Below are 57,671 nucleotides of genomic sequence, written 5' to 3' on the forward strand. Positions count from 1 at the left end.
TATTGAGAGTTAATATTCATGATGATTATTTTGAAAAAAGAATATAAAAATTAATATAAAATGAATTTAAAATAAAAATAAATATAAAAAATATTTATATAATTATAGATTTATAGCTGTTTTGCTGAATAAATTGATATTTGCATATTATGAAAATATTATGATAAAATGGACGAGAAAAAATTAAATAATGGTGAAAACTAAGAAAAGTTATTTTGACTTAAAAAAATCTGTGGTTATCTATTAGGCTATATGAGGTAATATCGATTGTTTTTGATATTTTATACATTTTGATAGGAAAGTGTAGTTGTAAAGTATCTTTTCATACTAAGACAGTTATTTTTATAAAATATCATTATACGGTTAATGGATTATTAGTAAATCATAGTTAAACATAGTTAATGTAGGGCATTAGTTCACCAGTAAATTTCAGATGTTTTATCAGGTAATCAGAGCCTGTGGGGGTGTGATATAACTATAAATTTACGTTAGGCAGTTCATTGTTTAATACAAATTTTAAGAATTGAGAAGGTTGTGTGCACAGGGAGGTAGAAGATTTGAATAAGATTTATAAGATCGTATGGAGTCGTACAAAACATTGCTATGTAGTGGCATCTGAATTTGCAAAAGGACATACGAAGAGTAGTAGTGAGAAAACTAGCGGGGCTTTTAAATTAGGAGCGACTTTGGCTGCAGTAGCCTTGTTAGGAGGGATAGGTGTACATAGTTCGGTACTAGCGGTTGCAGAAGCGGGGTTAAATGCTAAGGCTTCAGGTAAAACGGCTGTCGCTATTGGTGACAGTGCTATTGCATCAGGTCAACAAGCTATTGCTATTGGTGGATCTGATGCAGGAGCTAATGTTACGCAAGCAATAGGTAAACAAAGTATTGCCATTGGTGGTAATGTTCGTGTTGATGGCTATGGAACTATAGGCATTGGCGGCGATGATTTAAGAACTTTTAGGGGTTCGGATGAGTACAATAAATTAGGTAGCACTACTCAATGGGTGTCAAACCAGTATACTGAGTATAACGATAATCCAACATATGGTAATGGTGATGGTGCTATTTTTATAGGTATTCGTTCTATTGGGTCTGGTCATGGTGCCGTTACCTTAGGCTCTTTGAGTCAAGCTACGGCTAGTGTTGCTACCGCGCTTGGTATGGGGGCAAAGGCCAATAAAGTTGCTTCCGTGGCTTTAGGGGCGGCTTCGGATACCAATAAAGACGCAGCACAAGTTAGCAATGCAACGATTAAAGGCAGTACATATAATTTTGCTGGTACTATTAATAACACGCCAGGCGCAGTGGTATCGGTTGGTAATAGTACTGTACAACGGCAGATTATTAATGTAGCACCAGGTGCTGTTACGGCTACGAGCACTGATGCGATTAATGGTTCACAATTATTTGCGGTAGCTAATAATATAACCAAGACTACAGTGGCAGTAGGGAGCGAGAGTCTTACACTTAGTACAGCAGATACTACGGCTACCAATGGGCTTCTTGCTTATATAGTAGATTTGTCTTCAACGGCTAAATCGGCTATTGCTGATATTCCGACAATTAAAAGCAATTTAGCGTCTACTGCATCAACAGCAACTGCAGCGAGCTCAGCGGCAGTAAGTGCAGCGAGTAAAGCAGATGCAGCAAACACAGCGGCAGCAAGTGCGAATACAGCTGCTTCAACTGCACAGTCTACAGCTAATGCTGCACAAACAACAGCTAATGCTGCAAAAGCAGTCGCTGATACAGCTGTTCAAAACTTAACTGTGGGCACAGATTCTGCTCATAATGGGACTGGTGTTACGTTAACAAAAAATAATAATCGACTAGACATTGTAGGCTTAGGTAGTGTAACTACGGCTGTTTCTAGCACTAATACAATTAATGTGGGGCTAACATCTTCTGCTGAAAGTTCAATTGGAGCAGTGGCTGGGATTAGTACAGCGGTAACAAGAATTGATGGCACTGTCACTAATATCAGTTCAACTGTCACAAGGATTGATAGTACTGTAAGTACAATTCAAACTGATTTATCGACTGTGAAAAATGACTGGGATACAGTAAAGAACAGTGCTACTAAGTCTGTTCAAGAATTAAAGGTTGGCGCTGGTACGGGAACAACAATTACTCTAGATAATAAAACCAATACTTTAGATATTGTAGGTGCTAACAGTAATGCTAATATTATTACTCAGGTAAATGGTCGAAATATAGCTATCGATTTATCGGATTCTTTCAAAGCACAGATACATAATTTAGAAAACAAGTCTAATGGCTCATCTGTTACCTATGTAACGAATGATGGACAAAAAGTTGTAAAAATTGACAATGCATTCTATCCAGAAGGAACTACATTAGATAAAGATGGTAGACCAGTTGATGCGCAGGGAAATCAAGCTCAACCAACCGATGTAAAACCAGAGGAAATTAAAGTAACTGTCGGTGATGATACAGCCCGTCAAATTGGCAATGTAGCGAGTGGCTTAGATGGTTTAGCTGCTGATTCTAATACAACGGCAATTTCGGCTACTGAGGCAAAAACTGCGGTAGGGGGCGCTGATGGTAAAGGTGGATTACTAGGAAAAACGGGTAAGGACCTTAATAATGTAGCTACGATTAAAGATCTCCAAGCAGTGGCACAAGCAGGCTTGAATTTCACAGGCGATACAGTGGGAGCAGATAAGAATAAAGTTACTGTACATCGCCCACTTAGTGATACATTAGCCATTACAGGTGGAGTAGCTGAGGCTGGAAAGTTAACAGATGACAATATTGGCGTAGTAGCTGACGAAACAAATGGTTTAACTGTAAAATTAGCTAAGAATATCGATTTAGGTGCAGACGGTAGCTTGAACTTTGGTAAAGATGTAAGCCTAACGCCAGGTAAAGGTCTTTCCTTTACTAAAGACGGTGGTACAGCTGTATATGGTCCAACTGGCACAACCTTAACAGACAAAGAGGGCAATACAACAGTTACAAATGCAGCTGGCTCTACATTAAAGGACAAAGATGGTAATAAAACAACCGTTACTGGCAATGGCATTACGATTAATCCAAAAGAAGATGGTAAGGGCAACGTATCCTTAACTAAGGATGGCCTCGATAATGGTGGCAATAAACTTAAAAATGTAGCAGCTGGTACGGAAGACGGTGATGTAGTAAACTTTGAGCAATACAAAGAGCTATCTGATAAAGTCGCTGATATGGGCACTAATTCGCCATCTAAGTTAGTTGATAATAAGGGTAATGAAGTAGTAAAAATCGGGGATAATTACTATCCAGCAGGAACAACAAAAACTGAAGATGGCAAATTTGTAAATGCTAATGGGGAAGTAGTAGAGCCAATTGACACAACTACGACTCCAATTTCGGCGGCTACGAACACACCAAATAGCGGCTTAGGTATCCAATTAACAGATTCTACAGCACCGATTGCTAATGATGGTGAAAAAGGAGCGAATGCGTTAGTTGGTGGCACAGCTGGCGCCGATGGTGTTAAAACAGGTGGCTTGTTACAAGCAGCAGGTAATGATTTGGCTAAAATTGCCACTGTTGGTGACTTGCAGGCTGTAGCCCAAGCTGGCTTGAACTTCATAGGCGATACAGTGGGAGCAGATAATAATAAAGTTACTGTACATCGCCCACTTAGCGATACTTTAGCTATTACTGGTGGTGTAGCTAACAGTGAAGATTTAACTGACAAGAATATTGGCGTAGTAGCTTACGAAACAAAAGGCTTAACCGTAAAATTAGCTAAGAATATTGATTTAGGCACAGACGGTAGCTTGAATTTTGGCGACAATGTAAGTCTAACGCCAGGTGAAGGTCTTTCCTTTGCTAAAGATGGTGATACAGCTGTATATGGTCCAACTGGCACAAGCTTAAAAGATAAAGAAGGCAACACAACAGTTACGAACGCAGCTGGCTCTACGCTAACAGATAAAGAGGAGAATAAAACTGTTATCAGCGCTAAAGGCACAACAGTAACTGATAAAGAGGGCAATACCAACACATCTACATCTAAAGAAAATAAATTGGCTGATGATAAAGGTAATAGTAACACAGCGAATGCAAGTGGTGTAACGGTTGAAAAGACTGTTGATGGTAAAACAATTAGTAATTCTTTAACTGCTGATGCATTGACAACTAAAGGTGCTGACGGTAAAGAAACATCTGTAAAAGCAGATGGCATTACAACAAATGGTAACATTACAGCCACAGATACAGCTGGCAATAAAACAACCGTTGATGGCAATGGCATTACGATTGATCCAAAAGAAGATGGTAAGGGCAACGTATCCTTAACTAAGGATGGCCTTGATAATGGTGGCAACCGTCTCAAAAATATCGGTGCCGCTGAAAAATCTGGCGATGCTGTAACATTTGACCAATTCAAAGCATTGGAAAAGAAATTTAGTGCGGCTGGTGGTATGACTACTGTTGATGAAGATGGAGATAAAGTAGTAACCGTTGGAGATAGACAGTATAAAGTAGATGAGAATGGCAATCCGTTGTCCGCTGATAAAAAGACTAAATTAATCGAAGTGGATGGTAAATACTACAATCCATCTGATGTAAATGAAGATGGAACACTTAAGGACAATGCACAACCTGCTGATTCCACCGTAAAAGGTAATACAGCTTTATCTTCTGACGCTCCAACAAGCGGTTTAGGCTTGACAAAAGCTGTAAAAGGCGATGATGCGAATGGAATTCAAGCTACAGGACCTATTGATGCAACTACAGCTAAGAATGTAGTTGGTGGCGCAGATGGTAAATCTGGGTTGCTCGGCAAATCTGGGGCGGATCTTAACAAGATTGTAACCGTTCAAGATTTACAAGCTGTAGCCCAAGCTGGCTTGAATTTCACTGGTGATACGGTTGATGCTGCGGGTAACAAAGTTAATGTACATCGCCCATTAAGTAACACATTGTCTGTTACTGGCGGTGTGGTTGATGAAACATCCTTAACTGACAAAAATATTGGTGTTGTGGCAAATCAAGATAATGGCTTAACTGTAAAATTAGCTAAGAATATTGATTTAGGTGCAGACGGTAGTTTAAAATTTGGTAATAATGTAAGTCTAACGCCAGGTGAAGGTCTTTCCTTTACTAAAGACGGTGATACAGCTGTATATGGTCCAACCGGCACAACCTTAACAGACAAAGAGGGCAATACAACAGTTACAAACGCAGCTGGCTCTACCTTAAAAGATAAAGAAGGCAACACAACAGTTACGAACGCAGCTAGCTCTACATTAACAGATAAAGAGGAGAATAAAACTGTTATCAGCGCTAAAGGCACGGTCGTATCTGATAAAGCGGGCAATACCAACACATCTACCGCTAAAGAAAATAAATTGGCTGATGATAAAGGTAACAGCAACACAGCGAATGCAACGGGTGTAACGGTTGAAAAGACTGTTGATGGTAAAACAATTAGTAATTCGTTAACTGCTGATGCATTGACAACTAAAGGTGCTGATGGTAAAGAAACATCTGTAAAAGCAGATGGCATTACAACGAATGGTAATATCACAGCTACAGATACAGCTGGAAATAAAACAACCGTTGATGGCAATGGTATTACGATTGACCCAGCTGGTGAAGACAAAGGCAACGTATCCTTAACCAAGGATGGCCTTGATAATGGTGGCAACCGTCTCAAAAATATCGGTGCCGCTGAAAAATCTGGCGATGCTGTAACATTTGACCAATTTAAAGCATTGGAAAGAAAGTTCAGCGCTGCTGGTGGCATGGAAACGGTTGATGAAAATGGTGACAAAGTCGTTACTATTGATGACCAGGTATATAAAGTCGATCAAGATGGTAATCCAGTAGATAAAGATGGTAATAAGCTAAAAGAGGTAGATGGTAAATACTACAATCCAGACGATGTAACAGACGATGGTAAGTTGAAATCTGCTGATGCTGAACCAGCTAAATCTACAGCTACTGGTGATACATCACTATCTTCTAATGCTGGTGCTAGTGGATTAGGTCTTACTAAAGCGATAGATGCTGATAAAGATAATGGCATTGAAGGAACGGGGCCAATCTCTGGAGAAGATGCTAAAAAAGCATTGGTTGGTGAAGATGGCAAAGACGGACTACTTACTATTAGCGGTAAGGCTCTTAATAAGTTAGTCACCGTCCAAGATTTACAAGCTGTAGCGCAAGCTGGTTTAGATTTTGCTGGTGATGATGCGAATGATGTTCATCGTCCATTAAGTTCTAAATTAACTATTACAGGTGGTGTAACTGAAAAAGCTGATTTAACGGATAAAAACATCGGGGTCGTACGAAATGAAACTGGCGATGGTTTAGAAGTTAAATTAGCTAAGCATATTGACCTTGGTGAGGATGGCAGTATTAAACTTGGCGATAAAGTGGCTCTTGATGGCAAAGATGGTTTGACTGTTAAAGGTGACGATGGCAATAGCGCCGTATATGGTGGCAATGGCTTAACGTTGACTGATAAAGACGGTAATAGTAGTTTCAACGTCTACAAGTAATACCTTGGCTGATGATAAAGGGAATTCTAATACGTCTGATGCCACAAGTAATGCAATTTCTGACGGCAAAGGCAACAGTACGTCTAATTCTGCAGCTGGTACTACGGTTAAGGATGATAAAGGAAATGAAACCAGTGTCAAAGCTGATGGCGTAGTTACTAAGGACAAAGAGGGTAATTCTTCTTCTATGAAGCCAGAAGGTGTTGAAATTACTGATAAAGATGGCAATAAGACCACAGTAGATGCCAATGGTATTAGCTTAAAAGACAAAGATGGTAATGCGCTTGTAACTATCGATAAAGATGGTTTAAGTGGTAAAGACGGTGCGCCAGTTGATTTTAAAAATGGTATTAATGTACCAGGGGCGTTAACTGTTACGCCAGCAACCAAAGATGCTAATGGGAATGTGGTTGACCCAGTCATTGATGCTCATGGTAACCGCATTTAAAATGTAGGTAATGGCATTTTACCAACAGATGCAGCTAATATTGGTCAATTGGAAAGTGTTCGTAATGACATGAAGAACCATAGTAATAACGTTGGTTCCATGACGGCGGCTCTCGCAGCTCTTAACCCACTTCCATATATTGGCGGTGAAAAAGGTCAAATTATGGCCGGTGTAGGTGTTTATGAAAATAAACAAGCGGTAGCACTAGGTTATGCGTATACGCCAAATAGTGATCAACAATACACCTTAGGCGTATCCTATGGTGAAGGTGGTAAAACGATGGCGAATATGGGGGCTACGTTCCGGATTGGTTCTGGTGACGGGGCTACTACCTTGGCTGAACATGTAAAAGCACAAACAAGCAAAGAATACGAGGCTAAGTTAGCAGATGTTAAAGCACAAAGTGATGCTAAGATTTCTGATCTTCAAAGCCAAGTAGAAGAATTGCGTCAATTATTATTAGCTATGAAACAAGGGTAATCTTATTATTGACGTAACGATAAAGACCTCGAGTCCGTAGGGATTCGAGGTCTTTTCACTAGCTATATTCAAGAGAAGTATATGTTATAATAAATATATAAATTTTTACTACACTTTACTATAATATGATTAAGATTAAAGAATTATAGGATTATAGGATTATAAGTTTAAAAGCTTAAAAGACTATAAGACTACAAGATTACAAGATTACAGGGTTGTAAGCTTATAAGGAAATATAGTTATTAAAAAGGAGGGTACGTATGCATGAGGATTTAATCAGTATTAGTGATATGGCGAAGCTACATGGCTTAACACGGCCTACGCTACTTTATTATGACTCTATTGGCTTATTTTCTCCTGTATATGTAGCAGATAATGGTTATCGGTATTATAGTCGTATTCAAATTCCCTTACTCCGTGAAATTTGTTTTCTGAAATCACTAGGTGTTAGTTTAAAAGATATTCAAAAACATATTAGCCAGCGTGATCCTGAAGCAGAATTGCAGTTATTAGTAGAACAAGAAGGTAAGATTGAACGGGAATTGCAAGAATTAGGCCGTAAGCGTTTAGCCTTGCAACAGCGCCTCTATATGTATAAAGAAGCGGTTATTGCCGTTTCACAGCCACAAGGAACGCCTTTTTTACGACATTATAAGCCTCGTAGTATTATTTCTCATCCGTTTCAGGCTACGGCCAGCGGTGAAATTGACCGGCAAAATATCCACTTAACGGCGATGGAATTATGGCGTGATTTATATAGTCATGAATTTTTGCCAGCTTATAGCTTTGGCACGATTTTAAAAGCAGATGCATTGGGAACAGCGAATCCATTAAAAAATGGTGGTTGTTATATTCGAATTCCTGTGGAGTCTACGGGCTTTGAATCTACGTTAGTGACTTTGCCAGAAGGTACTTATGTATGCCGCTACAAACGGGGTCGTCCTAATGATGTGACGGTTCTTAACGAATTACTCCGTTGGATTGAGGGGGAAGGTTACGAAGTGTGTGGCGATGTGGTAGATGCGTGTTTCTTAGATACGACTTTTGATGAGGAACTGCACGATGAAGTATTCTCTATGTTGCAAGTACCTGTGAAACGGAGCCATGAAAGTGTATAGACAAATGTCTTTTTAGAAAGTTCATACAAATTTCATAGGAATTTTACAAAATAGCTATTGACTGTAAAGTTACTTTATAGTTTAGAATAACATCATAAATAAAAAATAATCTATAGAATCTATTATTTAGTAGATATTGAGAAAGGGAGTTTTTATTATGATGGCCATTCTAATCTTAATCAATCAATTGATCGAAGACTGGTACAAAGCACTATAATTTGAGATATCATTTCAGATGTTAGTGAGTGTAAGCAGCGAGGTAGCTTTTAAAATGCAGTTGAGTGAGAGCTATACAAACCAATTGAACAAGAAAACAAAAAGAGTATCGCAGTACGATGACTGACATCACATACTGCGATATTTTTTATTGTTTACGTATAGCAAAAAGTTAGTTGACGATGATTCTTTTTCATAGAAACCGCTTAACAACGCCTTTTTATTGACATTCTGCGCTATGAAAGGTATCATTAAATATAATACAATTAATGGAGGATACCTATGAAACAGTGTATGGATGCGGATAACTTACATCGCCGTTTGAAGAAGATTATTGGACAAGTACAGGCGATTGATCGTATGGTCGATGAAGACGTGCCATGTGAAGATATTTTATCGCAGATTAATGCTGCAAAATCTGCGCTTAACCGTGTAGGGCAGGTTATTTTAGAAGGCCACATTCGTCACTGTGTGCGCGATGGGCTTGAGCATGGCGATGTGGATAAAACATTAGATAAATTTACAAAAGCAGTAGAACGATTTGCCAACATGCAGTGAACGATTTGCCAATATGCAGTAATGGGCATATTGGCTGAAGTAGACGAAGTATACCAGTGGTATCTTCGTCTTTTTTATTTTTTATATTGACAACCTATACCCCTATGGGTATATAATGCATATATGGATATACCCCTATGGGTATAAAAAACGTTGACATATGAATAATCAATCATATAAACATGTAAGCATTATTTACTAAAGTATAGGAGGCAAGAGCATGGAAGCGGCCATTCGCAAGTTAGAAACAACTGTATTTAATAGAATTGAGCATATATTGGAATTAGGTGGTCTTAAAAAAGATGTCCTCTTGCTAGTGATTGGTGGCATTGCGGTGCTAGCTAGCTTATTTGATATACAGCCGTTTCCTTTTGATATTGCATGGTTGGCTATTATTTTATGTGGTTTACCTATTATGTTAGAAGCGGTGATTGGTTTAATTACCGAATTTGATATTAAAGCCGATGTATTGGTATCCCTAGCGTTGGTAGCCGCTGTAGCAACAGGTGAAATTTTTGCTGCTGCTGAAGTAGCATTCATCATGCAAATTGGGGCTTTATTAGAAGAAATTACAGTGGCTAAAGCTCGCGCCGGTATTGAAAAGTTGGTGAACCTAACGCCACAAGAAGCACGTTTACTTACACCGAGCGGTGAGCAAGTCGTGGCTGCTGAAACCGTAGCTATTGGTGATATTATTCGTGTCTTGCCTGGTGAAACGGTTCCCGTAGATGGTGAAATTATTTCAGGTGAAACGTCCATCAATCAAGCGGTATTAACAGGGGAATCGTTGCCCATTGATAAAACGGTAGGTGATACAGTAGCTAGTGGTACAGTGAATCAATTTGGTGCGTTTGACATGCGCGCTACTAAGGTGGGCGAAGATAGTTCCATTCAACGCATGATTCGACTCGTACAATCAGCAGATGCTGGAAAAGCAAAGATTGTTGGTTTGGCTGATCGTTGGGCTACCTGGGTGGTAGTTATTGCTTTAGTATCGGCTATTGGTACTTGGGCCGTAACTGGTGAAATTTTACGGGCCGTAACCATTCTTGTTGTATTTTGTCCCTGCGCTCTTGTATTGGCTACACCAACAGCTATTATGGCGGCCATTGGTAATGCTACTAAACATGGTTTTTTGGTCCGTGAAGGGGATGCACTGGAACGATTAGCCTCTGTTACTAAGGTGACGTTTGATAAAACCGGTACGTTAACCTATGGTACCCCGCAGGTTGTAGCTGTTGAAATGGTAGAGAATAAGGCCGTTTCAGCGAACGATTTATTGTCACGAACCAGGAACCCTATTCAAGCGATTTTTCAGATAACAGCTAGCTTAGAAGCTATGTCTGAACATCCTTTAGGTAAAGCGATTGTGGCATCCTATAAGGAGATGTTTAGTAAGGATATGCAAAACAGCGTAACTAATGACAGTAAAAATATTAATTTTAGTAATTTAGGTAATTTAGGTAATTTAGGTAATGGCGTTTCTAATTCTAATCAAGTTAGTCATACAACTCTAAGTGAAGCTGCGGCTTTATTTCCTTGCCGTGATTTTAAATTATTAGCGGGCCGTGGCGTAACAGGTGTGATTGGCGAACAGCGCATTTTAGCTGGTAATGAACGCTTGATGGCAGAACAGGGCATTGCTATTTGTGAGGATATTGAAATGAGGGCGCAACACTATTTAGATACAGGCAGTACTATCGTGTATGTGGCGATTGCGAATACCTTAGTGGGATTTATTGCTTTGGCGGATACCGTACGACCTGAAAGTGCTCTTATGATTGAGCGCTTACATCGAATTGGTGTTCAAACCGTTTTACTTACTGGCGATAATGAAAACTCCGCATATACGATTGGGAGTCAACTAGGCATTCGTGAAATCATTTCTAATTGCATGCCCGAAGATAAATTAAACTATATAGCACAACGCCAAAAAACAGGGCAAGCATTGGCCATGATTGGCGATGGGATTAACGATGCGCCAGCGTTAAAAAAATCTACCGTAGGAATTGCGATGGGGGGCGTAGGCAGTGACATTGCTGTTGATGCAGCCGATATTGCTTTAGTAGATGATGAAGTGAAAGAATTGCCTCACTTAATCGCCCTATCTAAGCGGATGATGAGTACCATTAAATGGAATTTAGCCTTTGCTATGATTTTGAATTTTACGGCCATTGGTTTATCCTTCCCTGGCATTTTGAATCCGGTAACGGGCGCCTTAGTTCATAATGCCGGTTCCGTTTTAGTCATCATCAACTCCGCATTGCTTCTAAAATGGCGCAGTGCATAATATAATAAAAGGTTCTTGAAACGATTTGCTTTCAAGGACCTTTTATTATTAGTGTTTAATTTAAAGGAGTTTTAAGGAGCGTGTCGAAATAGTAAAATATGTAAAGATATGTAAGCATAGAAAGGAATTATATGGAAATTATATATTGGTCAGATTATGCATGCCCATTCTGCTATATTGGACGTAATCATTTGGAAGCAGCGATTCAAAAAATCAAAGCAGAGCAATCCATTGATATTGCTGTAATCATGAAAGCCTTTGAATTAGATCCAGCAGCACCCACTGTTTGTGAAATGACAACAATAGATCGTTTTGCCCAGAAATATGGTTTAACTCGTGAGGTGGCTGAGGATAAAGTGAATGGTATTAATTTGATGGGGCAAGCTATTGGTTTAGATTTTAAATATGATAAAGCGCAGTCTACCAATACGTTTGATGCACATCGTTTAACAAAATGGGCACAGAGTAAAAGTTATGAAATTGCCGATGCCTTAGCTGAGCACTTATATGCCGCTTATTTCACGGAAAGTAAGCCGTTGGCTGACCATGAGGTGTTAGTGGCGGCGTCTAAAGCCGTTGGTTTGCCTGAAAGGGAAGCTCGTGCTGTCTTAGAATCTGAAGCATATGCTAGCGAAGTGCGTGAAGAAGAAGCTTTGGCCGCTCGTTATGGCATTCAGGCCGTGCCATTCTTTGTTGTTAATGATCAAGTAGCTCTACCAGGAGCTTTGCCTGTTGAAGAATTTGAAAAAGTACTTCGTGAAATGTTGGTGAGAGAACAAGAAACTAAAGAAAAAGCTCATTAAGTGACAATAAAAAATATGTAAAAATGAATACAATGTAGCTACTCAATCTAGAATTTAGTAGACAAAAGGACTGAACCTATAAATTGTTCAGTCCTTTTGTTGTATATGAAAATTATTTAATTGTGGGATAATTAGTAGTTCCAGCCGAACATAGCAAAGAGCGTATCTTTGATTTGTTCTTGTTCAGACATTGGGACATATTTTTCACCAAAATAAGAGCTTCTATAAAAATCTTTTAATATACCATCATAAATTAAGTTGCCATGTACATCATAATATTGTGCAGTAGAAGATGTATGCCAATTAACCGCATATTCCAAAGGAGATTTGCTGATTGCTACAGTAATCACGTCAGGTTTTACATCGCCACCACTAGTGTTACCAATCCATTGAGAACCTAATGGAGTAAACACATGCATAAAATTAGCTTTAACTTTACGATTTTGTGCTTGCCCACTAGCCTCTAAGCTACGACGATCTACATAGGTTGTATAATATTTGTTTGAAGATACTTCAATCCAACGCTCCCCGCGTTGAGAAGCTTTCATAGTGCCATCAGATGTTGTAGTTGTACCAGCTGGTATGCCTAAGGCACGGTCAAGTTTGTCTAAGGTTTTACTAAGCCAACTTGCATCTACAGGATTATACAAAGTTGCCATAAATAAAGGAATAAATAATACCGTTAAAATACGCATGAGCTGTTTCATGTAATCACTCTCCTAAATAAATAATACAGCTAATCTGCTAAACACTCCATTATATGAATGACTAAGTTAGAAACGTTTGTATTTTCAAAAATATAAGAAATTTTAGGGTAATTTAAAATTTTTTTACTAAGATTTTAGCACTAAAATCTTAGTTATTTTTGTAAATATACATTGTTTCATGATTTAGTCATATTTAGCATACCAAAAATCACAAATATATGATAATACTTTTTGTTAATAGTCGTACATAAATTAGGCAGGTGTATGTCTTAAAGTTATCATATAGGTAATCTGTATACGGAAGAGGTTGACCTGAAGTTAACTTCAAGGGCTATAGTTAATTTATAAACACAATATTTATAACACCATGTGTTGTTATTGCTGCCTCTGCTGATGGCTCTATGAAAACACCAACCTTATTTGCCGCACCAGAAGGTTTGGCTACGGATGAGCCACAGCGATTTGAATTGATCGACGTTTCAGCACAAGATGGCGGCGCTATTTGGGCCCGGTATAAAGTCATTCGTTAAAATAATAAAATCAACTAGCCGAGAATATACTGTAGTTAATAGATAATGTAACACACTGAAATCAATTGGCAATATGTAATGACTGAAATTAATGGGCATATGTATTATAATGAGGATAAGTAGTTCTATTATATATAAAACTTTCTGAGATTATGCGGAAAAGGAGCTAGTCATGGGGAAACAAATTCTAATCGTTGTAGACATGCAAAATGATTTTATTACAGGTACATTGGGGACGAAAGAGGCACAAGCTATTGTTCCAAAAGTTGCTGAAAAAATTTCTACCTTTGAAGGGGATGTGTATTTTACGATGGATACACATGATGAAACGTATGAAACTTCACAAGAAGGCAAGGCTTTGCCCGTGCTTCATTGCCAAGAAGGAACAGAAGGTTGGCAATTAGCACCTCAGATTATTGCAGCCGCACCGGTTGATCCTGAGAAAATTTATTGCAAAGGACAGTTCGGCTCTGTCGAATTAGCTGAAGATTTGCAGTATTTACATGAAGTAGAGCCTATTGATAGCATAGAGCTTGTGGGCTTATGTACTGATATTTGCGTGGTGTCTAATGCTTTAGTATTGAAAGCGTTTTTACCAGAAGTGCCGATTATTGTAGACAGCGCTTGTTGTGCTGGTGTTACGCCTGAAAAGCATGAAGCTGCTCTTGAAACGATGCGTAGCTGCCAAGTGAACATATTGTAATGGATATGTTCATTTAAAGTTAGATAACAAGTGATAAATAGAAAATAATAAATAGAGAATAATAAATAGAGAATGCTAAATAGTAAGTAATAAATAAAAATGCTAAATAGTAAGTAATAAATAGAAAGTCCTAATTCGTACCTTGACAATAGTCCTAATTCGTACTATAATTCATTTATTGGATTTAGTACGAAATGGGACTATTTTCTTTTTTGTATTTTGTTATCCGCTGGTGCTATCCGTATCGGTATAGGTGCAGATATAGGTAGAAAAATAGGTACAGATATAGTAGATATAGTAGATATTACAGTTTAGTACGAGTTAGGACTATAGGAGGTTTTGAGAATCCAGTAAACATGCGCCTTTTTAAATGCCTAGATAGTCCGAATTCGGATTTGAAAAAATCCCCTAAAAAGCAATATACACCTCTTGCTACTACATGGAAAAATATCTATATGAAAGCATAAGCTATTCACAGTAAGGCTGCATTAACAATTCACAGTAAGGCTGCGTTAATAATTCACAGTATGGCTGCATTAATAATTCACAGTATGGTTGTGTTAATTATTCACCGTATAGTTTTAGTTACTCATCCTATGAGTGCTTGAGTCCTTAGTAAGTGAAGTAGCCAGGCATAGGGAGGAGTTTACTGTTAGAAAGTAAAAGGAGTGTCATACAGTATGGAACATCTATATAAAGAGCAAATTACAGCAATGGGACGTTACTTTGGTCAGATTGTCGAATTATATGCAGCTTGGGCGAAAACCAAGGGCATTAGTTATAATAAATTAGCTGTTATAGTTACTCTATTTTATCAGCCTTACGGAACGCAGAGCCAGGTATGTACTGAATGGGCGATTCCGAAGCAAACGGTATCTACTATTTGTAAAGGCTTGGAGAAGGAAGGACTTATCCATTATTTGCATATTGCTAACGATAATCGAGAAAAGTGTATGGCTCTTACTAAGGAAGGGCAGGTAGCTTTTCGACCACTCATGAAAGAGTTACAGGCTATTGAAACACAGGCACTGACGATAATGGGTGAATCTCAAATTCAAGAATTATTGCGCAGTATGCATTGCTTTATTGAGGCTTTTAAGGCTGGAGCAACACAAGTGGCAGCACAAGAAGGCACAGCACAAATTGTAGAAGAACTTATATCACAGGACACAAAACAAGTCGCAGCACAAGCCAAAACTCAGCACGCAGAACAAGCGGCCTCGCAGGATGATAAGACGCCAACAACAAAAATTGTTTCAAAAGCTAATGTATAAGTTATATGATAGATGAATATAGGTAAATATAAAGATACAGGAAGGATACTATGATTGGTTATATTTTTTTAGGCACTGCTATTGTATTAGAAATTTTCTCCACGTCCATGCTTAAATTATCGATGGGGTTTACTAAACTGATTCCGTCTATTATTTTTGCGGTAGGCATGAGCGCTTCGTTTTACATGTTGTCAAAGGCTCTTAATTTAATTCCTCTTAGTATTGCTTATGCCATTTGGTCGGGGATTGGTACTGCTCTTACAGCACTTATTGGCGTATATGTTTGGAAAGAAGAGTTATCCCTAACAGCGGTAGTTGGAATTGGGCTTATTGTAGTGGGGGTAATTTTATTAAATTTGAAAGGGGCACACTAAAAGAGGCTCTTTATTAATTATTGTAAAAATAGATATTTAAATTTTTGATAAGGAACACTAATTTCAGTGTTCCTTTTTTGATTGAGAGTAGATTTAAATTATTAGTTTTTGATAATAAATATCATATTAAAGGGTAGTGAAGCAAACCTATATATTAATTATATTTAAATAATATGGTTGTTATTTCTTATTATATTAATAGGGATAAACCTTAATGATATCGAAAATATTAAAATTAAAAATAAGTTATCATGTATTGTTGCTATAAGCTATATCCTCATGTTGACAATAAATGTAATTGTGAATTATTATCAAAATATATAGTTATGATTTATAACATTGGTCTATATTGAAGAAAAAAGTTGAGGAGTTGTACTATGAGATTAAAACGACTTGTATGTGCCGCCTTATTGACAGTAAGTGCTTTTGGCATTTTAGGCTGTGCAGGAACGACGGGTGATCAAGCCTCCCAAGGTGCGAAAAGTGACCAGCTCACATTTGTTAATTTCCGTGATGTGCGTGACTTAAATCCCCATTTGTATGCAGGTGAAATGTATGCCCAAGAAATGCTCTATGATACATTGGTAGAGATTACGGATAAAGGCTATGCCCCTGCGTTAGCTGAAAGCTGGACCATTAGTGATGATGGGCAGACGTATACGTTTAAAATTCGCCCAAATGTAAAATTTAGTGATGGCGAAGTATTAGATGCTCATGCTATTAAGGCTAATTTTGATGCTATTTTTGAAAATAAATCACGCCATACTTGGCTTGAATCGATGAGCCTTATCGATAATTATGAGGCAACCGATGATTTGACCTTTGTGATTCATTTGACAAAACCTTACTATCCATTGCTAACAGAGCTTGGCGTAACCCGGCCGTTTGCTATGATTTCGCCAAAAGCTATGAAAAATGGCAGCACTAAAGATGGCGTTAATGAATATATTGGGAGTGGCCCATATAAACTAAAAGAAGTAGTAACGGATAAATACGCTATTTTTGAAGTAAATGATTTATATTGGGGTGAAAAACCAAAAATTAAAACTATTTTAGTTAAAGTAATTCCTGATAATCAAACACGTATTTTAGCACTTGAAAAAGGCGAAGTTGATTTAATTTTTGGCAAAAATATGGTGGACGCTGATGCCATTCGTAAATTTAAAGATCAAAAAGGCTTTAGTGTCGCTTTATCAGACCCTATGTCTACTCGTGAAATCGTTTTAAATACCACAAAAGCTCATTTAAGCGATAAATTAGTTCGCCAGGCCTTGCAACATGCGACTAATAAACAAGCTATCTCAGATGGTGTGTTCTATGGCATTGAAAAACCAGCAGATACTTTATATGCACCAACTGTACCGTATGCGAATGTAGGATTAAAGCCATATGATTATAATGTGGATACAGCAAAAACTTTACTCAGTTCGGCAGGCTACGTACTGGGGGCTGATGGTATTTTAACTAAAGATGGCACACCGTTAGAACTGAATTTGTTATATAACAGTGATAGTGTAACGGAAAAAGCTATTTCTGAATTTTTACAAGCCGAATATAAAAAACTAGGTATCATTCTTCATATTAAAGGGGAAGAAGAACAATCCTATCGCGATAATATGAAGTCTGGAAATTTTGACATGGTATTCAATATTTCCTGGGGCTTGCCATATGATCCGCAATCTTCCTTAGCGGGTATGCGTAAACCAGTATATGGTGACTATGCAGCACAACAAGGTTTAGAAGATAAAGCAGACATTGATGAGGCTATTACTAAGATTCTTACCTCTACTAGTGAAACCGAACGTCAAGAGTTGTATAAATTCGTATTAACTCGCTTACACGAAGATGCAGTGTATATTCCATTGACTTATGAAAATAACAAAGCTATCTATAACAATCGTGTGGAAGGCTTGCATTTCACCCAAACCTTATATGAAGTACCATTTAAGGATTTATCGTTGAAATAAGCTGAAAATAGTGAGTCCGTTTATACAAGATACAAGCGGTACTAGTTGTAGTTGTTGAGGCTGTTGTAGGAGTGACTACAATGGCCTCTTTCTGATTTAGGGAGGCAGTGCCATGAGGGCGTATATTATAAAACGTACATTGACGGCTATTCCCTTAATGTTAGCCATTTCATTTGTATGTTTCGTATTTATTAATTTAATTCCATCAGACCCTGCAGAAGTGGCGTTGCGTATTCGTCAAACGCCGGTAGTTACGCCAGAAGCTATTGCTCAGGTGCGGGCTGAATTAGGCTTGGATCAACCGTATTTAATTCGTTATGTGAATTGGTTGATTGCTTGTTTGCAGCTAGATTTCGGAGTTAGTTATATTAATCCAGCACGGACTGTGTTAGGGGAGTTTCAACGGTGCTTACCAGCGACTTTAATGTTGGCTTTTACATCGCTTATTTTTGTCGTAGGTTTGAGCTTACCCATTGGCTTTTTCTGCGCTGTTTATAAGGGTGGCTGGTTTGATAAAATCATGCGTGGCTTAGTGTTTTTAACAACCTCTATGCCGGCTTACTGGATTGGGTTACTGCTCATTTGGGTGGTGAGTATCAAAATGGATTTATTGCCTACCAGTGGTAGTGAATCGTGGCAACATTTGCTTTTGCCAGCCTTTACGGTGTCCTTAACTTACATTTCGACGTATATTCGTCTAATTCGCAATAATATGTTAGAGAACATGAAGGAAGATTATGTAACCTATGCAACCATTAGGGGGATTCGTCAACGAACGATTTTGACTAAGCATATTTTAAAAAATTCATTACATACTTGTATTATTGCCATCGGTATGAGCATTCCTCAATTGATTGCCGGTACCATTGTGGTAGAAAATGTATTTGCTTGGCCTGGTCTTGGACAGTTATGTATTAGTTCTATTTTCAATCGCGATTATCCAATTATTCAGACCTATGTATTATTTGTGGGATTCTTGTTCGTAGTGTTTAATCTATTATTTGACATTATTCAATACATTGTTGACCCACGCTTGAGAGAGGAGCGTGTTCAATGATTCGTTTATTGTTAAAAAATAATATGGTGGTAGGGCTTAGTTCCTTTATTTTACTCATTGCGTTAGCTGGAATTTTCGCGCCTTGGCTTGCGCCCTATGATCCGTATGAAAACAATATATTGATGAAATTTGCCCCTTATAGTGCGGAACATTGGTTTGGTACAGACCATTTAGGGCGAGATATTTTTTCCCGCTTAATTTACGGTATTCGACCGACTTTATTTTTATCGCTGTTAACTATGCTGGCCACTATTGGCTTAGGGGCTATTATGGGGCTATTGTCTGGTTATTTTCGTGGTTTTATTGATGAAGTGATTATGCGCGTTGTTGATATGATGTTATCGTTTCCCAGTCAAATTATGATATTTGCGGTTATTGCACTTTTGGGGGTAGATGTACAAAACATTATTATCGCCAATGTACTGATTAAATGGGCTTGGTATGCTCGTATGATACGGACCAATGTTATGAAGTATCGAGATAAGAATTTTATCCTTTATTCGCGCTGTATTGGTACACCGGAACGTTTTATTATGATTCGTCATTTATTGCCAAGTATTAGTTCTGAAATGGCTGTGCTAGCTAGTTTAGATGTGGGTTGGACGATTATTAATATTTCAACTCTGTCCTTTTTAGGCCTTGGCATTCAAGCGCCTTTACCTGAATGGGGGGCTATGCTGAATGAAGCGAAGAATGTATTGACGGTTAATCCGATTCAAATGTTGGTACCTGGCGTAGCCATTGTAGTATTGGTATCGGCGTTTAATTTGTTAGGTGATGCCATTCGTGATGCCCTCGATCCTAAGGAGGTACAGGAATGAGTTTGTTACGAGTGAACAATTTATCCGTGGTACATCGCAATAAAGAACGGGAAAAACAGATTTTACAAGACGTGTCCTTTGCGTTGGCCAAGGGGACTTGTTTAGGTATTTTAGGCGAGTCTGGTAGTGGTAAGAGTATGACGGCTAAGGCTATATTAGGTATATTAAGTCGTGATTTTACAGTCACTGGAGAGGCTATATTCCAAGGTAAAAATTTATTAGCTTTGAATGCGTTGGAACTCAGAAGTTTACGAGGCTTGGCTATTGGCATGATTATGCAAAATCCCATGACTGGCTTTGATCCTTTATATAAGATTGGTAATCAGATATTTGAAACGTTTGAAGCCCATAATTTATTTCCCCAGGCGGAGTGGCCGTCAAAAGCTATAGAAATTCTTCGAAAGATGCATATTCGAGAGCCCGAAGATACGCTTAATAAATTTCCGCATCAATTGAGCGGTGGTATGTTGCAGCGTATTATGATAGGCATTGCTATGGCTATGAAACCTGATATTTTAATCTGCGATGAGCCAACTACAGCGATTGATAGCATTACTCAGTATGAAATTATTAAAGAGTTTAAGGCGATTAAAGAATCCCATGATGTGGCAATGATTTTTATTACTCATGATATTAGTGTAATTTCCCATTTAGCAGATGAGATCATGGTGCTTAATAAAGGTCGTGTTGCTGATTATGGCACGTTTCAAGCGATTATGGAGCAGCCTAAGGATGCGTATACTAAGATGCTGATAGAACAGAAATTAGCTGTTGCGAATCGGTATAAAGAATTGTTGCATATTGCACCAAAAACGAATATAACACCAACAACGAATGTAGCACCAACAACGAATGTGGTTGAAGGAGGTGGCTTATGTTAACCGTGGATAATGTGGTGGTGCGCTTTCCTAAGCCACATAGTCAATTAATTTTCAAAAAAGAATATCAAACGATTTTACATGGTGTTACGTTTTCGGTTCGTAAAGGGGAATGTTTGGGAATCCTGGGGGAATCGGGCAGTGGTAAGAGTACGCTAGGTAAAGTGATTTGTGGTTTATTAGAACCCTATGAAGGGAGTGTTACTTTAGGAGGTACGGCTTTATATGGTAAAAGCAAATTGGTACCAGGCGTTTTATCGGTAGTGTTTCAAGATTATACGACATCCGTGAATAGTCGTTTTACAGTGCGTGAGATTATAAAGGAATCGCTCTTGGTTTTACAGCGACGAACGCGTACACAGATAGATTTTGAAACAGAGATTATGGAACTATTAGAGTTAGTCGGTTTATCGGCTGACTTTATTGATCGCTATCCTCATCAGTTATCAGGGGGGCAATTGCAGCGTGTATGTATTGCTAGGGCTATAGCGGTGAAACCAGAAATTATACTATTCGATGAAGCGATTAGCTCATTAGATGCGCATACACAGGTACAAATTATGGATCTGTTATTGAAAGTAAAAGCAATATATAATTTTACCTATATATTCATTACTCATGATTTGCCATCGGTTACCTATATGTGTGATCGCGTGTTATTTCTTTATAAAGGTCGGGTAGCGGAAGTGGTAGACGTAGAGGCTATTGGTACGGTACAAAGTGAGTATGCGCGTAAATTATTACATTCTATTTTAGATATTAAAGTAGAATAAAAGTAAACTAAAAGTAGAATAAAAGTTGAACAAAAGTAGAATAAAAAAAGAATAAAAATAGAATAGAAGAGATTTGATTTAAATATTTTATGATTGTCCTTTTACTCTCTGTGAAGGTTAACTTAAAGAAGTAAACGGGGGATTAACAATGTTGGGTAGGGGACATATAATAGATATCAAAATGTATATTTGAGAATTAATATCGAAAAGGAGTCAACCTATTAAGGTTAACTCCTTTTTCTTCACTATTATTTCATCTTAATTTAATCTAAGAAGAATATAGTAATCATAAGGAAAGGGTTAGTGAAGGAAATAAAAAAGAGAGAAGATGGTAATGATAAATAATCTCAAATTATCAATTAATTTTAAAAAATGAAAATTGAGACTAGATTTATAATTCTCGATGTGCTATAATAGCTTTGTAAGCAAGAATAAGTACTTACAAAGAATCAATTAAAGTTACTAACATAAGTTATAACTTTATTTAATCAAGTTTTTAATTAACATACTATATATGTATAAGAAAGGTTTTAGGTGACGTTTTTATGAATAAGAATATCGCAAAAGCATTAAATGAACAGGTAATTTTTGAATTTAACTCCGCATACTTATATTTAGCATTGTCTTTGGCAATGGCTGATGCTCGTTTCAAAGGTTTATCCGCTTGGTTGCGTTTACAATACCAAGAAGAAATGGATCATGCTTTCAAAATTATCGATTTCTTAGAATCCCGCAATGAAACAACTACTTTGGGCGACATTAAAGCTCAGGCTGTTAAAGAAGATAATCCATTGAAAGTAGCTCAGATGGTATATAACCATGAACAAGTAATCACTGGTAAAATCAATGAATTATATGCCTTGGCTACTGAGGAAAAAGATTATGCTACTGTAAACTTCTTGAACTGGTTCATTACTGAACAGGTAGAAGAAGAAGCAAGTGCTCGTGATTTGGTTGATGAATTCACATTTGCTGGCGATAGCCGTGCTAGCCAATTATTCGTGGATGCTCGTTTGGGTAACCGCCAATAATTTTAGCAGGTAAAGTGCCGTTAACTAAATTGACTTAGTGAAGTGCTAAGCGTATCTCAGGCTTCTAAGTGGAAGCATACTGATAAAAATTACACACAGCTTAATGGTAAGCTACAAAAGGGACGCTCTTAGGAGCGTCTTTTTGTATACTTTAAAAGTCAAAACAATAAAAAGTCAAAAATTTAAAAATAATTTGACTTTTTCTATTGACAAAAGTCAAAAAGTCAACTATCATATAGTCAAGGTTGAAAGAACAAAAGGTCAAAAGATTAGAAAGTCAAACTTCTAATAGACTGATAAACCGAAGTAGTGCAAAGAATGAAGGTAGCATATGAAAGATAGTGTAATGATAGATAAAAAGTTTGGAGCGATGATGTATGGGTATTTTAGCGGATCGTATTGAAAAGTTTATTTTAGCAAAATTATTAGAAGAACAAGCGAAAGAAGAGGGCATCGTGTTACGCCGTAATGAATTGGCTGACGAACTTAATTGTGCGCCGTCGCAAATTAGTTATGTATTGAGTACACGGTTCTCTAATGAGCGTGGTTTTATCGTAGAATCTCGTCGTGGTCTTGGTGGTTTTATTAGTATCACTCGTATTCCAGTGAAAGCTTTATTGGAAGCACCAAAACATGAGCAAGAGGTTGAAACAAATAATAAACCATTAACCATGGGCATTATTGATAATTCTTTATTCGAGTTGATGCAACAGAAATTGTTACACAAACGAGAGGCCGCTTTATTACATGAAGCGTTTGCTTTGTTGATGGAAGAGCCAGACAGAAAGACACGTGAAAATAAAGTTCGACGTTTATTTGAACAAGTCGTAGCCATGGTGAAGGAGGGGTAAGGTTTATGTTATGTGATAATTGTAAACAAAATGAAGCAACCGTGCATATGACACGGGTTGTGAATGGTAAAAAAACAGAACGTCATTTATGTAATGTATGTGCTGCCAAACAGCCAAATGATGGTTTTGGCAGTCAAGGCTTTATGAATTTTGGACCATCTTTATTAGATAATGACTTTTTTACTAATGATTTCTTTACTAATACGTTGTATCCCGATAGCTTATTAAATCCCCGTCAAGAAACGCGTTGTAGTCAATGCGGTATGACCTTTAGCGAATTTAATCAAACAGGTAAATTTGGTTGCGATCATTGTTATGATACATTTGAAGCTCAAATTGCTCCTTTGGTTAAACGTTTACAAGGTTCTTTATCCTATGAAGGACGCGTACCAAGTCGTGGAACAGGGGTGTTCAAAACAAAACATCAAATTAAACGCTTACGTCAAGAACTAGATAAAGCCGTTAAAGCAGAACAATTTGAAGAAGCTGTTCGTTTACGGGATGAAATTAAAGTATTAGAAGAATCATTAAATAAGGAAAATAAATAGGAGGTGTTACTATGTTAGACAAAATTTTAGATGAACCGTTAAGTAGTTGGCTACGTAGTACGGATCCTATTGGTGATATACATTCCCATATTGTATTATCAAGCCGTATTCGTTTAGCACGCAATTTCAAAGGCTTGCAATTTACTAATCGGAATCACGAAGCTTCATTAAAAGAGGTTGAAAGCCTAATGCGCGGTGTGCTTGGCACTTTAAAAGCCGCCGATGGTCGTGAGTATTCCAACATTAGTTTAGATAAATTATCAGACACAGAACGTGAAATCCTTGTAGAAAAACACTTAATGAGCCCTCAAATGGGACAAAAGTTACCGTATCGAAGTTTAGTGGTAGCTGATGATGCTTCAGTGGCTATTATGGTGAATGAGGAAGACCACATTCGAATTCAGACTATGGAATCAGGTCTTTGCTTACAAGAAGCGTTAGACCATGCGTTAAAAATTGATGATGCCATTGAAAGCAAATGTGACTATGCGTTTAATGAACGTTATGGTTATTTAACAGCTTGCCCTACCAATGTAGGGACGGGGATGCGTGCTTCAGCGATGTTGCATTTACCAGCTTTGGCCATGACGGGGCGCATTAATCGCTTAGTTCGCAGTATTACGCAATTAGGCTATTCAGTGCGTGGCTTATATGGTGAAGGCTCACAAGCGCTAGGTAATATTTATCAGATTTCCAACCAAGTAACGATGGGGATTAGCGAAGAAGATACAATTAGTCAATTGCAGAAAGTGCTTGAAAAATTAGTTCAAGAAGAAGTGAAAGCCCGCGAAGCTATTAAAAATGGTGATTTTGAAGCCTTTGAAGACCGTGTATGGCGTGCCTTTGGTACCTTGCAATATGCGCGACGCCTTTCTGGTGAAGAAGCGTTAGGTCTTCTAAGTGATGTACAGTTAGGTATGGATTTAGGTGTATTACCACAGCATTCAGCAGATGTATTTAATGAATTAGTCGTAACGACACGACCTAATTTCTTAAGTAAGTATGCTGGTAAAGAAAGTATGACCGCTGCTGAACGAGATAGTTATCGAGCTAAAGTAGTTCGTGATCGATTAGCGCGTTAATAATATAAAGTTAACACTATAAATTTAGAAATTAGAAATTTACGATTATGTCGTATAGATATGAGGTGATTATATGTTTGAACGTTTTACAGACGGTGCGCAACGAGCTCTAGGCATTGCGCAAGAAAAAGCAAAGGAATTTGGCCACGATTATGTGGGCACTGAACATTTGCTATTAGGTTTATTGGAAGAATCCAATAGTGTAGCTTCTAAAGCCTTACATTCGTTAGGTTTGGAAGATAAAGCCACGGAAGACGCTGTAGTGTCTGCTGTTGGCCGTGGCAATAGTCGTGGTAATGAATTATACATTACACCACGGACTAAACGTGTGCTACAGTTAGCCGTAGAAATTGCTAATCAGATGCAGCACAACTATGTAGGGGCTGAACATTTATTGCTTGGCATTTTACAAGATGGTGGTGGCGTAGCTGTTAGTGTTCTACAAGAATTCGGTATTCGTAGCTCTGACGTAGTAAAGGCAATTAACAGCATTTACGGTTCGGAACAAAATGGTGGTGAAGGGGCTACTGGTAGCGCTAATGGGGCTAACAGTGCAAATAGTAATTTAGGTGATTTAAAAGATTTTGCTACTGATTTGAATGAACTAGCTAAACAAGGTAAGATTGACCCTGTTATTGGTCGTGATACGGAAATTAACCGTGTTATCCAGATTTTGAGTCGTCGTACTAAGAATAATCCAGTATTAATTGGTGAGCCAGGGGTTGGTAAAACAGCCATTGCTGAAGGTTTAGCCCAGCGGATTGTCAATCAAAATGTGCCTGAAATTTTACGGAATAAACGTATTATTTCTTTAAGTTTGACGGCTATGTTAGCAGGCGCTAAGTATCGTGGTGAATTTGAAGAACGTCTTAAAAAAGCCATTGATGAAGTGCAGAAACACGATGATATGATTATTTTCATCGATGAAATCCATACCTTAGTAGGGGCTGGTGCTTCTGAAGGCGCTATGGATGCAGCTAATATTTTGAAACCTGCCTTGGCGCGCGGTACCTTCCAGGTCATTGGGGCTACCACCTTAGATGAATATAAGAAACACATTGAAAAGGATGCTGCTTTGGAACGTCGTTTCCAACCAGTGTTAGTAGGGGAACCAAACGAAGAAGATGCTCTTGAAATCTTAAAAGGTTTGCGTGACCGTTACGAAGCGTTCCACAAGGCTAAGATTACCGATGCAGCCTTAAAAGCAGCTGTCGAATTATCTAACCGTTATATTTCGGATCGTTTCTTGCCAGATAAAGCCATTGACGTTATGGATGAAGCCGCTTCTAAAGTACGAATGAAAGTCTTTACAGCACCACCTGATGTTAAAGATTTAGAAAAACGCTTGGCCGATGTGCGGAAAGAAAAAGAAGCTGCTGTAACTGGTCAAAATTACGAAGAAGCGGCTAAACTTCGTGATGAAGAAAAGAAATTAACGGAAGAAATTGAAGCTAAACAGGCACAACGCAGTAAAGAAGATGAGGAAAAACTCGTTGTTACTGAAGATGACATTGCGGCCGTTGTAGCAGAATGGAGCGGTGTACCAGTTGCTAAGATTGCTGAAGAAGAATCTCAGCGTTTACTACGCCTTGAAGATGAACTTCATGAACGGGTAGTCGGTCAAGACGAAGCAGTAGTGGCTGTTGCCAAAGCAGTTCGTCGTGCCCGGGCAGGCTTAAAGGATCCAAAACGTCCTATCGGTTCCTTCCTCTTCTTGGGACCAACTGGTGTTGGTAAAACTGAATTGGCTCGTTCTTTGGCAGCCAACCTCTTTGGCGATGAAAATGCAATGATTCGTTTGGATATGTCCGAATATATGGAAAAACATACCGTATCTCGTTTAGTTGGGGCGCCTCCAGGATATGTAGGGTATGATGAAGGCGGTCAGTTAACCGATGCAGTACGTCGTAAACCATATAGTGTTATCCTCTTTGACGAAGTGGAAAAAGCACATCCTGATTTCTTTAACATCTTACTTCAAGTATTGGATGATGGTCGTTTAACGGATAACCAAGGTCGTACCGTAGATTTCCGCAATACTGTTATTATTATGACAAGTAACTTAGGTTCCAAGTTCTTGAAAGAAGATAGCGCGGCTATGGGCTTCTTAGCAGCTAAGAACAAAGAGGATGCTAAGAAAAATGAAGCAGATACCTTTGCAGAAGCTAAGAAGAATACGTTGGCTGCTGTTAAACAGCACTTCCGCCCTGAGTTCTTGAACCGTATTGATGAAATGGTTGTGTTCCATCCATTAACTGGTGAAGATTTAGGTAAGATTGTAAATATCTTGCTTAAAGATGTTACGAAACGTCTTGCTGAACGGGAATTAACGTTAGAAGTAACGCCAGAAGCACTTGATGTACTCGTCAAAGAAGGGTCTGACTTTGCTTATGGTGCTCGTCCTTTGAAACGTGCTATTCAACGTTTGATTGAAGATCCAATTTCTGATTTAATCTTAAAAGGCGATGCTCATGAAGGTTCGGTTATTAAGGCTGAAGTAGTAGATGGTGACATCACTATGGTAGTATAATCACCACGAGGTTGCTAAGTGCGACTATAGGTCACAGTTAGAACCATGAAAGTATAAATTTTCTCCTCTGTTTGCAGGATATTGCACTTAAAATCACGAATACTAATTAAATGGTGTTCGTGATTTTTTTTGTCTAAAATGAGTTCAAAATTTTGAAAATTAGAAGGATTATATAATGGCTAAAGTAAAAACAGTTTATTTTTGTAATAATTGTGGTGCTGAATCGGCCCGTTGGCTGGGTAAATGTCCACAATGTGGTGAGTGGAATACGCTAGTTGAAGAGGTGGTACGCCCTACTAGTACTAAAGGGGCCGCCGCTTATGCACCCGTAGACCGCTCGGCTACAAAGCCAGTCGCTTTATCTGAGATTAAAACAGAAGATTCGCCTCGTATGTCCACTGGCTATGATGAGATTGATCGTGTGTTAGGTGGTGGTATTGTACCAGGGGCGTTGATGTTATTAGGGGGCGATCCAGGTATTGGGAAATCCACTATATTGTTACAAGTATCGGGGCGCATTGCTGATCGGTTTGGCAAAGTACTATATGCATCAGGGGAAGAATCACAGATGCAGTTAAAGCTGCGAGCCGAACGTTTAGGGATTGAAGGTAATCAGTTAGCCGTTATGGCCGATACGAATTTAGATTCTATTTTACAAGAAGCTTCGCAACACAAACCGGCCTTATTAGTGATTGATTCAATTCAAACAATGTTTACAGATGCTTTAGATTCTACGCCTGGTAGTGTAGGGCAAGTTCGTGAATGTACGGCTCGCTTATTGCGATTTGCTAAAGAACAGGGCGTACCCGTTATTATCATTGGCCATGTTACGAAGGATGGGAATATTGCAGGCCCTCGTATGTTAGAGCATATGGTAGATGTGGTACTATATTTTGAAGGGGAACGATCGTATCAATTCCGTATTTTGCGGGGCATTAAGAATCGCTTTGGCTCTACTTCAGAATCAGGTTTATTTGTGATGGAAGAGGAAGGGTTAGCTGAATTAGTAAATCCTTCTGCCACGCTATTAGCTGAACGAACTGAAGAAGAAACTGGCTCGGCTGTAATGGCGTATTTAGAAGGGATTCGGCCTATTTTAGTAGAGGTACAAAGCTTAGTGTCCACTACGGCTTTTGGCATGCCTCGTCGTACCTCTATTGGCTATGATTTAAATCGCCTCATTATTCTGTTAGCGGTTTTAGAAAAACGCTGTGGCTTAACTTTAGGCAATAAAGATGTATATGTCAATGTTATTGGTGGCTTAAAAGTGAATGAACCAGCCTGTGATTTGTCGGTAGCTGTGGCCATTGTTTCTAATTTAAAAAATCGGCCTGTTCCAGCGGATATGGTAATTCTTGGCGAAGTGGGGCTTACTGGTAATATTCGCAGTATTCCTCGCATTGAACAGCGCATTGCTGAAGCTGCTAAGATGGGCTTTACACGCTTTGTTGTGCCCGCTGGTAATAGTAAGCAAGTTAAAACGAATCGCAAGGGTATTTCTATACATGGCGTAACAACTGTTCAAGAAGCGATGCAACTTGTTTTTGGGTAAATAAAAATTTTATGCAGAACTTTATGATTTATTTATCATTTTAATGTACAATAGAAGAGTATGAGGAAAGGAGGTGAAATAGATGATATATAAAATTCTACGTTATGTCATAGCCTTATTGGTAGGTATTATGGGATATATGTTGACGGATAGTTTTATGCCAGTTTGGGAACCAATTATTGATGTACAGTTCTGGACTATGGGTTTCTTTGGCATTTCCATTATTAAAATTTTAGCCTTGGCCCTTGGCGGTGTAGTAGGTGCTGTTATTGGTTTCTTCATTGCTATGCCAATTATTAACCAAGGTTTGCGTTTAGCTAAAAATATGGAACGTCTTTTATCACGCGTACCTAATCAAGAATTAATGGCCGGCACAGCCGGATTACTCTTTGGACTCATAATAGCAAATCTTATTGGCTTGGCATTTTATCGCGTACCACTTATTGGTTCGTATATTCCTATTATTTTAAGTGCTATTTTTGGTTATATTGGCATGCGTTTAGCATCCCGTAAAGGGCCTGAGCTCTATGCTAATTGGCTTCAAAATCGTGCTATGGTAAAGGATAAAAAGAAAGAAACTGCTACGAAAGGCACGGATGTGCCAGCGCCTGTGACTGTTTCTGATTTTGAATCGATTTCGGTAGCTAAATTGTTAGATACGTCAGTTATTATTGATGGACGCATTGCAGAATTATGTGCGACGGGCTTTTTAGAAGGACCATTGGTAGTACCTTTATTTGTCCTTGAAGAGTTACAGCACATTTCAGACTCCGCTGATGTATTGAAACGTAATCGTGGTCGTCGTGGCTTAGATATTTTGCAGGGATTACAGCAAAAAGAACTCATCGATATTAAAGTCATTGATGATGATTTTGAAGATATTACCGAAGTAGACTCTAAATTGATGCGTTTAGCCTTAGATAAAAAATGGAAAATTGTGACTAACGATTTTAACCTTAATAAAGTAGCTAGTTTACAAGGTATTGAAGTATTGAATTTGAATGACTTAGCCAATGCTTTGAAACCAGCCATGATTCCTGGTGAATGGATTCGTGTACAAGTCATTAAAGAAGGTAAAGAAGATAATCAAGGGGTAGCGTATTTAGATGATGGGACGATGATCGTCATCGAAAATGGGGCTCAGTATGTAGATACCTCTATTGATGTAATGGTAACGTCTGTATTGCAAACTAGTGCAGGACGAATGATTTTTGCGAAGGCGAAAGGAACTAAAGAATGATTAGTTGTATTTTATTGGCTGCTGGAGCAGGTAAGCGAATGCAATGTGAAGCAAATAAAATCTTTTTACGCTTAGGTTCCTATTCTGTTTTGCAATGGAATCTGCGTCATTTAGCACAGGTAGCGGATGTAACGGAAGTTGTTATTGTGGTAGCTGATGGTGAAGTGGACGCTATTCAAAAGGAAGTGGCTTCCTTACCAGATTTACCTTGGCAGCCTATGTTGGTATTAGGTGGTGCTGAGCGCCAAGACTCCGTTGTAGCCGGTACACAAGCTGTTAGTGACAAGGCGGATATTATCCTTGTCCATGATGGAGCACGTCCTATGGCTAAACCGGCTTTGTTTACGGCGGTAGCTGAAGCGGCCCAGCAATACGGTGCTGCCGTAGCGGCCGTGCCAGTGGTGGATACGATTAAGCAAGTTAAGGCGGATCAAACGGTAGTTAAGACGCTTACGCGTAGTGAGTTGTATGCTGTACAGACGCCCCAAGGTTTTAGACGGTCTTGGCTCATAGAAGCACAAGAATATGCGCGTAAAACTCAATTTGTTGGCACTGATGATGTTTCGCTTGTAGAACATCAAGGTAAACCAGTGCATATTGTAAGCAGTGATTATACAAACTGTAAGCTCACAACGCCAGCTGATATTGTGAAAGCAAAACAGTATTTAGGAGTGACAGAACCTATGATGCGAGTAGGCTTTGGCTACGATGTACATCGTTTTAAAACTGGTCGCCCTTGCATTTTAGGGGGCGTTCAAATTGAAAGTGAAATAGGTCCTGATGGACATAGTGATGCGGATGTGTTAATTCATGCCCTCATGGATGCTTTATTAGGTGCTGCTGGCTTGCCAGATATTGGCTATTGGTTTCCACCAGAAGATGAAGCCTTTAAAGGGGCTTCTAGTATGGAATTATTGAAGCAAGTGGTAACCCTACTACACGAAAAAGGATTTAAGGCGTATAATGTAGATGTTATGGTAATAGCGGAAGCCCCTAAATTAAAGCCTCATATTAGTGCGATGAAGGCAAATCTAGCAGGCGTATTAGGCATTGGCGAAGATTTTATTAGCGTCAAAGCAACGACTCATGAAAAGTTAGGTGCCTTTGGACGTTTAGAAGGCTTAGCGGCTCAAGCTGTAGCTACATTGTATACTGTATGAGTAACAATGAATTAAATATATACAAATATATAAGATATAAGTAAAGGAGTGGATATATACATGGCAAAGATGAAGGTTCGTTTTGCGCCAAGTCCAACTGGCCCGTTTCATATTGGCGGTGCTCGTTCGGCATTGTTTAACTGGTTATTAGCACGTAAAGAAGGGGGTACTTTCTTATTACGTATTGAAGATACCGATTTAGCTCGTTCCACTCGTGAAAGTGAAGAAAATATCAAAGCCGCCCTTAAATGGCTAGGCATGGATTGGGATGAAGGTATCGACGTAGGCGGTGACAATGGTCCATACCGTCAGACCGAACGGTTAGATATTTATAAAGAAGTGACGGAGCGTCTTATTAAGGAAGGTAAAGCGTATCGTTGCTATTGCTCTGAAGAAGAATTAGAAACAGAACGGCAAGCTCAGTTAGACCGCGGTGAAACACCAAAATATAATGGTCATTGCAGTCATTTAACGGACGAACAAATAGCAGCTTATGAACAAGAAGGCCGTAAATATACGGTTCGTTTGCGTGTGCCATTAAATCAAACTTTTGCCTTTGATGATATGGTTCGTGGTCATGTATCCTTTGAATCTAATGGGGTGGGTGACTTTGTAATCGTTAAGTCCGATGGCATTCCTGTATATAATTATGCCGTTGTGATTGATGATCATACCATGGGCATTACCCATGTAATTCGGGCGGAAGAACACCTTTCTAATACGCCACGGCAAATTGCAATTTATAATGCGCTTGGTTGGGAGGTACCAACCTTTGGTCACATCTCCTTAATTCTTGGTAAAGATTACAAGAAAATGAGTAAACGTCATGGTGCGACATCTGTTGATCAATATCGTCAATTAGGGTATTTACCAGATGCCATTGATAATTTCTTAGCTTTGTTGGGCTGGGCTCCAGAAGGGGAACAAGAATTATTTACTAAGGATGAATTAATTCAGAACTTCTCCATGGATCGGGTGGCTAAAAATCCAGCTGTGTTTGATATTGATAAATTAAACTGGATTAACTTCAACTATATGAAAAATTTAAGCGATGAAGCTTTGTATGAATTGTGCTTGCCTCATTTACAAGAAGCAGGCTATGCATCGGCAAGTCCTGATGCTACTGAAAAGGCAAAACTTATCATGCTTTGCGTATGTTTAAAAGACCATATTAGTTTTGGTGCACAGATTAAAGAAGAAGCTAAGTTAATCTTTGACGATACCTTTGCCTTTGATGAAGCTCATGCAGAAGATATTCAGGCTGTATTAGCTGAAGAATCCTGCCTAACTGTGCTCAAAGCATTCCGTGAAGCGGTGGCTGGGCTAGAAGAAATTACGCCAGAGGTAGTGAAAGCAACCATTAAAGGCATTATGAAAGAAACTAAACTAAAAGGCAAATTTGTATTTATGCCAATTCGTATTGCCACTACTGGCCAAATGCATGGTCCTGATTTGAATTATATTATTACTTTATTCGGCAAGGAAAAAACATTAGCTCGTTTAGATGAAACAATTAGTAAGATTTCTGCTTAATTGCGTGGGGGCATAGTTAAGGAGTTATATATTGTTTTATTAAGGAGGATTATTATGGAAACAATGGTTGAACGCTTTTTACGCTACACTAAGACAAATACCCGCTCTAATGAAGCGGCTACGACAGTACCAAGCACTGATACTCAAGTAGCGTTTGCTAAGGTACTCGCTGCTGATTTAAAAGAAATTGGCTTAGAAGGCGTAAAAATCAACGAAAATAATGGCTTTGTTATTGGTGCGTTACCTGCCAATACGGAGGAAAAAGTACCTGCCATTGGCTTTATTGCTCATATGGATACAGCGGATTATAATGCTGAAAATATTACCCCACGGATTATTGAAAACTATGATGGCGCCGATATTCTCCTTAATAAAGATAAAAATTTGTATAGCCGTGTAGCTGATTTTCCAAATTTAGTAAATTATAAAGGGCAAACATTAATTGTTACAGATGGGACAACCTTACTCGGTGGCGATGACAAAGCAGGTATTGTGGAAATTATGGAAGCCCTTCGTTATTTGAAAGAACACCCAGAAGTAAAACATGGTTTAATTATGTGTGCCTTTGGTCCTGATGAAGAAATTGGTCGTGGTGCTGATTTATTTGATGTAAAGGATTTTCCAGTAGATTTTGCGTATACTATTGATGGTACTCGTTTAGGTGAATTAGAATATGAAACCTTTAATGCCTGTGCTGCCACAGTTGAGCTTCACGGGGTTTCGGTACATCCAGGATCTGCTAAAAATACCATGATTAACTGCAATAAGTTAGCTATGGAATTTGACCGTTTGTTGCCACAAGCAACCGTGCCAGAATTAACTGAAGATTATGAAGGCTTCATCATGCTATCCAGTAATGAAACGGGCGTTGAATCAGGGACTATGAAATACATTATTCGTGATCATGACCGTGCTTTCTTTGAAAGTAAAAAGAAGTTATTTGAATTAGCCGCTAAAGTTTTAAATGAACGATATGGCCGTGAAGTAGTGACATTAACGTTAAAAGATAGCTATTATAATATGTATGATGTCATTAAGGATCATATGGAATGTGTAGAGGTTGCGAAAGCAGCTATGGAACAAGCAGGGGTGAAACCATTGATTCAACCTATTCGTGGCGGTACCGATGGGTCGAAAATTTCCTTTATGGGCATTCCTACGCCTAATTTATTTACCGGTGTAGAAAACTTGCATGGTCCTCATGAATTTGCATGCGTAGAACATATGCAATTAGCGGTTAAGACGATTATTAATATTGCTTCGGTAACAAAATAATTAATAGCTGTTAGATTAATTGAACACTATTTAATTTTGCTGTAATAATTCCTATCGACTTAGGGGTAAGACATTGACTTTAACAAGGTTTCATGCTATTATACTCTATATATCGATAAAAATTGTTATTAAAGACGATGAACGAAATAAGTACTTTGTGACTAGCTTTACAGCGAGAACTAAATGGTGGAAGGGTTCAGGTGTAGCCAAGGGAAATGCATTCGGGAGTTGATAGATTGAAAGCAGTAGGTCTATTCGGTCACGCCCGTTATGCGTTTGAGTGAGTGCTACATAGGACTTAACAGAGTGGAACCGCGGGCCACCGTCTCTGTAATGAGATGGTGGCTTTTTATATTTTTATGGAAGAGAGGCATCGGTAGCGATGAGAGAAATTAAAGTATTCAATACGATGACAAGAGAGAAAGAAGTATTCAAACCAGTAAAGGAGGGAGAAGCTAAGATTTACGTATGTGGTGTTACACCATATAATCATCCTCATATTGGGAATGCTCGCCCTTTTGTTACTTGGGATGTCATTCGTCGCTATTTGACTCATATTGGGTATAAAGTAACGTATGTACAGAACTTTACCGATGTGGATGACAAGATTATTAACACGTCTAATGGGGAAGGTGTATCTTGGGATACCATTGCTAATCGTTATATCGATTCTTACTTTGATGTGATGGATGCCCTTCATGTACGTCATGCTGATGTATATCCAAGAGTATCAGAACACATTGAAGAAATCGTAGCGATGATTGCCACCCTTATTGAAAAAGGCTTTGCTTATGAGCTTGATGGCGACGTATATTATAGTGTAGAAAAATTTGCTGATTATGGTAAATTATCAGGTCGTACATTAGAAGATATGGAAGCGGGCGCTCGCGTTGATGTGGATGATCGTAAACATAATCCAATGGACTTTGCTCTTTGGAAGAGTGCTAAGCCAGGCGAACCGTATTGGGAAAGTCCATGGGGGCATGGCCGTCCAGGTTGGCATATTGAATGTTCCACAATGAGTAATAAATACTTAGGCGAAGAATTTGACTTCCATGGTGGTGGTAGTGATTTAATTTTCCCACATCATGAAAATGAAATTGCCCAGTCAGAAGGCTGCACCGGTCATCATCCAGCTGTACGCTATTGGTTACATAATGGTTTTATTACAATTAACCAAGAAAAAATGAGTAAATCTTTAAATAACTTCTTCTTAGTGAAAGATATTTTAGAAGAATATAGTCCAGATGCACTTCGCTATTTCTTGTTAAGTACTCATTATCGTAGCCCATTAGATTTTAGCGATGAACGCTTAGAAGAAGCCAATAAGTCCTTAGAACGCATGACTACAGCTATTGAAAACCTTCTTTATTTAGAAAATCAAGAAGAAGGGGATTGCGATGAAGAGGCAAAAGCTTTATTAGAGAATGCTCGTAAATATGCGGCTGAATTTGAAGATGCTATGGCTGATGATTTTAATACGTCCTTAGCTGGGGCCCCTATGTTTGGTTTAGCTAAAGAAATCAACATTTATTATCAAGCCGTGCAAAACTGCAATGGTAAAGTATGTCATAAAACATTAGATGAAGTGAAATCCATCTTTAAAATGATGACTGATATTCTCGGTATTTTAGAACAAGCTTGGGAAGGGCCTAACGCTGGTGCTGGTGCTGAAGAATATGAACAATTGATGCAGGTTATTTTAAATGTTCGTCAAAACTGTCGCGATCGTAAACTTTGGGATTTAGCGGATGCTATTCGTGATGAATTAGCTAATATTGGTGTAGTGATTGAAGATTCGCCACAAGGGGCACGGTGGAAGAAACGTGAACTTTAAGCGCTATCAATTCTTACGGGCTACGGCCATTGAAAAGTTAAAAGCTATAAAAGAGCATGAGGGAAATACAACAGCAGGTGCTGAGGATTCCCTCATGCTTGCCTATATAGGCGATGCTGTGTACTCTTTATTCGTTCGCGAGCGAATGACGGAAGCGGGCATTATGAAAGTACAAGTGTTGCATAATTTAGTCACTGAGTGTATTTGTGCTAAAGCACAGGCCAAAGTATTACAAGCTTGGGACGAAGCACAAGTATTGACGGAGGCAGAACAGCAAGTGTCTAAACGAGCTCGTAATAGTAATGTACATGTACCTAAAAGTGCAACGGTGCAAGAATATAGAGCGAGTACCGCCTTTGAAGCCGTTTTAGGCTATTTGTATCGAACGGGCCAAACCGAACGATTAGAGATTTTAATGGCAAAGGCATTTCAATATACTTTAGATTTGATGTAAGAGGAGACTGAATACCATGAGTGATTATATTGTAGGTCGCAATGCTGTGCGTGAAGCGTTAAAAGCAAATCGTACGATTCAGCGCCTTTTTATTACCAATGATAAAGTACAAGGGTCTTTGAAAGAAATTGTGGGGATGGCGAAAGCTGAGGGCATTGAAATTCGACGAGTAGGGGATAATCAATTAGCTAAATACGCCAATGGCGTGGTCCATCAAGGTGTTGTAGCTTTAGCTGCGCAAGTGAAATTTGCTCAATTAGAAGACGTATTGGCGTCTTGGCCGAAGGATAAAGCACCTATTTTAGTATTACTTGATGGGATTGAAGACCCTCACAATATGGGAGCTATTATCCGTACGGCTGAATGCTGTGGTGCAACGGCTGTTTTAATTCCCAAACGCCATACGGCGCCGATTAATGCAACCGTAGCTAAAACTTCAGCAGGTGCTTTAGAATGTATTCCTTTAGTACAGGTTGGCAATGTAGCCCAGACCATTGAAGACTTAAAAAAACAAGGCTTTTGGGTATTAGGGGCTCACATGGAAGGACAACAAACTCTATATGAAGCGGATTTAACGATCCCTTTAGTGCTGGTTATTGGTAATGAAGGGAAAGGCTTAAGCCGCTTGACCAAAGAACGGTGTGACTTTTTAGTGACCATTCCTATGTATGGCCAACTTAATTCTTTGAATGCATCAGTGGCAGCTGCTATTTTACTCTATGAAGCGGTACGACAACGGCAATAACGAGGTCTTAAGATGAAAGAAGACATTTTAATTGTAGACGGCTACAATGTCATTTTTGCATGGCCTGAGCTGAAGAAAATTAGTAAAAGTTCCCTAGAACATGCCCGGTCGCGCATAAAGAGCATATTGCAAAACTATGGTAAGCATAAAGGCTATCGAGTTATTTTAGTATTTGATGGTAAATTTGCAAATCCAGGGAGTGCGGATACGTATATGACTGACGATTTTTTAGAAGTATATACGGCTGATGGTGAAACGGCAGACTCTTATATTGAGCGCACCGTATTTACTTTTAAAAACGCCTATGCTAATGTGTATGTGTGCACCTCTGACTATGCGGAACAGAGCCAAGTGTTAGGCTTTGGGGCACTGCGCATTTCAGCCCGTGAATTGAAAGCCCAAGTGGCACGGGCGAAATTAGATGAACAGCGTTACTATAAGGGTTTGCATGAACGTGATAGTTTACGTTTGCAGCGCAATGAAGTGGGGCATCAACTGGATGGCGAAGTAGCTACCCAATGGGAAAGCTTGCGACGAGGCAATAAATAGCCTTGCAGAACTGGGGTCTATCAAGTATAATGAAAGATACATTAGTAATGTTCTGCTAGAACAGGAGAGTGGAGGCTGGCATGTGCGTTAATCAACGCTTGAATGACGAGTACCGTCGCTATGTAGATTTATCCGATGAGGAAATTTGTAAATTAGCACAAGAGCAAGATGACCACTTAGCGGTGGATTATCTAGTGGATAAATATAAAAACTTTGTACGTGCCAAAGCTCGGTCTTATTTTTTAATTGGTGCGGATAAAGAAGACATCATTCAAGAAGGAATGATTGGTCTGTATAAAGCAACACGTGACTTTAAAGGTGATCGGTTAGCTTCCTTTAAGGCCTTTGCGGAGCTCTGTGTAACTCGTCAGATTATTACGGCCATTAAGACGGCAACACGACAGAAACATATTCCTCTCAATTCGTATATTTCTTTGAATAAACCAATTTATACGGATGAAGCGGAACGAACCTTGATGGATGTTCTCATTGAAGGGCAAGGTACTGATCCTGAAGAGCTATTCATTAATCGGGAGGAATTTTCCGATATTGAAGAAAAGATGGGATCTATTTTGAGTGATTTAGAAGGCAAAGTCTTGATGGGATATTTAGATGGTAAATCCTATAATGAAATTGCTGCTGAATATAATCGAAGTGTTAAATCTATTGATAATGCATTACAACGAGTGAAACGAAAATTAGAAAAATATTTAGAACATCGTAGTAACTTAGCAAAAAAGAATGAGCCATAGGAAGGATGACAATTGTGAGAAATTTCTTGATGTTTGCAGAAGTGGTAGTAGCTATTTTATTGATTTTGGTGGTTGTATTACAATCGAGTAAGAGTGCTGGTATGGGCGGTGCCGTTAGTGGTGCAGCTGATTCCGTATTTGGTGGTAAAGCCCGTGGTATTGATGGGTTGTTATCGAAATGCACTATCGTATTGGGCATTCTTTTTGCCATCTTAAGCTTATTCTTAGGAATCTACTTAAATCAATATTAATGGGAGCCTGCCTTGTGCAGGCTTTTTTGGTAGAGGTAAGAAACTATGGAAGATATGAAAAACAAAATTCTAGCATTTTTTAAAGCCATTAGTCCGGAAGCCTATCATATTGAAGATGCGGCCTATATTTTAGGTATTAAAGGGGCCGATGAATTAGAAACTTTCATGAGTCAGGTAAAAGCACTGGCTGAAGCGGGTTTGTTAGTTAAGCGAAGTGGAGACTATTATAAGTTGACAGCGCCTACTTCGACAGCTATAGTTGATAAAAAGCAAGGAAACACCGTAACTGGTACTTATAAGAGCTTGCGTAATGGTCGTGGTCTGGTTGTAGATGAAACAGGAACTCATGAAGTGGCTATTGGTCCTGATGATCGCAATGGAGCTATGCATAATGATAAAGTAGTGGCTCATATATTCCGTTTTGGCCGTGTAGGGGAACAGCGACCAGAGGGGCGTGTTGAGAAAATAATTGAACATGTAAATACGAGTATTGTTGGCACTTATGATCGACAACGTCAATTCGGTTTTGTTACGCCTGATGATGAACGATTAGGTGATGATATTTATGTGGCCTTACCAGACTCTTTAGAAGCTCGCAGTGGGGCTAAAGTATTGGTTGAGATTACAGCTTGGCCAGATGCGAAAGGTCGACAACCGGAAGGGAAAATTACGCAAATATTAGGGTATACTGGTGACGTGGGCGTAGATATTAATTGCATTATGGCGGCCCATAAGATTCCCTTTGCGTTTCCCGAATCTGTTTTAGATGAAGCCAAACAGGTTAATTTTGAGGTAGCTGTAACGGGCAAACGTCTTGACTTGCGAGATGTGCCCATGATTACCATTGATGGTGAAGATGCTAAAGATTTAGACGATGCTGTAAGTTGTAAACAGTTGGCCAATGGACACTATCAATTAGGCGTTCACATTGCCGATGTAAGTCATTATGTAAGAGGCAATACAGCTATTGATAAGGAAGCCTATAAACGGGGGACTAGCGTGTATTTAGTAGACCGTGTGGTACCTATGTTACCAACGGTATTGTCCAATGGCATTTGTAGCTTAAATGCTAAGGAAGACCGTTATGCTATGAGTTGTATTATGGAGATTAACCATGCAGGCAAAGTGGTTGATTTTACCATTAGTCCATCAGTAATTCAGGTAGATCGTCGTTGTAGCTATCCTGAAATATATAAAGCTTTAGAAGAAGAGATTATTCCTGATGATTTATTACCACTTATGCCAATGGTACATGAATTACATGAAGTGGCTAAAATTTTAATTACTATGCGTGAAAAATCAGGTGCCATTTCTTTTGAATTTCCAGAGTATAAGATTTTATTAGCCAATGATGGTACACCACTTAAGATTGTTCGTAAAGACCGTACAATTGCGGAAAAAATTATTGAAGCATGTATGTTGATTGCGAATGAAACGGTAGCAAAATATTTGCGTGATTCAGGAAAACCTGCTATCTATCGTATTCATGAACAACCAAGTGAAGAAAAATTACAAGCCTTGCAAACGGTGGTAACCTATTTAGGCAAACCTTTCCACTTAGCCGAAGGCGCAGTCGAACCAAAAGATATTCAGCAATTCTTAGATAGCTTGGCAGGCACTGATGTAGAACAAATTGCGCAGATTATGACATTACGGTCCATGCAACAAGCTCGTTATTCGTCAGTGAATGTGGGGCACTTTGGTTTGGCCTCGGCTTGTTATACTCATTTTACTTCACCAATACGTCGTTATCCTGATTTAATTGTTCATCGCCTCTTGAAAAAGCGGTTACATTGGCCAGATGGGTATAGTAAGTACGATGATTCAGAAGAATACTTAGCTACCGCTGCAGACCATTGCTCTTTACAAGAACAAGTGGCAGTGGCTGCTGAACGAGATACTAATGATCTAAAAAAAGTTCAATATATGGAACCTTATGTGGGCGAAGTTTTCGATGGCAAGATTAGCTCTATTACTTCCTTTGGGATGTTTGTAGAGCTTGATAATGGCATTGATGGCCTAGTTCACATTGCTACGATGGATGATGATTATTATTTCTTTGACGAAGAGCACTTCTTATTAGTTGGGCGGCGCACTGGTCGGACTTATCATTTAGGGGAAGCTGTGAAAGTGACACTGATTAAAGCTGATAAGGATAAAAAGCAAATAGACTTCCTATTAGGTGAAATAGACGCCGCCACATTGATTCAAAAATCATTGCGTAGTCGAAATCGTTTAAGTGGGAGTAGTCAATTCAGTAGCAATCGTAGTATTAGTGGTAAAGACCGCAAGCGTAAGTCAAGTTCTTCGGCAGGCAAGCAAAAGAGCCGTAAAAAATTGGCACGAGATTCTTTTGGTAAAGTAGCTAAAAAAACAAAGGCTAAAAAGCAAGGTAAAAAAGGTAGTAAAAGCAAGAAAAAAGGCAGTAAAAAGAAATAGTAATAGTTGAGGAGGAACGTAGTGAGTAAGGCAAAAAAAGATAGTAGTAGTTTAATTGCTGATAATCGCAAAGCGCGCCATGATTATCATATACATGAAACCTTTGAAGCAGGGATTGCCCTGACCGGCACGGAAGTAAAATCGATTCGTCAGGGTCGATTGAATTTAAAGGATAGTTACTGTGCCATTCAAAATGGTGAATTGTTCTTGTTTCAAGCGCATATTAGTCCCTATGAACAAGGTAATCAATTTAATCATGAGCCTATGAGAACGCGAAAGTTATTAATGCATCGTAGTGAAATTAATCGTTTATTAGGGCAAGTAAAGGAAAAAGGATTTTCTTTGGTGCCACTAAATTTCCATTTTGCTCATGGTTTAATTAAAGTGACAGTAGGCCTAGTGACAGGTAAGAAAAATTACGATAAGCGCCAAGATATTGCCGATCGTGATGCACAACGAGATATTCGTCGTCGTATGAAAGAGCAGAGACGAGATTATTAACGTAAAAGGGAGCATAGGAGAAGATAAAAGTAGGGGTTATAGGGAATTTAAAACTATTTGAAACATAAAAAAGGCAGTAGGAGCTAGTCGATGACTATTTCCTACTGCCTATATTAGTTGTGGTGGAGACGAGGGGAATCGAACCCCTGTCCAAAAGCGTTGCCCCATAGACTTCTCCGAGTGCAGTCGCTGTTTTAGAGTCTTAGTTAGCTATTGTACAACGACAAACTACACTAACCCAGCTCAGAAGTTTAACCTAATTTACTTGAGCATATAAATTAGGCGAGCCCGTAGTTTGACGCCTTATCCCTGCTCACGGGCAGAGCAAGGTAAGACGTAGCTTATGCAGCTAATGCAAAGTTTTCTTTTGCGTTTAATTTAAAAGTTCCACCGTTTTACGGCCTCATGGAACGCCGACTCGCTATCTATGATACACGCACCCCTGTCGAAACCATTACGTCCCCAAGTGTGTGTACAATCTATAATTGTGTGTATGATTATAGATCTTGTGTGTATAGGTGTACATATAATTATAAACAACCGTGGTAAGAGTGTCAAATGACAACTATAAAAATAAATTTGAAAAAGTGTATTGACATGATTGTAAAGTTTGCGTATAATAACTATTGTTCCGAACGTGCCGGAGTGGCGGAATGGCAGACGCACTTGACTCAAAATCAAGCGGGTAACACCGTGTGGGTTCAAGTCCCACCTCCGGCACCAGTCTTGAGAGTTGCTTGATTGTAGTAGCTTTCAAAAAGACCATCAAATCTTATGAAATAGGTTTGATGGTCTTTTTTTGTTTTTTCTAGGTCATTTACCAGATACCCAGGAGATATTGTAAAAGTAAGGATGTTATGGTGATGCTGAGCCAACATAAAAAGCCTATGAATAGAGGTGTAACACCGCTCCGGATTAATTTTAATATATCCGTATTAAGGCCGATGGCGACCATAGCAATGACGATAAAGAATTTAGACAAAGTTTTCAGAGGGCTAAAAACTTCCGTTGGAATGCCCATAGTTAGGGCTAGGGTCGTTAATAAGCTGGCACCAATAAAGTATAAAATAAACACAGGAAATACCTTGCGGATGCTTGGTGTGGTTGAGGTAGTTGGTGTTTTACTAGCTATTATATAGGCTAGTAGTAAGGTAATGGGAATAATAGCTAAAGTTCGCGTTAGCTTTACGGTAACAGCTTTATCTAACGTTTCAGAACCTAGGTTAAACATACTATCCCAGGTAGCAGCGGTAGCCGTAACGGAAGACGTATCATTAACGGCAGTACCAGCAAATAGACCAAAAGCTTCACCTGATGAGGGAGAAAGACCGAGGTATACACCGAGGGTGGGAAATAAGAGCGCAGCCATCACATTAAAAAAGAAAATGACTGAAATCGCTTGGGCAATCTCCTTGTCATCAGCCTTTATAATGGGGGCCGTAGCAGCAATGGCTGAGCCACCACAAATGGAAGAACCTACACCGATTAAAGTCGCCATAGTACTATTGATTGATAGATAGCGATAACAGAGATACGCTACCAGTAAAGCCACAGTAATGGTACAAATGATGATGGGGAGTGATTGAAGGCCTGTTTCTAGGACGATTCGTAGATTTAGACCAAAGCCTAAGAGGATAACGGCGTATTGTAAAATTTTTTTACTGGCGTAGGATATGCCTTTGGTAAATGGGCCCCGCTTGAAGGGGAACTGACCTATGAGCATACCTATTAAAATTGCTATTACAGGGCCTCCAATTAAAGGAAATTGTTGCCCTAGTAAATGGCTAGGGATGGCTAAGCCGATACAAAGAATTAAACCGAGTCTTTCTTGTTGTAACCATTTCATACACAAACCCTCCAAATTGTCACAATAAGACTACTATACAGACATTGGTAATAATTTGTATTTATTTTATCATAAATCATTTTAAAAATTTAGTTGAAAATAGAAATATAACATAAAATTTAGTTAAATCTACTAAAATTCACCTTAAAATTAAAAATTAAACTAGGTAATCTTTGATTATATAGTTAATTTTCTCTTATATTCTTAATTCCTTTATAATTAATATGAATTTAAGTAGTCTGGCTACGATGAAGAAATGATTGAAATTGATTGAATTTGAATAAAAGTGATGACAAATGATGAGGTTAGTGATAAAATACAAGTCTGAATAAAAGTACCTACTTATATTTTTATGAAGTAGGCACTTTTAGGCTAGTTAGTTTACCCTTTGGTAAACGACAGCTGTGTAGGTCTAAAAAGAATGTTGTAAGAAAGGGGGCTTTGTGATGAATGTAGGTTTTAATTACATCACAGAACCAGGCCGACGCCGTGTAGGGTTATCCATTGTAATCGGTATTATTGTAGGTATTATTGGTGCTATTGCTAAATGGGGGTGGGAAGTACCATTTCCGCCACGTGATCCTAATGTATTTTGGCCACTAGGCGCTATGGAACGTGTAACACCACCTAAAGTTTTGTTAGATATGTTCCATGCACCAGATTTGTCATATACGTTTTCTGGCATTCATTTACCATTGGATGTATTTATTGTTCACGTATTATTCTCTGTAGTTTTCGGTATTATGTATTGTGTAATTGCTGAATATTGGCCCCGTGTTAAAATGTGGCAAGGTTGTGTATTCGGCTTTTTCACATATTTATTTGCCCATGTTATTGTTATGCCTTTGATGGGCTTAGTACCACCATTGCCTCAGATTCCATTTGATGAAAATCTTTCTGAATTATTTGGTCATCTATGGTGGTTATGGATTATGGAAGTTGCTCGCCGTGATTTACGTAATCGTATGACGGGTGAATTAGATCCTGAAAAATACGTATAACTGTTTATATGGTATAGCACAGTTTAAACATGGTGTTATATCATCACTAAACCCTGCATAATGACAAAAGGGCTGTAACCCTAATGCTGGATTGACTCCGCATTGTGTTACAGCCCTTTATTTTGTACTATTTACCATATTTTTCAAATAAAGCTTTTAACAGCTTGCCATGATTGACTTCTTGTTTAGCAATGATATTCATATGATCAGCCGCTGCCGTAAGGCCGGCTGTTCGTAACTCGGTAGCTCGCTCGTCGAGGCGATCGCCAGCTTGTTCTTCTAGTTGTTGAATTTGTTTGGCTACTTCCCAGAAGTCTGGCTTTTGTTCACCATTACAAAGTGCATAAAAGCCGGCGTGTTCTGCTTCTTGTACAGCGATTTCATGGAAGATAGCAGCTACATCTTCTAAGCCTTGTTCTTTAGCCAAAAGATATAAAGTCATATAAACGCGAGTACCATATAACTCGGCCTCCACGCCACCTTTAAAAATTTCTTCAAATTTAGTGCCTTTTGTTACATTGTAAAAACTCATAGAGTCCTCCTAAAAATAACGGTATAAAAAAAGATAATACGCAATAAAATGATATAGTTATATTGTTAATTTGCTATTATTACTATATTTTTCGATTTATGGTACTTAGTATACCAATAAATATAATTTTTGTCAATTAAATTGTATAAAATATTTATACAAGAAAAAGCCATTAAATATTGATAGAATGGTATTTTTAATATTGACAATTAGCTTATTTTTCGCTAAACTGAGAAGTGGTACTAGAGTTTTCAATTCGGTTTTCGTGAGCTAGTGACGTAGAGGATTGGGAACTTTTTTTGATGTATACCGACTATATCTTTTACAAAAACTTCATAAATTTTTTGTATAGTCGATGTGTAATTATTGTGTTTGATTGTAATGTGTTTGACGGTAAGTCGAATTAGTTATGTAAGGTGAGGGAGGCGACAATGAAGCAACGTATTCTTGAAGCGGCTGTTGCTGAGATAGAATTGCATGGCTCGTCATTTCGGATGGATGATTTAGCTAAGCGGTTAAATATTAGTAAACGAACGTTATATGAGAATTTCCATTCTAAGAATGAAATTATAGAGCGTATCTTATTTGAAAAAAGCCAAGACTTCTATAATATTCACAAAAAAATCTTAGAAGAACCTAATGTAGATTGTGTAACTAAGTTGAAGAATTATTTCACTGTTAAATCTGACTTGTACGCAACAATTAGTGGCGATCATTATCGCTTAATGTTTGCTTCAGTACCATCCTTGGTAGATCATGTATTACGTGTATTTGAACGTGATTGGGATTTACTAGGCAACTTTTTAAAAGAACAACAACAATTAGGAATTATTAAAAACGTAGATATAGATGTGTTGTTGTTGATGTTAAAAGGTGTAGTGCGTACTGTATTTTACGATAGTCATCGTAATCCCGAAGAATGTACAGTAATTTTATCAAATGCGATGAATATGATATTGTATGGTATTTTAAATGAGGAGGCAAAGAATGTTTAAGTTTCGTTTTTCAGGGGCCCTTGTAGCTATTATGGCTATGATGCTCGTAGTGGCGGGCTGTGGCAAAGAAGAAGCGCAGCCGAGTGAGGTGGCTGTGAATACCTATAAAATAGCAGCTACAGATACACAGATTGCTACATCTTTTAATGGTACGATTACATCACAGAATACAACAGCCATTCATGCTCGTGTATCGGGCCATGTTGTTGAAAAGTATGTCAAAGGGGGCCAACAAGTGGTGAAAGGTCAGCCCCTATTCCGTTTGGATTCCCGTCAGTATGAAGCTAATTTAGCAAGTGCGCAAGCTACCGCTGCGTCTACTAATGCATCCTACTTAAACTCTGAACGTGATTTACAGCGGTATCAACAATTAGCTAACGAAGATGCCATTGCACGTCAGACTTTAGATACGCAAGCTAGCACCGCTGAACAACAACGGGCGGCTTTGGAAGCCAATGAAGCGGCTGTTCGTATTGCACAGGATAATTTACAAGATACTGTAATTTATGCCCCATTCGATGGCACGCTTGAAATGGATGACATCGATTTAGGCTCTTATGTAACCGCAGGGACGACTACACTTGTAACTATTAACACGGTTGATCCAGTGTACGTACAGTTTGCTATGAGTGAAACTGAATATTTAGAATTCATGAAAAACAAACAAGGTCAAAGTTTAGATAACTTACCATTACAACTTCGTTTGTCTGATGGTTCCATTTACCAATATACGGGTACTTTAGTACAGGCTGCTAAAAATCTTGATAGTTCTTCTGGTCAATTAATTTTCAAAGCATCTTTCCCAAATCCAGAGCATATGTTATTACCTAATATGTATGCATCAGTAGTATCTCCTGGGGATATTATTAAAGGGGCTATTTTAGTGCCTACTAAAGCATTGACACAAGTATTGGATAAATCTTTTGTATACGTAGTTGATGAATCAGGTACGGTAAAACAAGTGCCAGTGGTAACTAGCGGTACCCAAGGTATTTATACGATTGTTAAGAGTGGTGTACAAGCCGGTGAAACAGTTGTTGTTGACGGCTTAACTAAGATTCGTAATGGTGTGAAAGTTAAAGCAACGGCTTTGACTAAAGACCAAGTAGAGAAGACTAAATAAGGGGGTATATCGTGTCGAAATTTTTTATAAACCGACCTATATTCGCCATCGTTTTGTCCTTGATTATTACAATTGTTGGCTTGGTATCTATGTTTACTTTGCCAGTTGCTCGTTATCCAGAAATTACACCACCGCAGGTGCGTGTATCTACTAGTTATGTAGGCGCGTCTGCTTCGGTTGTTAGTGACACGGTAGCGTCCGTTATTGAAGCCCAGATTATTGGTGTTCAGGACATGGACTATATGATGTCCACAAGTAGTAGCAGTGGTAGTTACTCTTTGACGGTTCAATTTAATCAAGGTACTGATGCCGATATGGATACAGTTAATACGCAAAACCGCGTACAACGTGCATTAGCATCGTTACCTTCAGAAGTTCAAAACGTTGGTGTTATTACAACGAAATCTACAGGCGATATGTCCTTAGTATTTGCTTTGAAATCTAAAGATGAAAGCACATATGATCAGACGTTCTTAAAAAACTATGCGTCCAACTACATGATGGATGAAATTAAAGCCATTAATGGGGTAGGTAGTGTTCAAGAATTCGGTGCTGACTTTGCTATGCGTATTTGGTTAGATCCATCTAAGATGTCGCAACATAATGTGACGATTGCGCAAGTAGTAAGTGCAATTTCTGCACAGAACAAACAGGCCGCACCAGGTTCATTAGGGGCTGATCCAACACCAAGTGATCAGCAAGTATCCCATAATATTACCATCCAAGGTCGTTTAATGACACCAGAAGAATTTGGTAATGTTATTATTAAGACGGATAGCAATGGTAATTTATTACGCTTGAAAGACGTAGCGAATATTCAATTAGGTTCTAAAGATTACAATGTTACGGCTAAGAGTAATGGTAAGCCAATGGCTGCCTTTGCTGTATCTTTGACTAGCGATGCCAATGCTATTGAAACTATTGGTAAAGTAAAAGAAGTATTAGCTAAACAGCAAGAAAGTTTGCCACCTGGGGTTGAATATACGGTTATCGTAGATAATACAAACTTCGTTACAGCATCTATTGAAGAAGTTATTCATACCTTCGTGGAAGCCTTAATTTTGGTTGCTTTGATTGTATATATTTTCTTACAATCCTGGCGTTCTACATTGATTCCAATGATTGCCGTACCAGTATCGCTACTAGGTACTTTCGCCTCCTTCGAGGTATTAGACTTTACGATTAATACGTTGACCTTATTCGCTATGGTATTGGCTATTGGTTTGGTTGTGGATGATGCCATCGTTGTTATTGAAGCCGTAGAATATGAAATAAAGGTCAATGGTTTAAAACCTCATGAAGCAACTATTGCGGCTATGAAAAACGTACAAGGCCCAGTAGTTGGTATAGCTTTCGTGTTGGCCTCTGTATTCGTACCAGTATCCTTTATGGGTGGTATGACGGGTATTCTGTATAAACAGTTTGCCTTGACAATTGCCGTATCCGTAGCGATTTCTGCATTCGTAGCGTTAACCTTAACACCAGCTCTTTGTGCTATGATGTTACGTCCTCATGTGCCTAAAGAAAAAGAAGACTTTATACATCGTGGACTCAATAAGTTCAATGATGCTTTGGAACGTTTCAGTGATTGGTATGGGTTCCAATTAGCTCGTTTAGCTAAACATTTATGGCTTACCATTGTGGTGTTAATTGGTTTTGTACTTATTTCCGTTGGTGTATTCCGCGTTTTACCATCGGCCTTCGTACCAGCGGAAGATAATGGGTACTACATGGTAGCGATTAGCTTACCAGAAGGGGCTACAACCTCACGTACTATGGGGGTTATTGAAAAAGTAACGGAATTCATGAATCAAGACCCTGATATTACGGATAAAGCGGGTATTTCTGGCTTTGATATTTTATCTAGTGCTCAGAAAACCAGTGGTGGTCTAATGTTTGCTACCTTAGCTGACTGGAGTGAACGTAAAGGGGCCGGTCAAGATGTAAATTCTAAAATCGGTAAACTTATGGGCTTCTCCGCTACGATTCCAGAAGCAACGATTTTACCTATGAACCCACCACCAATTCCTGGCTTAGGTAATACAGGCGGTTTCTCCATGTATATTATCAATAAAGCAGGGGATACACCGGAACAGATGGCCACTGTTGTTAATGACTTCTTAAGTGAAGCTCGCAAGCAACCTGTTTTTGCTTCGATTTATACCACTTATAGTGATGGTACGCCATCCTATGATTTCGATATTAATCGTGATAAGGCCGCTCGTGATGGTGTAAGTGTATCTGATATTTTCACAACCTTGCAAGGGTTCTATGGTAGTATTCAGGTCAACGACTTTAATGAGTTTGGTAAAAACTATAAAGTAGTTATTCAGGCACAACAAGATTACCGTGTATCGCCTGAAAATAACAATAATCTATATGTAGCTAATAGTAGTGGTACTTTATATCCCGTAGCTAACTACATCAAATCGACTGCGACTACTTCGGTATCCACAATTACTCGTTTTAACAACTACCCAGCTGTTAAGATTGGTGGTTCTCAAGGCGCGGCATATAGTTCTGGTGATGCCATTGCAGCTTTGGAAAACTTGGCTAAAAACTTACCACAAGGTTATACGTATGACTGGGCTGATCAAAGCCGTGAAGAAGTTAAAGCTGGTACTCAGACTATCCTTATCTTAGGTATGGGGATTATCTTCGTATTCTTAGTATTGGCAGCTTTGTATGAATCCTGGAAAGTTCCGTTTGCCGTATTATTCTCCGTACCATCTGGTATCGTTGGGGCCGCGTTAATTCCTTGGTTATTGAATTTAACTGGCGCCTATAGCTTAACCAATGATATTTACTTACAGATTGGTTTGTTAACACTCGTTGGTTTGGCGGCGAAGAATGCAATTCTGATTATTGAATATGCGAAGATTCGTGTTGATGAACGGGGCATGCGTTTCGTAGATGCAGCGATTGAAGCGGCTAAGATTCGTTTGCGTCCAATTTTGATGACTTCGTTAGCGTTCATTTTAGGTTGTATTCCACTAGCTATTTCTAGTGGTGCTGGTGCAGGGGCCCGTGTTTCCATGGGGATTACAGTAGTAGCAGGTATGACATCGGCTACCTTATTTGGGATTTTTGTTATTCCAATGCTATTTATCCTTATTGAAAATATTGGCTTTGGCAAAAAGAATAAAAAACATTAATCGGTTATATCGCTTACATGTTTTATAAAAGGGCGAGTATACAGTTTTGTATACTCGTTCTTTTTTATTTTTAATGTAGTAGATTCTTATAAGATAGTAGGCCCTTAAAAGAATTTAGTAGAACTATATATGACGTATCAATGATAGGATGAAAATTTTATTAAATATTAAACGACTTTTATGTCATTTATGCATATTAAGTATAATTAAGATGAATAACTTCGTGATATAATGTATACAAATTAGGTGTATGCATAAAAGGCGGACAGCATGCATCTTCGGTAACACTGTAAGAATTACTAAGTTGTGATTTAAGTGAGGAGGTATGCATGTGAACATTTTAATTTCTGTTATTGTCATTTTGTGGATTGGTACCTTAGTGTTTAAACGGTACAAAGCACAGGCGGTGCTCTTTATAGGTGGTATGGTATTACTAGCACTCGCTTACTTATTAGGGTATGGCACAATTTTAGGGGCTAAACAAGCAACGGGTAACTTTATTTTTGATATTTATGAACTCATTCGTATCTTATTTAGTGAGCGGGCAGCTAAATTAGGCCTTAATATTATGGCCGTAGCTGGCTTTGCTCGTTATATGGACCATATTGGTGCCTCCCGTGCGTTAGTTACCTTAACGATTAAACCATTGCAGAAGTTAAAATCCCCTTATATCGTATTAAGTGCTTGTTGGGTATTAGGGATGGTTATTGGTTTGGCGATTAATAGTGCCTCCGGTCTAGCCATGTTATTAATGGTAACCATGTATCCAGTGCTTATTGCTTTAGGGGTAAGTAAATTATCGGCAACGGCTGCGATTACTACCACTCTTTGTTTGGATTGGAGCCCTAGTGATACGGGTACAATTTTTGCGGCTGAATTAGCGGGCCTTGATCCGGTTACCTATTGGCATTCTTTCCAAGTGCCAGTTGCTTTATGGGTGTTCCCAGTAGTAGCCGTGCTGCACTACTTCACCCAAAAGTATATGGATAAACGAGATGGTCATGTGGTAGTAGCCCAAGAAGCAACTGTAAACGAAGATAAGATGACCAATGAAGATTTAAAAGTAGAAGCGCCATTATATTATGCGATTTTGCCAGTCATTCCATTAGCTTTAATCTTATCGTTCTCAAGCCTTTGGATTTCTTGGATTAAAATGAACATTATTATGGCTATGTTAATCGGTACAACTATTGGTATGATTTTCCAATACGTACGTACTTTAGATGGTAAATCAGTATTAGCTGATTTGCAGGTGTATTTTGATGGCATGGGCCGTCAAATGGCGAATGTAGTCAGCCTTATCGTAGCTGGTGAATTATTTGCTAAAGGGCTTATGGCTATTGGTACTATCGATGCTCTCATTAACTGGGCTAAAACATCTGGTTTTGGCGGTATTGGTATTACCCTTGTGATGGTGGCAATTATCGGTGTATCGTCTATTGTTATGGGCTCTGGTAACGCGCCATTCTTTGCTTTTGCTAATTTAGTACCATCTATTGCAGCGTCTACGGGCGTTTCAGCAGCGTTGATGATTCTACCAATGCACTTTATTGCCAGTGCTTTCCGTGCTATTTCACCAATTACGGCCGTTATCGTTGTAGCCTCTGGTATGGCTGGGATTTCACCATTTGATTTGGTAAAACGAACAGCTATTCCTATGATTGGTGCTGGTATTACGTTAGTTGTTGCTAACTTCGTTATGTTCTTATAAGAAAGGGCTAGCAGTTATCAATATAATTCCTTCTTGAAATAAACCAGATAGCAGTTTCTTGAAATAAACAAGATAAGTGTTTCTAGAAGTAAACAAGATAATCCGTTCTAAAAATCTCCAGTTAAGAATCTTAGCTGGAGATTTTTTAGGTATCTAACATTTGCCCATACTGTAAAGGGGTAATCTATGATATAATAAATAAGATAAATTAACTTCGTTAATTCTAAATATTTTATGAGGTGATATACATGAGTGAAAATGTGATTTTCGTTACTGGCCATAAGAGCCCTGATACTGACTCTTTCTGCTCAGCCTTGGGCTATGCTAATTTAAAAAATCAAATGGGGATTCCTGCGAAAGCTATTTGTGCAGGTCCTGCCAATAAAGAAACGTCTTTTGTATTAGATTATTTCAAAGTAGAACATCCTGAAATCGTTACTAGCTTTGCGGTACGCATTAAAGATGTGTTAGAAACCGTACCTGCTGTTGAAGCTTCCGCTAATTTAGAAGCTGTTCTTGCATGGCGTAAAGAACATGATATGAATCGTGTACCAGTTGTTAAAGATGGTAAATTTGTAGGCGTTATTTTACCAAGCCGTTTAATCGATGCGTTAGCTAATGCTTGGCTTGATAAAACATCCGTGACAGCAGGGGATATTGTATCTAAAGCGGGTTGCCAATTAATTTCACCTGACCTTAAATTGAAAGAGTTTGACCGTGGTCATAATGGTGCCTTCCCAGTAGTGGATGGGGATACATACTTTGGCATGGTTCGTTCTAATGTAGAAGCACCTAAAGATAAACAAAAAGTAATTTTAATTGACCATAATGAAAAAGTACAAATCATTGATGATATTGAAGATGCTGAAATCGTAGAAAATGTAGATCATCATCGTATTGGTGGTTTAGTAACAGAAAATCCTATTTTCATTCATTATGAACCAGTAGGTTGTTCTTGTACTATTGTTGCTAATTTCTATTGGCAATATGGTCAGGAAATTCCTAAACACATTGCTGGTCTATTGCTATCTGCTATTATTTCAGATACTGTATTATTCCGCTCGCCAACGTGCACTCCAAAAGATGTAGAAACAGCTAAAAAATTAGCCACCATTGCTGGTGTTGATTTAGAAGCCTATGGTCTTGAAATGTTAAAAGCAGGTGCTGATGTATCTGATTTCAGCGATGAAAAGATTGTACGCACAGATATGAAAGAATTTAGCGCTAATGGCCAAGTATTTACGATTGGTCAGTTGTCTACTATGAATGCGGAAGAAGTATTAACTCGTAAACCAGCTTTGTTAAAAGCTTTGGAAGAATTACGTGCCGCTAATAATTATGTAGCTTCTTACATTATGGTGACGGACATTTTGAAAGAAAGCACTAACTTATTATTTGCTGGTGATGTGGAGGCTATTGTCAAAGCCGCTTTCGGTGTTGAGCCAAAAGAACAAGAAGTATTCCTTGCGAATACCTTATCTCGTAAAAAACAAATTGTACCTCAAATCTTGGGGGCTATGAAATAAGCCAATTTATTAGGAAAGTACTATTAGATTGGATATAGAACTGACAAAAACGTTGCCTCTTGCAACGTTTTTGTTCATTACAGATTAAGTATGGAAAGGATTGTTATGAGTAGTTTATTTGATGGTTTGAATAAAGAGCAACAAGAAGCGGTACGCACTACGGAAGGTCCCTTATTGATTGTAGCGGGCGCCGGTTCCGGTAAAACACGAGTTCTTACTTATCGAATTGCTCATTTATTGGCGAAAGGCGTGAATCCTTATGAAATTTTAGCCATTACTTTCACTAACAAAGCTGCTAAAGAAATGAAAAGTCGTGTAGAGGATTTAGTAGGTTCTTTAGCAGATCGTATTTGGCTTAGCACGTTTCACTCCTTCTGTGCTAAATTCTTACGATTTGAATTAGATAACTTTTTAGGATATAGCAAAAATTTTACCATCTATGACACAGGTGATTCGCAAGCTGTTATTAAGGGGGCTTTGAAAGCTTTAAATTTAGATGATAAATATTTTCCCGTAGGTGCAATGCTCAGTGCTATTTCTGATGCGAAAAACCGCCTTTTATTAGCCCATGACTATCGTTTGGAAGCACGTGATTTTTACAGTCAAAAAGTAGCTGATGTATATGAGTATTACGAACGAGAATTGCGCAAAAATAACGCTCTCGACTTTGATGACTTATTGCTAGTAGCGGTTAAATTATTGCAAAGCAAAGAAGAGGTATTAGCTAAATATAGTCACCGTTTTCGTTATATTATGATTGATGAATATCAAGATACAAACCATGCGCAATATACCTTAGCCCATTTATTAGCTTCTAAATGGCAAAATATTTGTGTCGTAGGGGATGCGGATCAAAGTATTTATGCTTGGCGTGGGGCGGATATTCAAAATATTTTAGATTTTGAAAAAGATTATCCTGCTTGTAAGACGATTAAGTTAGAGCAGAATTATCGCTCCACTAAGACTATCTTAGAGGCAGCCAATGCGGTGATTGATAATAATGAAGGCCGTCCTGATAAAGTGTTGTGGACTGATCAAGATATGGGCCCTAAGATTCGTCACTTTGAAGCACAATCTGAACAGGAAGAAGCCGCTTTTATTAGTGAAACTATTGCAAAACAGCACGATTTACATGAAGTACCGTATGGTAATACGGCTATTTTATATCGTACCAATGCACAGTCCCGTGCGTTGGAAGAAGGCTTGATTAAGCGCGGTATTCCTTATGTAATGGTAGGGGGTACGAAGTTCTATGATCGTAAAGAAATTAAAGATGTATTGGCCTATTTAAAGGTATTGTTTAATCCTTTTGACGATTTGAGTTTATTGCGTATTATCAACGTACCAAAGCGCAGTATTGGAGCTACTACAGTAGGTAAATTACAAGATTACGCGCGTGAAACGGGTAATTCTTTATTTATGACCCTAACTATGTTAAGTCAAATTCCTACGATTAAAGGTAAAACGAAGGATAAATTAGAAGAATTTGGCATTCTTATTTTTACCTTAGTAGCTATGATGGAGGATCACAATGTACTTCAAATTTTAGAGTCCATTTTAGAAAAAACAGGATATTTAAAAGAACTAGAGGCAAGTACAGATCCTCAAGATGAAGCGCGGGTAGAAAACATTGGTGAATTACTTTCTGTAGCCAAAGTATTTTTAGATGAAAATCCAACGGGAACAGTGCAAGATTTCTTAGAGCAAGTGGCCCTTGTTAATGATGTGGATACTTACGAACAAGCGGATTCTAAAGTAACGCTTATGACCTTGCATTCAGCGAAAGGTTTGGAATTCCCGATTGTATTCTTAGCTGGCCTTGAAGAAGGTTTATTTCCGCATAGTCGGACTCTCATGAATCCTGAAGAAATTGAAGAAGAACGACGCCTTTGCTATGTAGGGATTACTCGTGCTGAAAAAGAATTATATGTACTAAATGCTACGACCCGTACAGTCTTTGGCCGTACTAATGGCTATTTACCGTCACGCTTTTTGAAGGAAATTCCAGAAGGGCTAGTTGAAGAATTAAGACCTAAGCGTAAAGTGCGTGAAGAGATTCAGCGCCATGTGCCTGCGCATTTATCCGTCATGTCACGACCAGTGACGAAACCTACTTTGCGTAATCCTGTAGTGGAAAATTGGCAAGTCGGTGACACCGCCGTGCATGCTAAATGGGGCAATGGCACCGTGCTTGAATTACAAGGATCTGGCCCTGGCTTAAAGCTTAAAATTGAATTTCCAACACAAGGTGTTCGTTTAATTATGGCTCAGTTTGCCCCGGTGAAACGATTAGAAAAGTAAGTTTGCAGGAGAATATTATGCCAACGATGAAAGAATTACGAGCAGCGTTAGCGACCGCCAGTACTGAGGAAGCCAAAGCGCATGCATTACAACATTTATTGGCCTACTGTGGGTATTTATACTATGTAAAAGATGCGCCACAAATGGAAGATTATGAATACGATACATTATATCGGGAATTAGTAGACCTTGAAACGGCTCATCCTGAATACATTACCACGTACTCGCCAACTCAACGAGTAGGGGCTAAAGTAGAAGGGGATTTTCCAAAAGTAGTGCATGGTACGCCTATGCTTAGTTTAGGCAATGTATTTACTTATGAAGAAGTGCGTAGTTTCACGGAGCGGACGGAACGCGATTTGGGTCATCGTCCAGACTATGTAGTAGAATTAAAAATTGATGGCTTAGCCTGTAATTTGAACTATGAAAATGGCGTGTTGGTGCGGGCTGTTACGCGCGGTGATGGGCGCGTCGGTGAAGATGTTACCAACAATGTGCGCACGATTCAATCGGTACCTTTATGGATTGAGAAGGCACCGCCTTATATAGAAATTCGCGGGGAAGTGTATATGCCTCATAAAGAATTTCAGCGTATCAATGAAGAACGGAAAGCGGAAGGGTTGCCTACCTTTGTGAACCCTCGCAATGCAGCGGCTGGTTCGTTACGGCAATTAGATCCAGCTATTACGGCTAGTCGTAATTTAGATTTCTTTGCCTATGCCTTAGGTTCTTCAGAGGGCGCCCAGATTCACTCGCAAAGTGAATTATTGAAGACTTTGGAGGATTTCCATTTCCATGTGAATCCTAATTATACACTTTGCCATTCTGCTGATGAGATTGTAGAACGCATTGCTTATTGGGATACAGAACGCCATAATTTGCCCTATGATACAGATGGCATGGTTATTAAAGTAAATGCTTTTGAAGACCAAGAACAATTAGGGGCGACTGTTAAGGATCCTCGTTGGGCAACGGCCTTTAAATACCCACCAGAAGAAGTGGAAACGATTGTTAAAGATATTACCATTAATATTGGCCGTACAGGTGTTTTAACACCTACCGCTGAACTGGAACCTGTATTTGTGTCAGGGACGAATGTGGCACGTGCTACGCTTCATAATGAAGACTTTATCAAAGATAAGGACATTCGTATTGGCGACCATGTAATGATTCATAAAGCAGCGGAAATTATTCCTGAAGTGATTAAGTCCTTGCCTGAAAAGCGGACTGGTAGCGAAGTAGAATTTACGATGCCTAGTCATTGTCCGATTTGCGACTCACCTACCGTACGCCGGGCTGGTGAAGTGGCTGTTCGTTGCAGTAATGAGCATTGTCCGGCAGTAGAAAAAGAGAAGATTATTCACTTTGCCTCTCGTGATGCCATGAATATTGATGGTTTAGGGCCAAGTATTGTAGAAAGCCTGATTGCCTATAAATTAATTGCTACCGTAGCTGATTTATATGAGTTAACCGAAGAACAATTGGTGACGATGGAACGGATGGGCAAGAAGTCGGCTCAAAACTTATTAAAGGCTATTGCTGATTCTAAGTCTAGAGGGTTAGGACGATTATTGTTTGCTTTAGGGATTCGCTTAATTGGTGCTAAAGCAGGGCGCACTATTGCGGAACATTT

General features: G+C 38.7%; 45 protein-coding genes, 1 tRNA gene, 1 other RNA gene, 1 pseudogene and 1 other annotated feature (1 of these 49 running past the window's edge). Of the genes and pseudogenes, 44 read left to right on the forward strand and 4 right to left on the reverse strand.

Annotation, left to right across the window (positions count from 1 at the left end; genetic code table 11):
• Nucleotides 1-557 precede the first annotated feature (557 nt).
• From VER_RS09400 to VER_RS09430, 8 genes and pseudogenes are all read left to right on the forward strand, one after another.
• On the forward strand, nt 558-6,521 hold the full coding sequence (locus VER_RS09400; RefSeq protein ID WP_162100570.1) for an ESPR-type extended signal peptide-containing protein: 5,964 nt from the start codon (nt 558-560) through the stop codon (nt 6,519-6,521).
• Between the two features lie 4 nt (nt 6,522-6,525).
• Entirely contained in the window at nt 6,526-6,969 is a 444-nt protein-coding gene (locus VER_RS09405; protein WP_162100571.1) for a hypothetical protein, read from the forward strand.
• A 12-nt stretch (nt 6,970-6,981) separates the two neighbouring features.
• Nucleotides 6,982-7,071: pseudogene (locus VER_RS10485) on the forward strand (hypothetical protein); the annotation flags it as partial.
• Nucleotides 7,069-7,449: a YadA C-terminal domain-containing protein gene (locus tag VER_RS09410; protein WP_304941397.1), complete on the forward strand. Its 381-nt coding sequence runs from the start codon at nt 7,069-7,071 to the stop codon at nt 7,447-7,449. The pseudogene VER_RS10485 and the gene VER_RS09410, both read left to right, overlap by 3 nt.
• A gap of 260 nt (nt 7,450-7,709) precedes the next feature.
• Nucleotides 7,710-8,567 (forward strand): MerR family transcriptional regulator, encoded by an 858-nt coding sequence (locus tag VER_RS09415; RefSeq protein WP_162100573.1) that lies wholly within the window; start codon nt 7,710-7,712, stop codon nt 8,565-8,567.
• Between the two features lie 498 nt (nt 8,568-9,065).
• Nucleotides 9,066-9,341 (forward strand): metal-sensing transcriptional repressor, encoded by a 276-nt coding sequence (locus tag VER_RS09420; RefSeq protein ID WP_115309838.1) that lies wholly within the window; start codon nt 9,066-9,068, stop codon nt 9,339-9,341.
• Nucleotides 9,342-9,561: 220 nt separating this feature from the next.
• Nucleotides 9,562-11,631, forward strand: a complete 2,070-nt coding sequence (locus VER_RS09425; RefSeq protein WP_202922157.1) for a cation-translocating P-type ATPase — start codon at nt 9,562-9,564, stop codon at nt 11,629-11,631.
• A 131-nt stretch (nt 11,632-11,762) separates the two neighbouring features.
• Complete coding sequence (locus VER_RS09430) at nt 11,763-12,434, forward strand: DsbA family oxidoreductase (RefSeq protein WP_162100574.1); 672 nt, start codon at nt 11,763-11,765, stop codon at nt 12,432-12,434.
• Nucleotides 12,435-12,565: 131 nt separating this feature from the next.
• On the opposite strand, the gene VER_RS09435 is transcribed toward VER_RS09430, so the two are convergent.
• The gene (locus VER_RS09435) at nt 12,566-13,141 is read right to left on the reverse strand and encodes a hypothetical protein (protein ID WP_162100575.1); all 576 of its coding nucleotides are present in this window, start codon (nt 13,139-13,141) and stop codon (nt 12,566-12,568) included.
• A 401-nt stretch (nt 13,142-13,542) separates the two neighbouring features.
• Here VER_RS09435 and VER_RS10470 point away from each other — a divergent pair, with 401 nt between their 5' ends.
• From VER_RS10470 to smpB, 27 genes are all read left to right on the forward strand, one after another.
• Nucleotides 13,543-13,671 (forward strand): hypothetical protein, encoded by a 129-nt coding sequence (locus tag VER_RS10470; RefSeq protein WP_255494051.1) that lies wholly within the window; start codon nt 13,543-13,545, stop codon nt 13,669-13,671.
• Between the two features lie 172 nt (nt 13,672-13,843).
• Nucleotides 13,844-14,374 carry a cysteine hydrolase family protein gene (locus VER_RS09445; RefSeq protein WP_162100576.1) on the forward strand — a complete coding sequence of 177 codons (531 nt, stop codon included), beginning with the start codon at nt 13,844-13,846 and terminating at the stop codon, nt 14,372-14,374.
• A gap of 680 nt (nt 14,375-15,054) precedes the next feature.
• Nucleotides 15,055-15,648 (forward strand): MarR family winged helix-turn-helix transcriptional regulator, encoded by a 594-nt coding sequence (locus VER_RS09450; RefSeq protein WP_162100577.1) that lies wholly within the window; start codon nt 15,055-15,057, stop codon nt 15,646-15,648.
• A 50-nt stretch (nt 15,649-15,698) separates the two neighbouring features.
• Entirely contained in the window at nt 15,699-16,022 is a 324-nt protein-coding gene (locus VER_RS09455; RefSeq protein ID WP_162100578.1) for a multidrug efflux SMR transporter, read from the forward strand.
• 377 nt (nt 16,023-16,399) lie between these two features.
• A complete protein-coding gene (gene nikA / locus VER_RS09460; protein ID WP_162100579.1) occupies nt 16,400-17,989 on the forward strand; it encodes a nickel ABC transporter substrate-binding protein in 1,590 nt (529 codons plus the stop codon).
• A 112-nt stretch (nt 17,990-18,101) separates the two neighbouring features.
• Complete coding sequence (gene opp1B / locus VER_RS09465; protein WP_162100580.1) at nt 18,102-19,046, forward strand: nickel/cobalt ABC transporter permease; 945 nt, start codon at nt 18,102-18,104, stop codon at nt 19,044-19,046.
• A complete protein-coding gene (gene opp1C / locus VER_RS09470) occupies nt 19,043-19,867 on the forward strand; it encodes a nickel/cobalt ABC transporter permease (protein WP_162100581.1) in 825 nt (274 codons plus the stop codon). The genes opp1B and opp1C overlap by 4 nt, the downstream gene beginning before the upstream one ends.
• Complete coding sequence (locus VER_RS09475; RefSeq protein ID WP_162100582.1) at nt 19,864-20,748, forward strand: ABC transporter ATP-binding protein; 885 nt, start codon at nt 19,864-19,866, stop codon at nt 20,746-20,748. Before opp1C ends, VER_RS09475 begins: the two co-directional genes overlap by 4 nt.
• Nucleotides 20,742-21,518: an ABC transporter ATP-binding protein gene (locus tag VER_RS09480; protein WP_162100583.1), complete on the forward strand. Its 777-nt coding sequence runs from the start codon at nt 20,742-20,744 to the stop codon at nt 21,516-21,518. Before VER_RS09475 ends, VER_RS09480 begins: the two co-directional genes overlap by 7 nt.
• Before the next feature lie 545 nt (nt 21,519-22,063).
• A complete protein-coding gene (locus VER_RS09485) occupies nt 22,064-22,549 on the forward strand; it encodes a ferritin (protein ID WP_162100584.1) in 486 nt (161 codons plus the stop codon).
• A gap of 377 nt (nt 22,550-22,926) precedes the next feature.
• Entirely contained in the window at nt 22,927-23,400 is a 474-nt protein-coding gene (locus VER_RS09490; protein ID WP_162100585.1) for a CtsR family transcriptional regulator, read from the forward strand.
• Nucleotides 23,401-23,405: 5 nt separating this feature from the next.
• Complete coding sequence (locus VER_RS09495; RefSeq protein ID WP_162100586.1) at nt 23,406-23,948, forward strand: UvrB/UvrC motif-containing protein; 543 nt, start codon at nt 23,406-23,408, stop codon at nt 23,946-23,948.
• Nucleotides 23,949-23,959: 11 nt separating this feature from the next.
• Complete coding sequence (locus tag VER_RS09500) at nt 23,960-25,030, forward strand: protein arginine kinase (protein ID WP_162100587.1); 1,071 nt, start codon at nt 23,960-23,962, stop codon at nt 25,028-25,030.
• A 73-nt stretch (nt 25,031-25,103) separates the two neighbouring features.
• Nucleotides 25,104-27,560, forward strand: a complete 2,457-nt coding sequence (locus VER_RS09505) for an ATP-dependent Clp protease ATP-binding subunit (protein ID WP_162100588.1) — start codon at nt 25,104-25,106, stop codon at nt 27,558-27,560.
• Nucleotides 27,561-27,735: 175 nt separating this feature from the next.
• Entirely contained in the window at nt 27,736-29,112 is a 1,377-nt protein-coding gene (gene radA, locus VER_RS09510) for a DNA repair protein RadA (protein ID WP_162100589.1), read from the forward strand.
• Between the two features lie 82 nt (nt 29,113-29,194).
• The gene (locus VER_RS09515) at nt 29,195-30,352 is read left to right on the forward strand and encodes a PIN/TRAM domain-containing protein (protein WP_162100590.1); all 1,158 of its coding nucleotides are present in this window, start codon (nt 29,195-29,197) and stop codon (nt 30,350-30,352) included.
• Nucleotides 30,349-31,512, forward strand: a complete 1,164-nt coding sequence (ispD, locus tag VER_RS09520) for a 2-C-methyl-D-erythritol 4-phosphate cytidylyltransferase (RefSeq protein ID WP_162100591.1) — start codon at nt 30,349-30,351, stop codon at nt 31,510-31,512. The genes VER_RS09515 and ispD overlap by 4 nt, the downstream gene beginning before the upstream one ends.
• 60 nt (nt 31,513-31,572) lie before the next feature.
• Entirely contained in the window at nt 31,573-33,045 is a 1,473-nt protein-coding gene (gene gltX / locus VER_RS09525) for a glutamate--tRNA ligase (RefSeq protein ID WP_162100592.1), read from the forward strand.
• Between the two features lie 54 nt (nt 33,046-33,099).
• Nucleotides 33,100-34,320, forward strand: coding sequence for a peptidase T (gene pepT / locus VER_RS09530; protein ID WP_162100593.1), 1,221 nt, complete (start codon nt 33,100-33,102; stop codon nt 34,318-34,320).
• Between the two features lie 128 nt (nt 34,321-34,448).
• Nucleotides 34,449-34,653: a binding site (T-box leader), on the forward strand.
• A gap of 49 nt (nt 34,654-34,702) precedes the next feature.
• Nucleotides 34,703-36,157 carry a cysteine--tRNA ligase gene (gene cysS / locus VER_RS09535; RefSeq protein ID WP_162100594.1) on the forward strand — a complete coding sequence of 485 codons (1,455 nt, stop codon included), beginning with the start codon at nt 34,703-34,705 and terminating at the stop codon, nt 36,155-36,157.
• Nucleotides 36,147-36,611, forward strand: coding sequence for a Mini-ribonuclease 3 (locus tag VER_RS09540; protein ID WP_162100595.1), 465 nt, complete (start codon nt 36,147-36,149; stop codon nt 36,609-36,611). The genes cysS and VER_RS09540 overlap by 11 nt, the downstream gene beginning before the upstream one ends.
• Nucleotides 36,612-36,627: 16 nt before the next feature.
• Nucleotides 36,628-37,356: a 23S rRNA (guanosine(2251)-2'-O)-methyltransferase RlmB gene (gene rlmB / locus VER_RS09545; protein ID WP_162100596.1), complete on the forward strand. Its 729-nt coding sequence runs from the start codon at nt 36,628-36,630 to the stop codon at nt 37,354-37,356.
• 12 nt (nt 37,357-37,368) lie between these two features.
• Nucleotides 37,369-37,905 (forward strand): NYN domain-containing protein, encoded by a 537-nt coding sequence (locus tag VER_RS09550; RefSeq protein ID WP_162100597.1) that lies wholly within the window; start codon nt 37,369-37,371, stop codon nt 37,903-37,905.
• An 80-nt stretch (nt 37,906-37,985) separates the two neighbouring features.
• Nucleotides 37,986-38,657, forward strand: a complete 672-nt coding sequence (sigH, locus tag VER_RS09555) for an RNA polymerase sporulation sigma factor SigH (protein WP_162100598.1) — start codon at nt 37,986-37,988, stop codon at nt 38,655-38,657.
• Nucleotides 38,658-38,671: 14 nt separating this feature from the next.
• Nucleotides 38,672-38,908, forward strand: a complete 237-nt coding sequence (gene secG, locus VER_RS09560; protein WP_115311069.1) for a preprotein translocase subunit SecG — start codon at nt 38,672-38,674, stop codon at nt 38,906-38,908.
• Nucleotides 38,909-38,962: 54 nt separating this feature from the next.
• Complete coding sequence (gene rnr / locus VER_RS09565; RefSeq protein WP_162100618.1) at nt 38,963-41,347, forward strand: ribonuclease R; 2,385 nt, start codon at nt 38,963-38,965, stop codon at nt 41,345-41,347.
• 21 nt (nt 41,348-41,368) lie between these two features.
• On the forward strand, nt 41,369-41,848 hold the full coding sequence (smpB, locus tag VER_RS09570; RefSeq protein WP_162100599.1) for an SsrA-binding protein SmpB: 480 nt from the start codon (nt 41,369-41,371) through the stop codon (nt 41,846-41,848).
• Between the two features lie 120 nt (nt 41,849-41,968).
• On the opposite strand, the gene ssrA is transcribed toward smpB, so the two are convergent.
• Nucleotides 41,969-42,312, reverse strand: a transfer-messenger RNA (tmRNA) gene (gene ssrA / locus VER_RS09575).
• A 175-nt stretch (nt 42,313-42,487) separates the two neighbouring features.
• On the opposite strand from ssrA, the gene VER_RS09580 reads away from it, so the two are divergent.
• Nucleotides 42,488-42,571, forward strand: a tRNA-Leu gene (locus tag VER_RS09580).
• 94 nt (nt 42,572-42,665) lie between these two features.
• Here the strand turns inward: VER_RS09580 and VER_RS09585 are convergent.
• Complete coding sequence (locus tag VER_RS09585; RefSeq protein ID WP_162100600.1) at nt 42,666-43,694, reverse strand: YeiH family protein; 1,029 nt, start codon at nt 43,692-43,694, stop codon at nt 42,666-42,668.
• 446 nt (nt 43,695-44,140) lie between these two features.
• Between VER_RS09585 and VER_RS09590 the strand changes: the two genes are divergently transcribed.
• On the forward strand, nt 44,141-44,695 hold the full coding sequence (locus tag VER_RS09590; protein ID WP_162100601.1) for a DUF1440 domain-containing protein: 555 nt from the start codon (nt 44,141-44,143) through the stop codon (nt 44,693-44,695).
• 127 nt (nt 44,696-44,822) lie between these two features.
• On the opposite strand, the gene VER_RS09595 is transcribed toward VER_RS09590, so the two are convergent.
• The gene (locus tag VER_RS09595; protein ID WP_162100602.1) at nt 44,823-45,227 is read right to left on the reverse strand and encodes a ferritin family protein; all 405 of its coding nucleotides are present in this window, start codon (nt 45,225-45,227) and stop codon (nt 44,823-44,825) included.
• Nucleotides 45,228-45,658: 431 nt separating this feature from the next.
• On the opposite strand from VER_RS09595, the gene VER_RS09600 reads away from it, so the two are divergent.
• The 7 genes from VER_RS09600 to ligA all read left to right on the forward strand — a co-directional run.
• On the forward strand, nt 45,659-46,222 hold the full coding sequence (locus VER_RS09600) for a TetR/AcrR family transcriptional regulator (RefSeq protein WP_162100603.1): 564 nt from the start codon (nt 45,659-45,661) through the stop codon (nt 46,220-46,222).
• On the forward strand, nt 46,215-47,345 hold the full coding sequence (locus VER_RS09605) for an efflux RND transporter periplasmic adaptor subunit (protein WP_162100604.1): 1,131 nt from the start codon (nt 46,215-46,217) through the stop codon (nt 47,343-47,345). Before VER_RS09600 ends, VER_RS09605 begins: the two co-directional genes overlap by 8 nt.
• 11 nt (nt 47,346-47,356) lie before the next feature.
• A complete protein-coding gene (locus tag VER_RS09610) occupies nt 47,357-50,500 on the forward strand; it encodes an efflux RND transporter permease subunit (RefSeq protein ID WP_162100605.1) in 3,144 nt (1,047 codons plus the stop codon).
• A 325-nt stretch (nt 50,501-50,825) separates the two neighbouring features.
• The gene (gene dcuC / locus VER_RS09615) at nt 50,826-52,211 is read left to right on the forward strand and encodes a C4-dicarboxylate transporter DcuC (RefSeq protein ID WP_162100606.1); all 1,386 of its coding nucleotides are present in this window, start codon (nt 50,826-50,828) and stop codon (nt 52,209-52,211) included.
• A 248-nt stretch (nt 52,212-52,459) separates the two neighbouring features.
• A complete protein-coding gene (locus VER_RS09620) occupies nt 52,460-53,737 on the forward strand; it encodes a manganese-dependent inorganic pyrophosphatase (protein ID WP_162100607.1) in 1,278 nt (425 codons plus the stop codon).
• 105 nt (nt 53,738-53,842) lie between these two features.
• Nucleotides 53,843-56,038 carry a DNA helicase PcrA gene (gene pcrA / locus VER_RS09625; RefSeq protein ID WP_162100608.1) on the forward strand — a complete coding sequence of 732 codons (2,196 nt, stop codon included), beginning with the start codon at nt 53,843-53,845 and terminating at the stop codon, nt 56,036-56,038.
• A gap of 26 nt (nt 56,039-56,064) precedes the next feature.
• Nucleotides 56,065-57,671, forward strand: the 5' portion of a protein-coding gene (gene ligA / locus VER_RS09630; RefSeq protein WP_370456481.1) for an NAD-dependent DNA ligase LigA. It continues 418 nt past the right edge of the window; the window shows 1,607 of its 2,025 coding nt (coding positions 1-1,607); it begins with the start codon at nt 56,065-56,067; its stop codon lies off the right edge, out of view.

This window comes from Veillonella sp. R32 (assembly GCF_010093125.1).
Classification (GTDB): Bacteria; Bacillota; Negativicutes; order Veillonellales; family Veillonellaceae; genus Veillonella_A.

Coding starts and splice junctions, on each gene's coding strand:
- pepT (WP_162100593.1), top strand. CDS start 33,100: ATGGAAACAATGGTTGAACGCTTTTTACGCTACACTAAGACAAATACC.
- VER_RS10470 (WP_255494051.1), top strand. CDS start 13,543: ATGAAAACACCAACCTTATTTGCCGCACCAGAAGGTTTGGCTACGGAT.
- VER_RS09475 (WP_162100582.1), top strand. CDS start 19,864: ATGAGTTTGTTACGAGTGAACAATTTATCCGTGGTACATCGCAATAAA.
- VER_RS09605 (WP_162100604.1), top strand. CDS start 46,215: ATGTTTAAGTTTCGTTTTTCAGGGGCCCTTGTAGCTATTATGGCTATG.
- VER_RS09590 (WP_162100601.1), top strand. CDS start 44,141: ATGAATGTAGGTTTTAATTACATCACAGAACCAGGCCGACGCCGTGTA.
- rnr (WP_162100618.1), top strand. CDS start 38,963: ATGAAAAACAAAATTCTAGCATTTTTTAAAGCCATTAGTCCGGAAGCC.
- VER_RS09410 (WP_304941397.1), top strand. CDS start 7,069: ATGACGGCGGCTCTCGCAGCTCTTAACCCACTTCCATATATTGGCGGT.
- pcrA (WP_162100608.1), top strand. CDS start 53,843: ATGAGTAGTTTATTTGATGGTTTGAATAAAGAGCAACAAGAAGCGGTA.
- opp1B (WP_162100580.1), top strand. CDS start 18,102: ATGAGGGCGTATATTATAAAACGTACATTGACGGCTATTCCCTTAATG.
- VER_RS09585 (WP_162100600.1), bottom strand. CDS start 43,694: ATGAAATGGTTACAACAAGAAAGACTCGGTTTAATTCTTTGTATCGGC.
- VER_RS09595 (WP_162100602.1), bottom strand. CDS start 45,227: ATGAGTTTTTACAATGTAACAAAAGGCACTAAATTTGAAGAAATTTTT.
- VER_RS09455 (WP_162100578.1), top strand. CDS start 15,699: ATGATTGGTTATATTTTTTTAGGCACTGCTATTGTATTAGAAATTTTC.
- gltX (WP_162100592.1), top strand. CDS start 31,573: ATGGCAAAGATGAAGGTTCGTTTTGCGCCAAGTCCAACTGGCCCGTTT.
- VER_RS09445 (WP_162100576.1), top strand. CDS start 13,844: ATGGGGAAACAAATTCTAATCGTTGTAGACATGCAAAATGATTTTATT.
- VER_RS09490 (WP_162100585.1), top strand. CDS start 22,927: ATGGGTATTTTAGCGGATCGTATTGAAAAGTTTATTTTAGCAAAATTA.
- VER_RS09415 (WP_162100573.1), top strand. CDS start 7,710: ATGCATGAGGATTTAATCAGTATTAGTGATATGGCGAAGCTACATGGC.
- VER_RS09420 (WP_115309838.1), top strand. CDS start 9,066: ATGAAACAGTGTATGGATGCGGATAACTTACATCGCCGTTTGAAGAAG.
- rlmB (WP_162100596.1), top strand. CDS start 36,628: ATGAGTGATTATATTGTAGGTCGCAATGCTGTGCGTGAAGCGTTAAAA.
- cysS (WP_162100594.1), top strand. CDS start 34,703: ATGAGAGAAATTAAAGTATTCAATACGATGACAAGAGAGAAAGAAGTA.
- VER_RS09500 (WP_162100587.1), top strand. CDS start 23,960: ATGTTAGACAAAATTTTAGATGAACCGTTAAGTAGTTGGCTACGTAGT.
- VER_RS09550 (WP_162100597.1), top strand. CDS start 37,369: ATGAAAGAAGACATTTTAATTGTAGACGGCTACAATGTCATTTTTGCA.
- VER_RS09505 (WP_162100588.1), top strand. CDS start 25,104: ATGTTTGAACGTTTTACAGACGGTGCGCAACGAGCTCTAGGCATTGCG.
- VER_RS09425 (WP_202922157.1), top strand. CDS start 9,562: ATGGAAGCGGCCATTCGCAAGTTAGAAACAACTGTATTTAATAGAATT.
- sigH (WP_162100598.1), top strand. CDS start 37,986: ATGTGCGTTAATCAACGCTTGAATGACGAGTACCGTCGCTATGTAGAT.
- opp1C (WP_162100581.1), top strand. CDS start 19,043: ATGATTCGTTTATTGTTAAAAAATAATATGGTGGTAGGGCTTAGTTCC.
- VER_RS09430 (WP_162100574.1), top strand. CDS start 11,763: ATGGAAATTATATATTGGTCAGATTATGCATGCCCATTCTGCTATATT.
- VER_RS09480 (WP_162100583.1), top strand. CDS start 20,742: ATGTTAACCGTGGATAATGTGGTGGTGCGCTTTCCTAAGCCACATAGT.
- radA (WP_162100589.1), top strand. CDS start 27,736: ATGGCTAAAGTAAAAACAGTTTATTTTTGTAATAATTGTGGTGCTGAA.
- VER_RS09515 (WP_162100590.1), top strand. CDS start 29,195: ATGATATATAAAATTCTACGTTATGTCATAGCCTTATTGGTAGGTATT.
- nikA (WP_162100579.1), top strand. CDS start 16,400: ATGAGATTAAAACGACTTGTATGTGCCGCCTTATTGACAGTAAGTGCT.
- VER_RS09620 (WP_162100607.1), top strand. CDS start 52,460: ATGAGTGAAAATGTGATTTTCGTTACTGGCCATAAGAGCCCTGATACT.
- VER_RS09495 (WP_162100586.1), top strand. CDS start 23,406: ATGTTATGTGATAATTGTAAACAAAATGAAGCAACCGTGCATATGACA.
- VER_RS09435 (WP_162100575.1), bottom strand. CDS start 13,141: ATGAAACAGCTCATGCGTATTTTAACGGTATTATTTATTCCTTTATTT.
- dcuC (WP_162100606.1), top strand. CDS start 50,826: ATGCATGTGAACATTTTAATTTCTGTTATTGTCATTTTGTGGATTGGT.
- VER_RS09600 (WP_162100603.1), top strand. CDS start 45,659: ATGAAGCAACGTATTCTTGAAGCGGCTGTTGCTGAGATAGAATTGCAT.
- ispD (WP_162100591.1), top strand. CDS start 30,349: ATGATTAGTTGTATTTTATTGGCTGCTGGAGCAGGTAAGCGAATGCAA.
- VER_RS09450 (WP_162100577.1), top strand. CDS start 15,055: ATGGAACATCTATATAAAGAGCAAATTACAGCAATGGGACGTTACTTT.
- VER_RS09485 (WP_162100584.1), top strand. CDS start 22,064: ATGAATAAGAATATCGCAAAAGCATTAAATGAACAGGTAATTTTTGAA.